Raw genomic sequence first — 53730 nt, 5'->3', positions numbered from 1 at the left:
CCGTAGGCGCCGACGGTGCAGCACGGTTTCGTGCAGCCGCCGTCGCGGGCGATCAGCATGATCCGCTGCGCCGGAGAGGCCACCCGCTTGGTGCGGAACAGATCCAACGCCGACCCGGTCGCGCGGTCGAACACCGCCAGATAGTGGTTGGCATGCCCGGCCATCCGGATGACGTCGGCGATCGGCAGGACGGTGCCGCCACCGGTGACACCGACTCCGGCCGGCGATTCCAGATCTTGCAACGTGGTGCGGATGATCACCGACACCGGCAACCCATTGAGCTTCCCGAGTTCCCCGCTCATCAGCGCAATACGACCGACCGCGACGAAGGCGTCGTGCTGGCGCTGGGCCAGGCTGCGGTGATCGTTGTCAATCTGGGCTTGCGACGGTGTGCCGGAGGTGCAGGGTTCGGGATCGTCGGGGTTACACATTCCGGGGGCGGCGTACTTGGCGAAGATCGCCTCCAACACCGCGCGGGCCTCCGGGGTCAACTGCGCAGTCATGGGGGTCATCGCGTCGGCGCCCTGCTTACCTAACGAGACGCCGCGCTTGCGGGCACGTTCGGTGTCATCAGGCTCCGGACCGTCCTGATCCATCAGGAACAACGTGCGATCCGCGGAGTCCTTCAACTCCTTCGGGCCATTGCCCACCGCAGTACGCACCAGGTCGACCTCGAACTGCTCCCGGGTGGCGGTGTCCACCCAGCCCGGTACCTTCTTGATCGATTTTCGGATCACTTCGACGTGTTCGGCGTTGATCCAGCCGCGCGCCTGGGCCATCGCAGTCGCCGGCAAAAGCGGCGGCAACGGCGGCCCGGTCAACGACCTCCGCGGTGCCAACACCTCGGCCTCGGCCAGCCGCCGGTGGGCCTCCGACCCCGAGATCCGCCACCGAGTCGTGAGGACTTCCTTCCAGGACTTCGCGCCCATCTGCTGCGGAGCGGCCTCGGCCTGCAACCGCGCCAGCAGCCGGTGGCTCATCGCCGGTAGTTGGCACGACAGAGTCTCGAGGTCGTCCAGAACGGCAACAAGATCCGGCCGCGTCAGCAGATCCACCTCGTACGCGGCCACCTCCTCGAATGCAGCCCGCACCGCGCTGACCGCGCTTTGCAAGTCCCCACCCGCCATACTTCGAACATACATTCGACCACCGACAAATCCAGTCCTTCAAGATGCTTCGACCCCGACGGTCGGGCTGCGATCGTCCGACATCGTCCGTTGGGATTCCGGTTCAGCAGTTGGTTGGAATTCCCTGCAGCGCTGCCGAATACGGCGACCGAAATCGAACAGGCGAACCTGATGATCTGGGTGCGACAGCGCTCCGAGAGCGCCGTCGAACGCGGTGCCCGCCGCTATACCCGGCTCGGACCTACATGCCTGACGCGTGAGTTTCATGAACAAATTTCACAGTCTCCTCAGCCTTCACTCCGAGAACACAGATAACAATTGCGCTGCGCATCGTTCAGCTTTGAAGGGACATCCGTTGCACATGCGCAAGGTGTTGGGCGCGGCGCTGACCGCACTGCGCTGTCCACAACGTCGTTGGCCGTGGCTGCACCGACCGCGCATGCCGGCACGGTGGATTGGGATGCGTTCGCGCACTGCGAATCCAGCGGCAACTGGGCCGCCAACACCGGCAACGGGGTCTACGGCGGCCTGCAGTTCTTGCCGTCCACCTGGCGCGAACACGGCGGTGTTGGCTCGCCGGCACAAACGCCACGTGAGTACCAGATCATGGTCGCCGAACGGGTCCTTCGCACGCAGGGGATCGGCGCTGGCCCGTCTGCGGCGCTTTCGCCCTTTCCCCGAGGTCGTCGGCTCCTGCCGGTACCGGCAGCGCATGCCGCCTCGTGTCCGGGGTCGTGTTGGGCGGCGCCGTCAACCTCAGCCGGATGGGGTCGACGAACTGTCGAGCCGGGGGAGCGGCAATCGCCGGTGGGGTCACGACCTTGGGGCCTCGGTATTCCAACGGATCTCGAAACCGTGGCTACCCGCATCCCCGCCGTCCAACGTCGTCGGCCGCGGGAGAACCGACCCAAGAATCACCGCGAATAGATGTCTTTCCCTACCAATCCGCTAGAGAAAGAATCCCTCTCGACCGCAGTTACGAATAGGACTGTCCAAGAGGAGGTTTGAATGGCTCTGATCGTCCTCCTCGCCGGTACCACCGGGAAGACCTCCCGCGCATACGCATTGAGCACCTATGTCGCCGAATGCTTGGACGGCTACGGGCACACCACCGTCATCGTCGACCCCGGCCTCACCCCGGCCGAGGTACTGATCGGCGGGGACAGCTCCGCGGCGGCCGCCCGCGACATCGCGGCCACCGTCGAGGCCGCCGACGCGGTCATCCCGGTCACCCCGGTCCGTAACGGTTCCTTCTCCGCGACCCTCAAAGCAGTGCTCGACCTGCTGCCGCCGGGCGCCTTCACCGACAAGGTCGTCATGCCGGTCGCCACCGGGGGCACTTCCTCGCACCTCACCGGCCTGGAGTACTCCCTGCACCCCGTCATCCTCGACCTGGGCGGCCGCCAACTGGTGCGTGGCGCCTACGTACTCGACCGTGACCTGGAGGTGCACGGGTGCGGGGCCGTGGTCGCCCCGGAATCCGACGACGCCCTGCGTCTGGCGGTCGCGGGCCTGTCCGCCGCGCTGGGCAGCACGACCCAGGTCGCCGGCAACGACGAACTGCTGATCCACCCGGACGAGGCGCTGGCCCGGCACCGCGCCGGCGCCTTGCTGCTCGACGTACGCAAGAGCGGGGACCGTGACCGTGTGATCCCCGGCGTACTGCACGTCGAGAAGGTCGATGTTCCGGCGCTGTTCGACCCGCAGGAGCAGGGCGCGCTGGGTGTCGCCCGGACCCGCTCCATCGTGGTGTTCTGCAACCGGGAGCAGGGGTCGGGCCGTGTCGTGCAGACGCTGCGCGACCTCGGCTACACCGAGGTCCGCCACGTGCGCGGTGCCGCAGCGGGTTTGGAGCACGAACTGGTGAAGACGGCCCATGCGCATATCGGCTAAGACGGACTATGCCCTGCGGGCGCTGGCGCACCTGGCCGCGGACTGGCAGGTGCCGCACAGCTCCGAGAGCATCGCCGCCGACCAGCACATCCCGGCCAAGTATTTGGAAGCCATCCTCTCCGAACTCAACCGCACCCGGTTCGTCGTCAGCCAACGCGGGCACGGCGGCGGCCATCGGCTCCGGGTCGCACCCGACCGCATCGCGGTCGCCGACATCGTGCGGGCGCTCAACGGCCCACTACTCACGGTGCGCGGGGAGTGTCCCGAAGACCTCGACTACGGAGACCGGTTGGAGGCCTTGCAATCGGTCTGGGTGGCGGCCAGGGTCTCGCTGCGGCGGGTGCTCGAACGCACCACCCTGGCCGATCTGGTCGCCGGCCGGCTCCCCGACGACATCGCCGAACTGACCCGCGAACCCGGGGCCTGGGAGTCCCGCAGCGCCATCTGACCCACAACCCGACCACGTTCAGGAGAACCGTTGTGACCTCGCTTGCCGCCACCACCACGGTGGCCGACCTGCGCGACACGGCCCGCACCGTCCTACCCGAGATCGCCGCCGAAGCCTCCGACCGGGAACTGGTGCGTCGCATGCCATTTCCGGAGGTGGCGCGTCTCTTCGCCGAAGGCCTCGGAACGTGGCGGGTACCGAATAAGTTCGGCGGCCCGGATGCCACCGTCAGCGAGCTGATCCGGTTCATCATCGACCTGGCGACCGCCGACGCCAACATCGCCCAGGCCGTGCGCTCGCATTTCGCCTTCGTCGAACAACTGCGCCGCTCGCAGAATCCCGAGCAGCAGGAACGCTGGTTCGCCCGCATCCTGGCCGGTGACGTGTTCGGGCTGGCCAGCGGCGAGACCGGCGGTGCGCAGGGCAAGATCGCCACCCGGGTCACCCAGACTCCGGACGGGTGGCGGGTCAACGGCGTGAAGTACTACAGCACCGGCACCCTGTTCGCCGACTGGATCAACGTGCGCGCCGTCGACGAGGACGATCAGCCCATCGCCTTCGTGCTGCCCGCCGACCGGGACGGGATCGAGCGTATCGACGACTGGGACGGCATCGGGCAGCGGCTCACCGCCAGCGGCACCACCACCTTCACCGACGTCGTCATCCACGAGGACGAGTTCACCGCGGTCGACAACCGGGGTGATGTCCGCCCCGCGCTCTCCCCGTTCTTCCAGATCTTCCTCGCCTCGGTCGAGGTCGGCATCGCCCGCAACGCGCTGTCGGACGCGATCGCCTACGCCCGCAACAAGGCTCGCCCCATCAAGCACAGTGGCGTGGAGCGGTCGGTGGACGACCCGTACGTCCGGTTGACGGTGGGGGAGACCGCGGCCCGCGTCTACGCCGCGGAATCGGCGGTGCTGCGTGCCGCCGAGACCATCGACCGGGTCGACGAGGTGCCCAACGGTTCCGATGCGGAGCAGGTCGCCCTGCTGGAAGCCAGCGTCACCGTGGCGCGGGCCCAGTTCTTCGCCGTCGAGGCCGCGCTCAAGGCCGGCGAACAACTCTTCGACGTGGGCGGCGCCTCCGCCGCGGCGCGCAGCCACAACCTGGACCGGCACTGGCGCAACGCCCGCACGGTTGCCAGCCACAACCCACGCGCCTACAAGGCGTCCGTCGTCGGCGCCTACCTGCTTGACGACATCCAACCTCCGACCACGGGATTCTTCTGATGACTTTGCAATTCGACCCTGCCAAGATCCGCTCCTACTTCTACGTGCCCGCCGGCGATGAGAACCTGGTCGCCGCCGCCTTCGACAACGAAGCCGACGCGGTGGTCTTCGACCTGGAGGACCTGACCCCGCCGGACCGCAAGGACATCGGCCGCAAACTGGTCTCCGAGGTCATCACCGGCGCACCGCCCAAGCCCGTGCTGGTGCGTGTCAATGCCGTGGGCACCGGGTACCTCGACGCCGACCTGGACGCCATCGTCGGTCCCGGGCTCTCCGCGATCCGGGTGGCCAAATCCGTCCGGGCCGACGAAGTCCGGCTGGTGGCAAAGGAACTCGACCGCCGCCGCGCCACCGCCGGGATCACCCGGGTGATCGGGCTGCAGGTGATGGTGGAGACCGCGGCCGGGGTGCTGGCCGTGCCCGAGTTGGCCGCGGCCGACCACCTCGTCGAGTCGATCGGCCTGGGCGAGGGCGACCTCAAGAAGGATCTGGGCACCACCACCGACGAGGGACTGTTCGCCTCCCGCGCCCAGGTGGTGCTGGCCGCCCGCGCCGCAGGGCTGCCAGGGCCGGTGCAGGTCACCTTCCCGCCCGGCGGGGACGCCGACGCCCTGCGCGCCTCCACCGAACTGGGCCGGCGCCTCGGCTACACCTCGCGCACCCTGCTCAACCCGGCCCACATCCCCGTCGTCAACGAGATCTACGGATGATGCGCACCCGCACCCTGTCGGCACTGGTGGCCACCGCCGTCCTCGCCGCGGGCTGCGCCGGGTCCAGCACCGAAACCGCCGCGCCCCAAGGTGATCCGGTGCGCGGCGGGACGCTGCGCTACGCGGTCGCGTCGTATCCGGAATGCATCGACGCCGCCGTGCGGGCCCGGCTGTTCAGCGGCCCGCAGCAGTTCGTCGAAACACTCACCGACCAAGACGCCGACGGCGACATCGTGCCCCGGCTGGCCCGGTCCTGGGAGATCACCGACGGCGGCCGCACCTACACCTTCGAGCTGCGCGACGACGTCACCTTCTCCGACGGCAGCCCACTGACCGCCGAAGTGGTGCGCGCCAACCTCGACGCCCTGGTGACTCTGGCCGCCGACGGCAACGCCGACACCCCGGTCAACAGCGCGCTGAACAGCTACGCCGGCTCCGACGTGCTGGACGACCACACCGTCCGGGTCCGGTTCGACCTGCCCGAACTGGGATTCCTGCGCAACGCCAGCGACCCCTACCTCGGCATCTACGCGGCCAGCACGGCGGCTGCCTCCTACGAGGACCGGTGCGCCGGAAAGCTGGTCGGCTCCGGGCCGTTCGTCATCACCGAGGCCGTCCGTAACCAGCGCATCGTGCTGGAGCGCCGGGACGGCTACAACTGGGCGCCCGAGGCGGTGTCCGAGCACCAGGGCGAGGCCTACCTGGACCGTATCGAGTTCCAGGTGGTGCCGGAGTCCGGAGTCCGCGTCGGCGGGCTGCAGTCCGGCCAGTTCGACGTCATCGACGAGGTACCCGCAACCGACCAGGAGGCCCTCAAAGCCAGTGGCGCGCAGGTGGTGTTCGGCACCATCCCGAACCTGAACCCGGGCGTCTACCACAACCCGTACAGCCAGTTCGGCGCCGACGTGGTGCTGCGCCGCGCGATTCTCAAGGGGATCGACCGCGAGGAGATCCGCGACACCCTGTACAGCCCGGACTACCCGGTGCCCACCGGCCTGGTGGCGGCCTCGACACCGCTGGCCGCCGATCAGTCCGAGGAACTGGCCTACGACCCGGAGGCGGCCAAGGAGCTGCTGGAGGCCGACGGCTGGGTGCCGGGCCCGGACGGGGTGCGGGTCCGCGACGGGGCGCGGCTGGCCCCGAAGCTGAACTACGTGGCCGGCAGTACCCGCGGGGCCAGCCAACAGGATCTGGAACTGATCCAGCAGCAGCTCAAGCAGGTGGGCATCGACGTGCGCCTGGTGCCCACCACCGCCGCCGAGGAATCGGCCAACCTGAAGAACGTGGCCGAGGCCGATTACGACTTCGCCTCCGGTGCCGGGCTGAGCAAGGACATCGACTTCCTGATCGGGTTGTTCCGCGCCACCAATCGGCGTCTCGGTGGTTTTCCCGACCCGGAACTCGAAAATCAGATCGACGCACTGGATTTCGCCGAGAACGACGAGCAGCGGCTGGCCGCCGCCGACGCGCTGCAGCGCTACCTGATCGCCGAGGCCGACTGGATCCCGGTGCGCGAGGCCACCCGCGTGTTCGCCACCGCCGCCGACGTGCACGGCTACCGCATCGACCCCTACGGCGAGAGCGTCTTCTACGACACGTGGATCGCCCGATGAACCGATGTCAGAACTGATCCTCTGATCGTCCGTCGTCCCGGCCCGCACTCGCAGAAATGACTTGCCCATGAACACTTCTCGTTACCCCGCCACCGTCGCCCTGCTCGGCGCGCTGACTCTCACCCTGTCGGCGTGCTCCGGTTCGGGCACGGACGCCTCCTCCGAGCCGGCCGGTGACCCCGTGCCCGGCGGCACGCTGACCTACGCGCTGGCGGAATGGCCCAAATGCGTGGACCCGGTGCTGCGGGCCCGCGGCCTGTCCGCGCCCGAGCACTTCGCCGACCGACTCACCGATCAGGACCGCGAAACCGGGGAGGTGATCCCACGGCTGGCCGAGAGCTGGGAGATCGCGCCCGGCGCCAAGTCGTTCACCCTGCACCTGCGCGACGACGTCACCTTCTCCGACGGCACCCCGCTGACCGCGGAACTGGTGAAGGCCAATCTGGACAACCTCAAGGCGATCACCAAGAGCGGCCAATCCGAAACCCAGATCATCAGTGCCCTCAACACCTATCAGGGCACCACCGTCGTCGATCCGCACACCGTCCGCGTCGACTTCACCGAGCCCGAGCTCGGCTTCCTGCGCAACCTGTCGGACCCGTACTTCTCCGTCTACGCCCCCGCCACACTGGAGGCCCCGCTCGAAGAGCGTTGCGCGGGCAAGAATCTGATCGGCAGCGGGCCGTACGTGATCTCCGAGGTGATCAACCAGCAGCGCATCACCCTGGACAAGCGCGACGACTACAACTGGCCCACCCCGGGCGTCACCGACCACGAGGGCGCGGCCTACCTGGACCGCATCGTCTTCGAGGTGGTGCCCGAATCCGGTGTCCGGGTGGGCGGTCTGACCTCGGGCCAGTTCGACATCGTCGACGACGTCCCCGTCATCGACCAGGACGCGGTGAAACGCCAGGGTGCCGAGATCCTCACCGCCACTACTCCGAATCTGGTTCCGGGCCTCCGGCAGAACCCGCTCAGCCCGCTGGGCAGGGACCTCGTGGTGCGTCAGGCCATCCAGAAGGCGATCGACCGCGAGGAGATCCGCGACACCCTGTACTCCGATGAGTACAACATCCCGACCAGCGCCATCGCCGCCAACACCCCGCTGTGGCAGGACAAGTCGGAGTTCCTGCAGTACCAGCCCGAGGAAGCGCAGAACCTGCTGGCCGACAACGGCTGGGCCAAGGGCGCTGACAGAGTGTGGGCCAAGGACGGGCTGCGGCTGGCACCGAAGATCATGATCATCACCGGATCCAGCCAGGGCGCCACCCAGCAGGAACTCGAACTGATCCAGCAGCAGCTGACCAAGGTCGGCATCGCCGTGCAGATCCTGCCGGTCACCCAGGCCGAGTACTCGTCGCTGATGAAGAACAAGGCCGACGCCGGCTACGACTTCCTCACCGGTTCCGGACCCGCCAAGGACGTCGACTTCCTGGTCGGGCTGTTCCAGAACACCAACCAGGCGCTGCAGGGCTCCAATCAGCTCGACCTGGAGGAGGCGGCCGCCACCCTGAACCGGGCGGCCACCGACGAGGACCGCGCCGCGGCGGCCGGGGCGCTGCAGGAGAAGCTGCTGCGCGACGGTTACTGGATCCCGGTGCGCGAACAGACCAAGGCCGTCGGGGTGGCGCCCGACGTGCACGGGGTCAGCATCGACCCGTACGGCGCGACCGTCCTCTTCGACGCCTGGCGTACCGGCGGTGGCGGCTCATGAGCCGCTACCTGCTGCGGCGGGTCACCCAGGGGCTGTTCGTGCTGTGGGCGGCGTTCACCCTGACCTTCGTCATCCTGTACCTGCTGCCCAGCGATCCGGTGGAGATCATGCTCAGCTCCGGCGGGGACCAGATCGCGCTGGACCCCGCCGTGGTCGACGCCCTGCGCGCCGAACACCACCTCGACCAGCCGGTACACCTGCAGTACCTGTACACGCTGTGGGACGCGGTGCGCGGTGACTTCGGCAACTCGGTGCCCACCGGGGAGAAGGTCACCGCCCTGATCTCCGAGGCGCTGCCGCAGACCCTGCTGCTGGCCGCGCTGGCCTTCGTGCTGTCGCTGCTCGCCGGCGGCACGCTGGCCCTGCTGGCCACCTACACCCGGCTGCGGCCGCTGCGCCAGTTCCTGCTGTCGCTGCCCCCGCTGGGCGTGTCGGTGCCGACCTTCTGGATCGGATTGCTTCTACTGCAGGCCTTCTCGTTCGGCACTGGATGGTTTCCCGCCACCGGCAACAAGGGCTTCGGTTCGCTGGTGCTGCCGGCCCTGACGTTGGCGGTGCCCACCTCGGCGGTGTTCGCACAACTGCTGGCCAAGACGCTGACCGCCACCTGGGCTCAGCCCTATATCGACACCGCCGTCGCCAAGGGCGTACCGCGCTGGCAGATCCAGCTGCGGCACGCGCTGCGCAACGCGTCCATCCCGGTGCTCACCATCATCGGCATCACCATCGGCAACCTGCTGGCGGGCGCGGTGGTGGTCGAGACGGTGTTCAGCCGGCACGGGATCGGCCGGCTGACCGAACAAGCCGTTGCCGCCCAGGACATCCCGATGCTGCTCGGGCTGGTGGTGCTGGCCGCGGCGATCTTCGCGGTGGTCAACCTCGTGGTGGACCTGATCTACCCGCTGGTCGATCCGCGGATCGCGCGGGTGCGGCCCGTCACGATCGGAGGGGGAACCGCATGACCGTGCTCGACGTGCTGGCGGTCGAGGCCGAGGAACCGGCCGAGCCCGATCTGCGGATCCGGGTCCGCACTCGCGGCCAGCGCTGGCGCGGGCCCCTGCTGACCGCGCTGCACCGGCCCGGACTGCTGCTGTCGGTGCTGTTCCTGGTGCTGGTGTTCGGGTGGGCGCTGTTCCCCGAACTGTTCACCGGCCGGGACCCGCTGATCGGCGTGCCGCGGGACAAGCTGCAGCCGCCCGGCGCCGAATACCTGTTCGGCACCGACCATCTGGGCCGCGACGTGTTCTCCCGGGTGGTGCACGGCACCGCGCTGTCGCTGCAGGCCACGGCGATCGCCGTGGCGGTGGGCCTGGTGGTCGGCTCGGCCATCGGCGTGCTGTCCGGCTTCGCCGGGGGCCGGGTCGACGACGTCATCATGCGCCTGGTCGACGTACTGCTGTCCATCCCCGGGTTGCTGCTGTCGCTGGCCGTGGTCACCGCACTGGGCTTCGGTACCGTCAACGTCGCCGTCGCGGTGGGGGTGGCCTCGGTGGCCAGCTTCGCCCGGCTGATGCGCTCGGACGTGCTGCGCACCCGCACCCAGACCTTCATCGAGGCCGCCGAGGTGTGCGGCGTCCGCAAACCGACCATCCTGTGGCGCCACATCCTGCCGCACTCGCTCGGATCGGTACTGGTGCTGGCGGCACTGGAATTCGGGGCGGCGATCCTCGCGGTGTCCTCGCTGAGCTTCCTCGGGTTCGGTGCCCCGCCGCCGGCACCGGAGTGGGGTTCGCTGGTGGCCGAGGGCCGCAACTACCTGGCCACCGCATGGTGGCTGACCACCCTGCCCGGACTGATCATCGCGCTGGCGGTGCTGTCGGCCAACCGGATCAGCCGGGCCCTGGACAACGACGGGCTGATCCGATGAGCCTGCTGCAGCTTCAGGATCTGCACGTCGGCTACCGCGGCCGCGGCGTCGAGGTCGACGCGGTCCGCGGAGTCGACCTGACCATCGCACCCGGCGAGGTGGTGGCGCTGGTGGGGGAGTCCGGCTCCGGGAAGTCCACCACCGCGCACTCCATCATCGGGCTGCTACCGGCCTCCGGGGCGGTGACCGCCGGATCCATCACCTACGACGGCCGCGAGATCACCCGGCTGCGCGGGCGGGCGCTGCGCAAGATCCGCGGCGCCGAGATCGGTTTCATCCCACAGGATCCCAACCTCGCGCTGAACCCGGTCAAGCGGGTCGGTGAGCAGGTCGCCGAAACGTTGCGGGTGCACGGGCTGGCCGGCCGCGCCGAGGCCGCCGAACTGGCCATCGAGATCCTGGACCGGGCCGGGCTGACTCACCCGGAGGCCCGCGCCCGCCAGTACCCGCACGAGCTGTCCGGTGGCATGAAACAGCGCGTGCTGATCGGGATCGCGCTGGCCTGCCGGCCCAAGCTCGTCATCGCCGACGAACCCACCAGCGCCCTCGACGTCACGGTGCAGCGGCGGGTGCTGGACCATCTGGCCCAGTTGACCGCCGAGGACAACACCTCGGTGCTGCTGATCACCCATGACCTCGGCGTCGCCGCGGACCGCGCCGACCGCATCGTGGTCATGCGGCACGGCCGGGTGGTCGAGGAGGCACCCACCGCCGGGCTGCTGGCCGCACCTGCGCAGGCCTACACCCGGAAGCTGCTGGCGGCCGCGCCCAGCCTGTCCGGCGACACCCTGCTGCCGGAGCGGCCGGCGCAGACCGGCCCGCTGCTGTGCCTGGAGCGCATCACCAAACGCTTTGCCCTGCCGGGGCGTAAGGAACCAGTCACCGCTGTCGACGACGTGTCTCTCACGGTGCACCGTGGCCGCACCTACAGTCTGATCGGCGAATCGGGTTCCGGGAAGTCCACTCTGGCGCGGATCGCGATGCGGTTGGAGCAGCCCACCGCGGGTCGGGTGTGGTTCGACGGCACCGACATCACCATGGTCGGCGGGAACCAATTGCGCGAGCTGCGACGGCGCGTGCAGCTGGTGTACCAGAACCCGTACTCCTCGCTGGACCCACGGCTGCAGATCGGGGAGGTGATCGTCGAACCCCTGCGCGCCTTCGGGATCGGTGACCGCGCCGCCCGCGCCCGGCGCGCCGCCGAACTGCTCGACCAGGTGGCGCTGCCCCCCGGGACCGCGCAACGCCGGGCCGCCGAACTGTCCGGCGGCCAGCGGCAGCGCGTCGCGATCGCGCGCGCGCTGGCGCTGCAACCGGAACTGCTGGTACTCGACGAACCAGTCTCCGCGCTGGACGTCTCGGTTCAGGACCAGATCCTGCGATTGCTGGTGGCACTGCAGCAGGAACTCGATCTCGGCTATCTGTTCATCTCCCACGATTTCGCGGTGGTGCAGCAGATCTCCGATGAGATCGGGGTGCTGCGCCGCGGCGAACTCGTGGAGCAGGGCCCGACCTCGCAGATCTTCGGGGCGCCGCGGCACGCGTACACCCGCGAACTGATCGATGCGGTACCGGGCAACCGCGCCGCCAGCGGAGGTGCCCGATGACGTTGTCGGCGCGCCAGGTGCGCGAGGCGGTGGCCGCCCGGGCCGCCGCGGACTGGGATGCCGGGTTCCAACCGCAGAACTTCACCGATCTGCGGGCCAGCGGCCTGCCGGCCCTCACCGTGCCGCGCCAACTCGGCGGTCCCGGGGCCGGGATCGCCGAGGCCTCGGCCGCGGTCCGCGAGATCGCGGCCGGCGACGCCGCCACCGGGCTGGTGCTGGCCATGCACTACATCCACACCACCCGGCTGTTCACCAGCAGCACCTCCGATGCGCTGCCCAAGCTGGCGGCCCGCATCCTGGCCGACGGCGAACTCGTCGCGCTGGTGGCCAGCGAGCAACTCAGCGGCGCCCCGAGCCGCGGCGCGCCGATCAAGACGGTCGCCACCCGCCGGGACGACGGAGGTTGGCGGATAACGGGATCCAAGACTTACGCCACCGGGGCCCGGGCCGCGGGCAGCATCGTGATCGTGGCGTCCTTCGCCGACGGTCCCGGCAAGGGGCACTTCCTGGTGCCGCAACCGGCCGACGGGCTCACCGTGCTGGAGACCTGGGACGCGGCCGGCCTACGCGGCTCCGACAGCCAGGATCTGCGCCTCGACGATGTCTGCGTCGACCCCGGGGCACTCGTCGAGACCGTCGGCGCCGACGGGCCGGTCGATGCCACCCAACCGATCTGGTGGCCGCTGATGCTGGCGTCAGTGCACCTGGGGGTGGCCGAGGCCGCCCGCGCCGAGGCGATCGCGTTCGCCGCCGGCCCGCGCACCGACGGCCGGCCGGGCGCCCTGAAGGACACCACCCGGATCCGGGACCGTGCCGCGGCCGCCGAACTCGAATACCTCAGCGCCCGAGCACTGCTCGACGATGCGTTGCGCCGCGTCCCGGACCGGGACATCACCGCGGCGCAGGCCGGCGCAGTGAAGGTGCTGGTGCACCGGCACGCCACCGCCGTCGTCGACCACTGCGGACAGTTGATCGGCGCGGCGTCGATGCGGCTGAGTTCCCCGCTGCAACGGCACTACCGCGATCTGCGGGTCGCCCTGCACAACCCGCCCGCCGAGGACACCGTGCTGGCCTGGCTGGCCACCGAGGTGCTCGGCCCCACCGAGAACCAGGAGTGAGCGTGACCCACCTTCTGCTGCACCCCGAACCCGACACCGGCGACAGTGACCTGTCCTGGCTCTACCGGGCCATTCATGCCGCCGAAACCGCGGTGTTCGACGCCGTGCTGGCCCCGTTGCCCGGCCCGGCGGTGCCGGCCGAACCGTCCACCCTGCTGGCCAATCTGGTGCCGCGCACCACCGGCATCGGGTTGATCGCCCAGGTCTCGGCGCAGTACGTGGCGCCCTACAACCAGGCCCGCATGCTCAACACCCTGGACAACCTGTCGCGGGGGCGGGCCGGCTGGCGGCTGGTCGACGCCGCCGAGGACAGCGCCGCCGCCCTGCACCCAGCCACCACTCCGGAGACGCAACGCTGGTTGCGCGCAGCCGAATTCGTCACCGTCCTGCAGAAGCTTTGGGAGAGCTGGGAAGACGGTGCGGTGGTTGCCGACATCGAATCCGGGGTGTACGTCGACGCGGACCTGCTGCACCCGATCGACCACTCCGGTGAGTTCTTCCGGGTGGCCGGGCCGCTGAACCTGCCGCGCAGCCCTCAGCTGCACCCGCCGCTGCTGGTCGGAGTCGACTCGGCGGCCACCGCCGAACTGGCCCGCACCCACGCCGACGTCGCGGTGCTCACCGGCGAGCACCCGGTCGACGCGCCGCTGGTACTGCGCGAGATCACCCCCGACCTGTCGGAGCCCGCCGCGTTGGCGGTCCGCCTGGCCACCGGCGACGGATTCGTCCTGCACCTGACCGCCGCCGGCACCGAGCTTTTCACCCGCGAGGTGCTGCCGCGGCTGCGTGACCTCGGAGTGGTCCGCGACCGCTACGAAACATCCACCCTGCGCGGCCATCTCGGTCTGGCCGCCGCCGTCCCCGTAGGAGTGCCGCAATGACGTCCCAGATGCACCTGAACCTCAACCTGCGCGGGATCGGCTTCCATCGGGCCGCGTGGCGGCACCCGGAGTCACAGCCCACCGAGGTGTGCTCGCTGGAGTACTACACCCGCATCGTGCAGGCCGCGGAAAAGGCCAAGCTGGATGCGGTGTTCCTGGCCGACAGCCCCAAGGTCTACAGCGAGCGGGAACCGCTGGCCATGAGCAACGAGCCGCTGACCCTGCTGGCCGCCCTGGCCGCGCAGACCAGCCACATCGGGTTGATCGGCACCATCTCCACCACCTACAACGATCCCTACGAGGTCGCACTGCGCTTCGCCTCGCTGGATCACCTGTCCGGCGGCCGGATCGGGATGAACTTCGTCACCTCCTCCGGAGACGCGATCGCCCGTAACTTCGGTTTCGACAGCCACCCGGACTTCGAACTGCGCTACGAGCGCGCCGCGGAGTTCGTCGACGTGGTGCTGGCGCTGTGGTCCGGGCAGCAGGTCACCCACCACGGCCGGTTCTTCGACGTCGAGGGCGCCCTGCCGATTGTGCCTTCCCCGCAGGGTTTTCCTGTGCTGGTGCAGGCCGGCGCTTCGGACCGTGGACGGGATATGGCCGCGCGGCGCGCCGAGGCGGTGTACACCGGGTCCTCGACCATCCCCAACGGGCTGGAGTTCTACGACGATGTGAAGGCCCGGCTGGCGAAGTTCGGCCGTGCCCCGCAGTCGGCGAAGATCCTGCCCGGGGTGGTGCCCTACATCGGCTCCACCGAAGCCGAGGGCAAGGCGCTGGAGGCCGAGCTGGAGGAACTGGCCACCAAGAACGTCGACGTGATCGGCCAGCTGGGTGACGAACTCGGGGTGGACTTCAGCATCTATGACCTCGACGGCCCGTTCCCGTTGGAGGCGTTACCGCACTACACCCAGTTCAAGGGCGGACAGAGCCGGCTGAACCGGTTGCGGACCTGGGTGCAGCAGGAGAATCTGACGATCCGCGAACTGGCGGTCAAGGTGGAGAAGGGCCTGCGCAACGTGCACTGGACCACCTCGGGCTCGGCAGAACAGATCGCCGACGAACTGGAGAGCTGGTTCCGGGCCGGAGCTGCCGACGGATTCAACATCCTGGTCCCGCTACATCCGAGGGGGACACTCGACTTCACCGAACAGGTGGTGCCCATCCTGCAGCGGCGCGGCCTGTTCCGCACCGAGTACAGCGGGTCGACGCTGAGCGATCATTTCGGACTGGAGCCCGAACTGCGCCCGGTACCCCAGCCCGCACCGGCCCGCTGACGACTCACCCGTCACCGTTCAGCGTCAGCACCGAGATGCCGCCAGTTTCGTCCTGGCGGCATCCGTGCTTCACGCCGGTCAGCCCAAGGTCCAGGTGAAGCGGTAGTCGGCTTCCCGGAAGATGGCTTCCTCGTCGTCGACGGGCGGGTAGATCCATTCGGTGTTGATCCGGTGCTTGAACGCCTTCGCCTCGCTGCCGGTCATCTGCACCTCGCGGTCCCAGCCGGTGGTGAGTACCGCTCCTGCGGGGCCGAGATCCAGACACGTCACGTACGGGTTGGGAGCGAAGGGGACCAGATCGAGGCCCAGGAGGTCGGCCGCGACGTTGTAGCCGGCGAACTTGCCCAGCGGTGTCGCGTACTGGCAGCTCTGCATCGTGACGTGGCCGTCCTCAACCGACGCGGCCGCGGTGTCACCGGCCGCGTACACACTCGGAGTCGAAGGCACCCTCAGGTACTCATCGACGACGAGCCGGCCGATCGCGTCTTTCTCACCCGGGATCATCTGGGTGAGCGGACTGGCCGACATCCCCACGGTCCATACCGCCGTCTCGGTCGGGATGATCTCCCCGTCGATGAGCCGCACCTGTGACTCGGTGACTTCGCTGACCTCGGAACCTAGACGCAGCTCGATCCCCAACTGCTGCAACGACTCCGTGATGTAGGGGCGTGGCCCTTCACCGAGCTGGGCTCCCACTTCATGGGACCGATCGACAAGGACGACCCTGGGGCGGCAGGAATTGGCGGCCGCGATCTCGCTCAGCCGCCCCATCAGTCCGGTGGCGATCTCCAGGCCGGTGAAGCCGGCGCCGATGACGACGGCGGTGAACCGGCCCTCTGATGCGGCGTCGCCGGCGCGCGTTTCGAGTCGCTGAACGTGCCGCTCAAGAGCGTCCGCGGCGGCGATCGTATCGATGTCGAACAGAAACTCCCGGCCGGGCAGTTGTGGTTGGAAGACCTGACTTCCTGCGGCAAGCACGAGTCGGTCATAGTCCAGACTCCGGACCTGACCCGTGGCGCCGGCGATCTTGACGGCTCTTGCTGCAGTGTCGATCCGAGTCACTCGGGCGTGGATGCGCTCGACGCCGATCGGCTTGAGCACTCGGTCGAGCAGGACCGACATCTGGCCGGGGTCGCGTTCGTACAGTCTCGGCCGGATCACCATCTCATCGCTATCGCTGACCAGGGTGATGTGCAGATCGCCACCCGCAGTGCCGTTTGCGCGGCCGACACGCGCGGCAGCCGCGGCGCTCCACACGCCGGCGAAACCTCCGCCGATCACCAGAATCTTCGTCATCTTTGATACTCCTTGTTGGTTGTCGTTTCGATTGCCATGACTCGGTTGCCCCGTGGTGTCGGCCCGCCACAGAAGGCGTGGCCAAGACCGTTACCTGCGAACCTCTGTCGCTTCGACGACGGCGGTGGCGTCGGCAGCCGTACCGGTGCGATGCGAAAGGTGTTCATATCGTTGTGACGCCGTAGCGGTCTATTTTGTGATCCCGCGGTGAGCACTGTCACACCCAGACGCTGTGTCGTAGGCGAAGTTTCGTGGCACCGAAGCACAAGGGCCTGCCACGGGCAGCGGACTCTGCGACGAAAGAAGCGATGCCGTGACAGGAGCGCTGTCAGTGTCCTTGGTGGTGATCGGGACCGGCGAGCCATTCGTCGAATGCGATGCCGGCGCGGTCTGCGTCGCTGTTTCCCCGCAGCGATCCGGAAGCTGAACCACGCCATACCTTTCCAGGCAGGGCTAAGGACACGCAGTGCCGTTTGACTCCGTCGAACGCGAACATCCGGCGGACCATGTCGATCAACACTTCGTCGCCGGGGCCGGTCAGGTCGGTGGCACGCCCGACCGGCCGCCCTTCTGCCAGTTCGACCAGCCGTGTCCCGACGTCACGGGCGGCCACCGGACGGATCAGCATCTTCGGCACGGCGACGAGGGACCCAAGCGATGCACGCTGCACGATCTGTTCGGCGAACTCGTGGAACTGGGTGGCCCGCAACAGCGACCATGCGACGGGGCCGTCGCTGATCGCACGCTCGTGGGCCAACTTCCCGCGGTAGTAACCGGCGTCGATCGCATCGATTCCGACGATCGACAGTCCGATGTGGTGGTCGACGCCGGCCTGAACCTCAGCGCGTTGCAGGTTGCGCGTCACCGCAGTGAAGAATGCGGTGGCTTTTGCCGCACTCGTTGTTCTCGTGCTGGTGACATCGATGACCGCATGCGCACCGGCCATCGCCGACGCCAGTCCGGTGCCGGTCACGAGGTCCTGGCCCGACGCGCGCGACAGCGCGACTGTGTCATGACCGCGAGCTCGGGCCGCCTCCACGACGTACCGCCCGACAGTTCCGGTCGCTCCAGCGATGACGAGACGCATCTTGAACTCCTCGGTGATGTGACGGCCGGCTGGGTGGCGCGCGAATGGCTGCCCATCCAGACGGGTGGGTGTGCCAATGTGAGCCCGTGACCGGGGCTCGTGCTAGCCGTTCTCCGGCTGCCAGAAGCGGAGCTTGTCGGGATTGAGCACCATCCACAACCGGGTGATGCGACCGTCCTCGACACCGAGTGACACCACACCCCATGTCGTACCGTGCAGTTGGAACACCAGGCCCGGTTGTCCGCTCACGTCTGCCGGGGCGATCTGGATGTCGGGTAGGCGTCGCCGCACCCCGATCAGGTACCGCACCACCTTCTCGGCCCCGATCACCTCGCGTAGCGCGGCACGCACCCGCCCGCCGCCGTCGTTCACCACGTGCACGTCCGGGTCGAGCAATCCGATCAGTGCGCCGATGTCTCCGCGCTCAAGCGCGTTCTTGAAGCCGTGAACCGCTGCGGCGTGCCTCGTGGCATCGACAGCGTGGCTGCGTCCGTTCTTGAGTCGCCGTCGTGCCGAGCTTGCCAACTGTCGGCACGCATCGGCAGAGCGACCGACGATCTCGCCGATCTCCCCGAAGGGGTACTGGAACACGTCATGGAGGACGAACGAGACGCGTTCTGGCGGTGTCATCGCTTCCAGAACCGTCAGCACCGCGGTCGTCACCGATTCGTCGAGAGTGATGCGATCGGCTGGATCGGCGGTGCGCGAGGCGACCGCGGTCGCATGGTGAGGAAGCGGTTCGGGGAGCCACGGACCGACATAGGCTTCACGTCGGTGCCGGGAGGACTTCAGTAGGTCGAGGCAGATCCGCGTCGCGACGCGGACACACCACGCCGTCGGGTTCGTGATTTCGGCCCTGGCGGGCACCGGCATCGTGTACCACCGCGTGAACGTCTCCTGCACCACGTCCTCGGCGTCGGACGTAGAGCCGAGCATCCGGTACGCGACGTTGATCAGTAATCCCCGAGCAGCGGACACATCGTGCTCGCCAATGGCCGGCACCACTGGGGCGGGGCCGGGTGGTGCCGGCGTTGCGTCAGCGGTTTGGAGTTCCTCCACCGTGCACTCTTCTGCGTATCTCAGTCCGGTCATATTTTCTTGACGAGCCAGGACGCCATTATGTGACGCCGCCGATTCCTCTGCGGTCCGATCGGTGAGATATGTCGTGGAACGCTGGCCGACCTCGCCATTGACGTTCGGTGTCTACTCGGACCAGGTGTGCCGGGCGAATATCACCTCTGCGCCGGCGGCGAGGCTGCGCTGAAAGATCCTGTGCCGGAACGTCGACCGTTGCATCCGTGCGCACTGTCGTGGCAGTCCTGACTCGGCGTCGAGCCCGCCGCCCGCATGTTCGCGTCGTGTCAGCGCGCAATGCGGGGGGCCGAGCCGGCGTGTTCGCGTGCTTTGACCGGTATCGCAAGAGCCAGCGAGCACACGGTGACCACCGTCAGGGCGATCATGTTGAGGACGGCGTCCAGTGGGCCGTACATGTGCAGCATGGTGACGTGGTAGATCAGGTGCAGGATGTTGAAGATCGACAGCGCCAACGCCGCGGTCCGCATCAGCGCCTGATTTGTCACGTAGCAGAATGCCATCACGCTCACTGCAGCCATGGCGAGGTACATGGCGCCGACATCTTTGACGAAGTGCTCGTTGTACGGTCCCAGCACGGGAAGCCACCGAAGGCCCAAGCCGGGGAACGTGTTGTACCAATAGACTGGTGCGAGGTATGCCCAGACCCCCACCAGGAGGCCGGTGAAGGTCAGGATGGCCAGGCAGACGCGGTGTACGAATGGGTTCACACTGATACGACGAGGCAGCGTGTTCGTTTGTGACGGGAGACCGGAACTTCGCCAGGATCGGTCTCCAGTTGTAGGGCGCACGGTGGCCTCATGAGGCACGGCGCAGATGCGGAGCTTGCTCGACCAACGCCTGCCGCAGGGCACGACGCCCGCGGTGCAGCCGTGACATCACCGTTCCGAGAGGAATGTCGAGGAGGTCAGCGACTTCGGCGTAGCGGAATCCCTCGACATCGACGAAGAACACTGCCATGCGTTGCCCTTCGGTCAGACCTGCGAGTGCGGCTTTGACGTCCTCGTCGACCAGCGACTCCAGGGCAAGCAGTTCGGCCGATGCGGAACTGATCGATGACCGGCGTACCGCCGAGCTGAATTCCAGTTCGGCGATGCGCTCGGTGAGCACTTCGTCAGGGCGCCGCTGAGTCCGGCGGTAGCGGTTGATCCAGGTAGTGACCAGGATCCGGAACAGCCACGCTCGAATATTGGTGCCGCTCGTGAACTGTGCGTAGTTGCGGTATGCCTTCAGCATGGTTTCCTGGGCGAGATCCTCTGCATCAGCGTGATTGTGGGTGTAGCGCAACGCTGCCCGGTACAGCTGATCCACCACCGGCCAGGCCTCCCGCACGAATCTCTCCCGCTGATCTTCAACGTCATCGACCTCGACACTGAGCGTCATCTTGTTGCACCTCCGACTGAATGAAAATGGCACTAGCACTGCCTCTCTGACGATTCAGCCGGCAACGTCGTGAGGTCGCTGAGCCGGGCTGGTGGCGCAAGTCACGGCCCAGTCTGGGTCTGCGAGTCAGGTGGCCGCCGGCTCTGCGTCACAGGAGTGTCCGCACCGAGTGGGAAGATGGCCGTTGACCCTCCCGGTCAGCGATGCCGGCCACCGCCTGCGGGCAGGACGCAGCTACCAAGGACAAACAATCGCTATCGCGTTCGAAGACAACGTATTTCGCGTTCTCGGCGACGGCACGGAGATCTGCACCCACGCGAGAAGACCCGACAGGGACGTCGCGATCTTCAACGCCCACCCCACCGCCAGAGCACCTAGCCGCCGCAGAGATATGTGCATGTCTTGAACCGCTTGCGGACAAGCCCAACTCGCTGGTTTCAGAGGTCATCCGACGATGACCTCATCCGGTGGGACCGGCAGATCGCAGGAAAAGTTCCGCGAGCTTTGTCGGGCTGCGTGCCTGAACTGGCACACCGTGACAGCGAACACGTGTTCATCGAAGAAGGTGGGGGGCTTCTGACGAACAGGGCAGGGTCTTCGTGTGCCTGTCTTCCGCTGCGCTCTCGGCGTGCGGAGCAAAGTTGTGAACAATCTTCACAGTTTCCTCAAGGTTCACTGCGAGAACATCGATAACAATGATGGTCGTCAATCGACCACCACGTCGGTGCGTGTTGTCCACGCGCGTGCGGCGGACTGAAAGGACATCCGGTGCGCATGCGCAAGGTGTGGGGGGTTGCGCTGACCGCAGCCGCGCTGTCTACGGCGTCAATGGCGATGGCCGCACCGAATGCCCATGCGGGAACGGTGAATTGGGATGCGATCGCGCACTGCGAATCAAGCGGCAACTGGGCGACCAACACCGGCAACGGGTTCTACGGTGGCCTGCAATTCCTCCCGTCCACCTGGCGCGAACACGGCGGCGTCGGCTCCCCGGAGCGAACACCGCGCGAGTACCAGATCGTGGTCGCCGAGCGTGTCCTGCGCACTCAGGGGATCGGCGCCTGGCCTGTCTGTGGTGCGTTCGCCTTCTCCCCGAGATCGTCGGCTCCTGCAGGTACCGGCAGCGCATGCCGACTCCTGTCCGGGGTCGCGCTGGGCGGTGTCGTCAACCTCAATCGGATGTGTACCGCGCTGACCAGCCAGGCCCGAGCGGTCGCCTCCGCGCTGGCTCGCTGAGTAAGCGGAGTACGTTCCGTTGGGCTCGGTGGAGCTCAGCCGCCGCTGGTGATCCGGTGTGGAACCGGCCGGCCAGCATGGCCAGCTGGCACTCAGTGATTTCGGCCCACTCAGGCTGATCCACCAGGGACTTCGGTGATGTGCGGAAGCCAGGATGGTGGCCGCGGTCCGGTTGCGTGCGACTGGAACGTCGGAGACACCGGGTGGCGGGTCACCGCGACCTTCGTCTGCTGCGAACTATGCACGCTCAGGCGGGAGCCGACGCCGGCATGATCGCCGATCGCCACGCGAGCGGGTTGAGCTCCCGGTAGGGGTCGGTGCTCCGGATCTGTTGAAGGTCGGCCAGCTCCGCTTCCAACTTGGCCTGCACATCGGTCTTGATCTTCGCGATCCACGCCTCCCGCTCGACGCCCTCAGGCAGTGCGGTGCTGATCGGCGGGCCGAATCGCAGGTACATCCGTTGCGGCCGGGGGATGAGGGTGGGACCGACGCCGCGCAATAGAGGCATCGCCATATCCGGGGGTCCGCCGGTGCGCCGACCGAGCCAGGTGCTGAACCGGCCGAGCACGCTGTCGCGGGTCACCAGGCTGGTGTAGACGTCATCGGCGCCGACCAGCGCCGCGGTGACGATCGGATAGTCGTGGTCGGCGGCCAGCCGGGCGAAGCCGGAACGGTTTTCCCACCGCAACCGGTATTCCTCGCCCTTGAACTTGGCGATCTCGCGCCCACCTCCGGGAAACACCAGAATGGTTTGGTCCTGACGCATGAGTGCGCCCGCCGTCTCGGGGGAGCCGACCACCGCGCCGTAGGCGGCGATCAGATCACCCTGCAAACCGCCGGCCTTTCCGAACTGCCGGTCGGCCAGCGGCCTGACCTGCTTACCGATGGCGTGGCGGACGTAGTACGGGATCATGACGATCTCCGCCATCGACATCTGGGTGTGATTGCCGACGATCAGGAAGCGGCCGTCGGCCGGCAGATTGTCCAAGCCGTCGACGTAGGGGCGGTACACATTCATCAGCGGCTCGAGATTGTCCGCGGCGGCAGTGAGAAGCCTGCGCCACATCCGTTCGCCCGGGGGTACGACGATGACGTCGCTGCCCTGCGGAGGTGGCTCGGTGTTCGCGCTCATTCCACCATCCTCCTCCGCGGGGCTCGGGTGAGCCGCCACGCGGAATCACCTTCGCCCTTCCGGTGTTGCAGAACGTCGTGGCCATCAACGACCTGTTCCAGCCCCTGACCGTCGGCTCGCTGACGGTGCCCAACCGGTTCGCCATGGCGCCGATGACCCGGCAGGCCTCGCCCGGCGGGGTGCCCGGCGCCGATGTCGCCGAGTACTACCGGCGTCGCGCCGCCGGTGGCGTCGGCCTCATCATCACCGAAGGGGTTCGACTGCCCGACCCGGCCGCGGGTTACCCGTTCTCCATCCCGACGATCGCCGGGGACGAGGTCGTCGCCCGCTGGTCACGGGTCGTGGCCGCGGTGCACGCCGAGGGCGGCACCATCGCCGCGCAGCTGTGGCATCAGGGCGCCGAGCGCGATGACGCCGACGGCGTCACGCCGGTCAGTCCGTCCGGCGTCGACGGCCTCGGGCGAGCCAAGGGGCGGGCGCTGGAAACCGACGAACTGCCCGGCATCGCTGAGCTTTTCGCGCAAGCCGCACGTACCGCCCGTGAGGTCGGCTTCGACGCCGTCGAACTGCACGGCGCCCACGGCTACCTGCTCGACGAGTTCTTCTGGGAACGGACGAATGCCCGCACGGACGGCTACGGCGGCGATCTGGCCGCACGCACCCGATTCCCCGCCGAGGTGGTGGCCGCGGTACGCGCCGCGGTCGGCCCCGATTACCCCGTCATCTTCCGCTTCTCCCAGTGGAAGGGTCTCGACTACACGGCCTCCATCGCCGACGACCCGACCCAACTGCAGGAATTGCTTGCCCCGCTGGTCGAGGCCGGCGTCGACATCTTCCATCCCTCGACGCGCCGACACTACGTGCCTGCCTTCCCCGACCACGACAGCCAGCTCAGCCTGGCGGGCTGGACCAAGAAGGTCGCCGGGCTGCCGGTGATCGCGGTGGGTTCCGTCGGCTTGGAGACGCAGTTCCGCAGCGAGAAGCAGGGCCAGGTGATCCAGCCGGCTCCGGTGGAGCGGCTGGTCGAGCAGTTCGGGGCGGGCGAGTTCGACATCGTGGCGATCGGGCGCGCGCTGCTCGCCGACCCGGCGTGGGTGAATCGACTGCGCGACGGAGAACTCGACGGATTCGCCGGCTACGACCCCGCGACCGCGCTGGCCTCACTCGCCTGACGCGCGGCACGGGTGGCGATCGGCTGTCATCCGCGCCGGCACAGAGTTCGGAGTGCGCCGGACTCCCGGCTCGAATTGCCCGGCGCCGTGGAGCAGCCGACGTTAGCCTGGACCAGGACTGCACGGGAATGCTTGCGCGCTCGCCGTATTGGGCGATCGAATGCCGGTAGGACCGCGCACCGGGCAAGCGAATGGACGTCCCATGACAGCCGACGACGCCGAAGCACTGCTGGCGGAGGTGCGCAGGTACTGCATGGAACTGCCCGAGGTGACCGAAGGCCCGACCCACGGTGCGCCGACCTGGTTCGTGCGGCGCCGGTCGTTCGCGAAGTTCGTCGACCCCGAACAGCACAACCTCGAAGAGCCTCATGTCGCCCTGTGGGCCGCAGCGCCGCCCGGCGCCCGACTCGAACTGACCGCCGCCGAGCCCTCCTGGTACTTTCCGCCGCGCTTCGGTGGGCGTGACTGGATCGGCATCCGGCTGGACCTCGGTCCCGGCGGCCCGGACGGGGACGAAGTCCGCGAGATCATCGCCGACGCCTACCGGCAGGTCGCTCCGAAGTTTCTCGTCGCCCGCCTGGATGCCTCCGGCGGGTAGTGAACCGACAGACAGGAGACCGGCATGAGCGACAGCGAGGACTGGAACACGAAGGTCATCAACGAGTTTCGTGCCAACGGAGGAAAGGTCGGCGGCAACTTCGAAGGCGCTCGGGTGGTACTCGTGCACCATACGGGACGCAAGAGCGGCAAGCAGAACGTGACACCGATGATGTACCTGCAGGACGAGCAGGACCCCTCCATCATCTACGTCTTCGCGTCCAAGGCCGGCGCCCCGAAGAATCCCGCCTGGTACTACAACCTGACCGCCGCCGGGCGGGCGAGCGTCGAGGTCGGTACCGAGACTTACGACGTCTCGGTCACCGAGGTCACGGGAGAGGACCGGGACCGCATCTTCGCCGAGCAGGCCCGCCGTTACCCGGGTTTCGGCGAGTACGAGGAGAAGACCGCCGGGATCCGGGTCATCCCGGTGCTGGCGCTGCGCCGCGTTTGAGAGAAATCTGATCTACTATCTGCGTATGGATGCAGATAGTAGATCCTGCGGCCGTCGGTTACCCGACGACGAGGTGAACCTGGTCGTCGAGGTGTTCCGGATGCTGGCCGAGGCGACGCGCGTACAGATCCTGTGGGCGCTCGCCAGCCGCGAGATGTCGGTCAACGACCTCGCCGCCCACATCGACAAGCCCGCACCGTCGGTGTCCCAGCACCTGGCGAAGCTGCGGATGGCGCGGCTGGTCCGGCCGCGCCGCGAAGGCACCACGATCTTCTACAGCCTGGACAACGACCACGTCCGGCAGCTGGTCACCGACGCGGTGTTCAATGCCGAGCACGCCGGCCCCGGGATCCCAGGCCACCACCGCGACGCCGCCGATCTCGCGACGTTGCATGCCGACCCGCAGCCACCGTCCGGGAACGGACGTCGCGCATGAGTCACGACAGCGGTGCGCACCACCACGGCACCCACACTCACCCCCACGAGCGCGCGGGGCGGTTCGGCGCCGTCGGCCATGCGGTCCGCGAAGTGTTCGCACCCCACAGCCACGACGCCGCCGACAGCATCGACGACGCGCTGGAATCCAGCGCCGCCGGTATCCGCGCCGTCAAGATCAGCCTCGTCGTGCTGGGGCTGACCACCCTCGCGCAGATCGTCATCGTCGTCATCTCCGGATCCGTGGCCCTGGCTGCCGACACCATCCACAATTTCGCCGACGCGCTGACCGCGATCCCGTTGTGGATCGCGTTCTCGCTCGGCACCAGGGCCGCGACGCGCCGATTCACCTACGGGTTCGGCCGCGCCGAGGACCTGGCCGGGCTGTTCGTCGTCGCGATGATCACCATGTCGGCCGTCGTCGCCGGATATGAGGCGGTCATGCGCCTGATCCACCCGCAACCGGTCCACCATCTGGGCTGGGTGGCGCTCGCCGGGCTGATCGGGTTCCTGGGCAACGAGTGGGTCGCGCTCTATCGCATCCGCGTCGGCCGGCGCATCGGGTCGGCCGCCCTCGTCGCCGACGGCTTGCACGCGCGCACCGACGGATTCACCTCGCTGGCAGTGCTTTTCAGTGCCGGCGGGGTCGCTCTCGGCTTCCCTCTCGCCGACCCGATCATCGGGCTGGTAATCACCTTCGCGATCCTCGCCGTGCTGCGCACCGCGGCGCGCGATGTCTTCGGCCGGCTGCTGGACGGTGTGGACCCGGCATTCGTCGACGCCGCCGAAGCGGCGCTGGCCGACCGGCCCGGCGTGCTCGCGGTCCGCAGTGTCCGCATGCGCTGGGTCGGTCACCGATTGCACGCCGACGCCGAACTGGACGTCGACCCCGCGCTGAGCCTGATGGATGCCCATCGCCTCGCCCATGACGCCGAACACGAACTCACCCACGCCGTGCCGAAGCTGTCCTCCGCGGTGATCCACGCCTACCCGCACGCGAGTGGCGCTGCCGCCCAGACGGTCGATGTAGCGGTGGCGGTTACCGACCGCGGTTCGGCGTCGACGATAATTCCCGGGTGAATCGTGAGACGTCCGAGCCCGTCGGCACCACCCGGTTCGGCCGCTTCGAGTGGCGCGACCTGACCCAGGCGGCAGTGTTCGCCGGCCTGCTGGCCGCCCTCGGCCTCCCCGGCACCCTGACCCTCGGACCCACCGGCGTCCCGATCACCCTGCAGACCCTGGGCGTGATGTTGGCCGGTTCCATCCTCGGGCCCCGCAAGGGCGCATTGGCGATCGTGCTGTTCGCGGTTCTCGCCATCGCCGGGTTGCCGATCCTGGCCGGCGGCCGCACGGGCCTGGTGTCGCTGTCGTCGCCGACGGCCGGATTCTTCGTCGGCTGGCTACCGGCCGTCGTCGTGATCGGGGCGCTGACCGCACTGATGATGCCGCGCTACCGGGTGCTCTGGGGCATCCTCATCAACATCGTCGGCGGCATGGGGGTCATCTACCTCTTCGGCACCGCGGGCCTGATGCTGCGCACCGACCTGTCGTGGTGGGCTGCGTTGTCCACCAACGGGATCTACGTTCCCGGCGACATCGCCAAGGCCGTGGTCTGCGCCTACGTCGCCGCCCAGGTGCACCGCGCCCGACCCGGTCTCATCACCTCGTGGCGGACAGCCCGCACCGATGAGTGACGACCCACCGGGCGCGATCGTCGTCGAGAACGTGTCGCACGCGTTCGGTGACCGCCCCGTGCTGCGTGACGTCTCGCTGACGCTGACCGAGCGTCGGATCGCCGTGGTCGGCGCCAACGGCAGCGGCAAGTCGACGCTGGCGCGGCTGTTCAACGGGTTGGTCGTTCCCGACCGGGGCGCGGTGCGCGTGCACGGCCTGGACACCAAGCGGTCCGCCAAGCAGGTGCGCCGCCTGGTCGGGTTCGTGTTCACCGACCCGGACCGGCAGATCCTGATGCCCACCGTCGGCGAGGACGTCGAACTGTCGCTGTCACGCCTGTCGCTCGACCGGCAGGCCCGCGCCGAACGCGTGGCCCAGGTGCTCGAGCGGTTCGGCCTGGCCGGCCACGCCGATCAGCCCGCGCATCTGCTCTCCGGCGGCCAGAAGCAGCTGCTGGCGCTGGCCACGGTGCTGGTCACCGAACCGTCTGTCGTGGTCGCCGACGAACCGACGACGCTGCTCGACCTGCGCAACGCGCGCATGCTCCGGGCCGCGTTCGCCACCCTGGACACCCAACTCGTGCTGGTCACCCACGACCTGGAACTGGCCGGTGACGCCGATCGGGTCGTGGTGCTCGACGACGGCCGGGTGGTGGCCGACGACGTGCCGTCGGTCGCGCTGGCGGCCTATCGACGGCTCATGTCATGACCGGGCTGGGGGAGTACCGCCCGGGCCGGTCGTGGCTACACCGGCTGCCGGCCGGGGTGAAGCTGCTCGGGCTCGGCGCGTTGATCGTCACGATGACCGTCGTGGTGAACTCCCCGGCGCGGCTGGGCGTGGCCACGGCCGCGGTGCTGGTCGCGGTGGCCACGGCGCGGCTGTCCCCCCGAGTCTTGATCGGGCAACTGCGCCAGGTGTTCTGGGTGGTCGGCTTCATCTTCGTGCTGCAGGTCCTGCTCACCGACTGGCGTCGCGCGCTGGTGGTGTGCGGGGTGCTGCTGCTCGCGGTGTGCCTGGCCGCGCTCGTCACGCTGACCACCAGGACCGCCGACATGCTGGATGCCGCCACCCGGGCGATGGCCCCGCTGGCGCGGTTCGGGTTCCCGGTCCGGCAGGTGGCCATCGCCCTGGCGCTGACGATCCGGTCGATCCCGCTGCTGGTGGAGATCATCCGGCAGGTCGAGGAGGCCCGCCGGGCGCGCGGGCTGCGGATCTCACCGCGGATCGTGTTCGTGCCCGTCATCGTCGCGGCACTGCGTGCGGCCGACGATTTCAGCGAGGCGCTGATCGCCCGCGGGATCGACTGAGACCCGAAGCGGGTAGCCCTACCGGTGTGATGACCCCGCAGGAGTTGGCCCGCGAGCTCGACCAGCCCGGCGCACGGGAACTGCTGTCCGGATCCATGGCGCGGCTCGCCTACCACGGGTCCGACGGCTTCCCGAGGGTGATTCCCGTCGGCTTTCACTGGACGGGCGAACGTGTCGTCGTATCGACCGCCCCGACCTCGCCGAAAGCCCGGTCACTGGCCGCCCGTCCGCAGGTGGCCCTGACGATCGACACCGGTGCCACGCCGGACGCGGCCAAGGCGCTGCTGATGCGGGGACTCGCGACCCTGGAGACCGTCGACGGCGTCACCGAGGAGTACCTCGCGTCCGCACGCCGGTCCATGGACGGAGCAGAACTCGCGGAGTTCGAGCGCGCCGTGAAGGCGACCTACCCCCAAATGGTGCGCATCTCGATCGAGCCGCTCTGGGCGCGTTTCTTCGACTTCGGCGCGGGACGACTACCCGGCTTCCTGGCCGATCTCGTCGGAGACGGCTAGCAGCAGTCCGGGTCCAGCGCGGTGCACAGCGCCTGCAGCGCGTCGGGCCGCACCCGATGGTAGACGCTCATCCCGCGGCGCTCGGAGACCACCAGGCCTGCCTTGCGGAGCTGGCCCAGATGATGGCTCACCGTCGACTCACTGAGCTGCAGGATCGCCGCGAGGTCACCCGAACTCTCTTCGCCCGCAGCCGAACTGAACAGATACGACACGATCTTGACCCGCGCCGGTTCGGCGAGTGCCTTGAGGCGCACCGCGATCTCCAGCGCGTCGGCATCGCTCATCGGGCCCGCGGCCACCGGTGCGCAGCACACCGGCGTGGTCGTGTCGATGACCGGCAGCGCTTTGGGCATGCGGCCATCGTGCCACAGGATTGACATATATCGAAGAGGTGACGATGATGGCGTCACACCTGTTCGATATATGTCACAATCCCTGGAGGTGACGGACATGTCCCGCATGCAACTGGCACTCAACGTCGACGACCTCGATACCGCGATCACGTTCTACAGCAAGCTTTTCCGCGTCGAGCCGGCCAAAGTCAAACCCGGCTACGCGAACTTCGCCGTCGCCGACCCCCCGCTGAAGCTGGTGTTGCTGGAGAATCCCGGCAAGGGCGGCAGCCTGAACCATCTCGGCGTCGAGGTCGAATCGAGCGACGTCGTGCACGCCGAGATCGCCCGGTTGACCGAGGAAGGCATGTTCACCGAGGAGGAGATCGGCACGACCTGCTGCTTCGCCACCCAGGACAAGGTGTGGGTCACCGGACCGGGAGGCGAGAAATGGGAGGTCTACACGGTGCTGGCCGACTCGGAGACCTTCGGGGTCAGTCCCACGCTGACGACGCCGTGCTGCTGACCTCGTGAGCCGAGCACTGAGTACCGGCGAGAATACCGCTGCGGCAAGACTTTCCACCCTGGATCGGCTCCTTCCGCTGTGGATCGGGCTGGCCATGGCGGCCGGTCTGCTGCTCGGACGCTGGGTCCCGGGCCTGGATTCGGCGCTCAACGGGATCCAGGTCGACGGGATCTCGCTGCCGATCGCCGTCGGTCTGCTGATCATGATGTACCCGGTGCTGGCCAAGGTGCGTTACGACAGGCTCGGCACCGTCACCGATGATCGCCGACTGCTGCTGAGTTCGCTGCTGTTGAACTGGGTGTTCGGCCCGGCCTTGATGTTCGCGCTCGCGTGGCTGCTGCTGCCCGATCTGCCCGAATACCGCACCGGCGTCATCATCGTCGGCCTGGCCCGCTGCATCGCCATGGTCATCATCTGGAACGACCTCGCCTGCGGAGACCGGGAAGCCGCAGCGGTGCTCGTCGCGTTGAACTCGATCTTCCAGGTCGCCATGTTCGCGGTGCTTGGCTGGTTCTACCTGTCCGTGCTGCCCGGCTGGCTCGGCCTCGAGCAGACCGTCATCGCCGCCTCGCCCTGGCAGATCGCCAAGTCCGTCCTCATCTTCCTGGGCATCCCGCTGCTGGCCGGCTACCTCACGCGCAGATACGGCGAACGCGTCCGGGGGCGATCGTGGTACGAGACCGCGTTCCTGCCCAGGATCGGCCCGTGGGCCCTCTACGGCCTCCTGTTCACCATCGTGATTCTCTTTGCGCTGCAAGGAGAACAGATCACCAGCAGGCCGTGGGACGTGGCCCGCATCGCCGCCCCGCTGCTGATCTACTTCGCCGTCATGTGGGGTGGGGGATACCTGCTGGGCGCGGCGCTGGGCCTGGGATACGAGCGCACCACCACGCTGGCGTTCACCGCCGCCGGAAACAACTTCGAACTCGCGATCGCGGTGGCCATCGCCACCTACGGCGCCACCTCCGGGCAGGCGCTCGCCGGCGTCGTCGGCCCGCTGATCGAGGTGCCGGTCCTCGTCGCGCTGGTCTACGTGTCGCTGGCACTGCGCCGGCGATTCACCCCGTCGAGGAGCCCCAGATGACCGACCGCCCCACCGTGCTGTTCCTGTGCACACACAACGCCGGACGGTCCCAGATGGCGCTGGGGTTCTTCACCCACCTCGCCGGGGACCGCGCCGTCGCATGGTCGGGCGGGTCGGAACCCGCCGACGCGATCAACCCGTCGGCGATCGCGGCGATGGCCGAGGTCGGCATCGACATCACCGGCGAGTACCCGAAACCCTGGACCGAGGAGACCGTCCGCGCCGCTGACGTCGTCATCACCATGGGCTGCGGTGACACCTGCCCGGTGTATCCGGGCAGGCGCTACGAGAACTGGCAACTGCCCGACCCCGCCGGGCAGTCCGTCGACGCGGTCCGGCCGATTCGGGACGACATCGAACGGCGCGTCCGTCGACTGCTCGTGGATCTGCGCATAGCTGTGCACGCCGGCAACGACTGATCCCCGCGAAGTCGGTCAAACCCGGCCGGCAAAGCCTCGCCGCGGCGTAATTTACGGGCAGCACAATCTCCTCGTCGCCGTCGACAAGTGCTCCGTCGAAAGGGAAGCGCATGGGCTACGCCAACCACATCGGACGCGTCGGAGCGCTGGCAGTGACCCTGGGAGTGGGTTGGGCGATCGCCTCGGCGACAGGGGTGGCCAATGCCGAGACGACAGACTCCGCGGGCTCCAGCCAGGCGACGTCGGAGAGCACCTCGTCGCCCTCGTCGGAAACCGCGAACGACGCCTCGCCCGCCAAGGAGACCGGAGCAAAAGACGACGTCGATGCCAAGGCCGACGAACCCGACGACGAAGCCGTCGAGTCGGAGGACGAGGAAGCCGAGTCCGAAGAGGACGACTCCGCGCTGAGCGCGCCGGACAGCGAAACCGACCAGACACAGGACCGCGCCGCAGACGCCGACGAAGACGATCTGGAAGCCGACGATCCCGAGGATGAGACCGTCCCGGCGCCCACGTCCACGTCCACGACGGCGTCCACCACGTCGGCGTCCATCACGACGGCGTCCACCACCGAGGCCGCCGTGGTCACGGTGGTCGCCGACGAGGCGAAGTCCCCCCTCGCGCCCCAACCTGCGCCGGAACCGGCCGCGCCGCTCCAGGGCTCGGCGATGCTGGCGTCACTGGTCACCACGCGAGATGAGCTGCAGCGCAACACAGTCCGTCGGACAGCGGCGACCACGCCGGCCGCGGCGTACATCGACGACGGCACCCCCAACGTGCTGGTGATCGGCGTGGACGGACTGAACCTGAGCCAAGTGCTGGCCAACCCGGAGATCACCGCCAACTTCTGGAGTCTGATCCAGGCCAGCACCACCGCCGCGTCCACCATCGTCGGGCACACCACGATCTCGAATCCGTCGTGGACGTCGATCCTGACCGGCGCCTGGGGCGAGAAGACCGGGGTCATCAACAACGTCTTCACCCCGTGGACCTACCAGAAGTGGCCCACGGTGTTCAGTCAGCTCGAAGCGCTCAGCAACGGCGCCATCGAGACGACCTCGATCGCCAACTGGGACGTGATCTCGGCCATCGCGGCGACGGGGGCGCGCGCCGACAACATCTTCAACGTGGCGCCGATCGACGGCGACACGAACTGGTTCCTCGCCGACGACGAGGTCGGCGACCTCACCGAGGCCGCGATCGCCGCCGCCAGTGCTGCGACCGCCAACTTCGTGTTCAGCTATTTCGTCGGCATCGACGAGAACGGGCACGAGTACGGAGGGGACTCGCCGGAGTACCTCGCCGCGCTGGCCAACTTCGACCGGAACCTCGGCGAGATCATGCAGGCCATCACGCTGTGGGAAGGCCTGACCGGCGAGAAATGGACCGTCATGATGATTACCGACCACGGCCACCAGCCGCAGCTCGGCCTCGGTCACGGTTTCCAATCGCCGGACGAGACAACGACATTCGTGATCACGCGCAGCCCGGGACTGTTCGGTGAGGGCTTGGTCAACCTCAAGTACTCGATCGTCGATGTGACACCGACGGCGCTGGCGCTCTTCGGCTATCAGCCGACCGCCGACAACCTGGACGGCGTCTCGATGACCGATCTCCGCGACGCCGACGTCACACCCATCGACAACGACGAGGCGTTGCGTGGCACGCTGCAGGACATCATCGCCAAGTACGGCTACCCCGATATCGGGACCAGCCTGGCGCTGGGCGCGCGCACCATCTTCGCGTCGGTGCCCTACTACGTCGACATGCTGACCACCGGCATCTCCGCGAGCCTGCAGTCGATCGCCGACGCGGGCATCTTCCTGATCAGTCCGCTGGCGGCCTTGGCGATCATCCCGGTCCGGTTCTTCGGTGGCCTCGCCTACGTCGGGACGAACGTCGTCGCACAGATCGTGGCCCGGCTCACCGGTGTCACCGGCGCGAGCATCTTCCCGCTGTGGCCGCCGGCCCCGCCGAGCTTCCCGCAGTCGCCGCAGGAGGCGTCCACCCCGGAGTTGGTCGCGCTGGTGTGCAGCGACGGACGAGTGTCGAGCGCGGTGTTCGCGTGCGGGGAGACGACCGTCGCGGCGTGACCTAGCGGTCCGGGTGGTCCCGACCCTGCCACCCTCGGGATGAATCGCTGACGGCAGCGCAGCGTCTCTTCCAGTGTGACGGGTTTTACCGATACGACCGAGCTGACTGGTCCGACCGCGATGGCCATGCGGCCCTCACCATCCGCCGGCCCTCCGAGTCTTCCACGACCGCTCCGGCTGATCACCGGCCGCACCGCGGCCCACGCCGAGACGGACTCCGCGGACGCCAGCCAAACGTCGGAGGGCGCGACATCAGCGTCGTCGGAGGCGACGGGAAACGAGTCGGCCGCGCTTCAGAGCTCGGTGGTGCTGGCGTCGCTGGCTGCGGCGCGAAATAAGTTGGCGCGCAGCAGATCTCGGTGTACCGAGGCCGGCACACCCGAGGCGGCGTACGTCGACGACGGCACCCCCAATGTGCTGGTGATCGGTGTGGATGGCACCAACCTCAGTCGGGTGCTGGACAACCCGGACATCACCACCAACTTCTTCGCGCTGATGCAAGGTGCTACCACCGCCGCCTCCACCATCGTCGGGCACACCACGATCTCCCACCCGTCCTGGTCGGCGGTGCTGACCGGTGCCTGGGGGGAGAAGACGGGGGTGCTCAACAACGTCTTCACCCCGTCGACGTACAGGAAGTGGCCGACGGTTTTCACCCGACTTGAGACGCTCAGCGACGGCGCCATCGAGACCACCTCGATCGCGAATTGGAACGTCATCTCGGGCATCGCGGCATCGGGCGTCGGCGCGGACAACGTTCACCACGTGTCGCAGAGTGGCGATGACCCGAACTGGTTGGTTTCCGACGACAGGGTCGGTGACTTGACCGAGAGCGCGATCGCCGGCGCCAGCCCCGACACCGCGAACTTCATGTTCAGCTACTTCGTCGGTGTCGACGAGAGCGGGCACGAGCACGGCGGCGACTCGCCGGAGTATCGTGCGGCGCTGGCGAATTTCGATCGGAACCTCGGCGAGATCATGAACGCTGTGACGTCATGGGAGGCGGCCACGGGGGAGAAGTGGACCGTCGTCATGGTGACCGACCACGGCCATCAGCCACAGCGGGGCCTGGGTCACGGTTTCCAATCTCCGGACGAGACAACAACGTTCGTGGTTGCTCGAAGCCCCGGCCTGTTCGGTGAGGGCGTCGTCAACCTGAAGTACTCGATCGTGGACGTGACGCCGACGGCGTTGTCGCTCTTCGGCTACGAGGCTGTCGATGAGCTGGACGGAGCGTCGCTGACCGAGCTCGGCGACGCCGACATCACGCCCGTGGACAACGACGAGGCGCTGCGCGGCACGCTGCAAGACATCATCGCCACGTACGGACCCCCCGATATCGGCACCAGCCTGGCCCTGGGTGCGCGCACCATCTTCGCTTCGGTGCCCTACCTCGTCGATACGCTCACCACCGACGTCTCCGCGAGCCTGCAGTCCGTCGCCGACGCCGACCTCTTCCTGATCAGTCCGCTGGCTCAGCTGGCGATCACCCCCGTCAAGGTCGTCGGAGGTGTCACCTATGCCGGGACGAACGTCGTCGCGCAGATCGTGGCGCGGCTGACCGGTGTCACGGGCGCAAGCATCGTCCCGCTGTGGCCGCCGGCCGCTTCCGGCGCGACCCGAGCTACTTCTGCATCGACGCGATGAAGTAGGACTCGTCCCCGGTCGGGTAGCCACCACCGTCGGTGGCGATGTGCACGTGGTCGAAGTGGTTCAGGGTCTCCGACCCGTAGTCGGCCGTCCAACTCGGCGCACCGATACCCGGGTAGAGGCCCTGCCGCCAGATCACGTGCAGCACACCCCATCGCTCGGCGTTGGCCAGCGCGTAGCCGGCGATCTGGTTGCCGAGCTCGATGCCTTCCTTGCTGTTGTGCCTCGGGATCATCACGTCGATCGCCAGGCCGTTCGGATGCCACTTCAGCGGATCCTGCCGGTATCCGCCGATCGTGGTGATCTCGGGAAACATGGCGCTGATCGCGCGGGCCGCCCAGATCGTCTTGACCTGCAGGCCGCCCTCGGGTGCCACGCCCTTGGGCAGCGCGAAGTCGAACACCCGGGCGTCCGCCGGGGCGCTGGCCGCCAGCAACTCCGCTTCGGTCGGCGGCGGCGCCGACAGGGACGGCGTGGGGTCCTGCTGCGCCGCGCTCGGCGGGCTGGGCGCCTGCCGCGGCGGTACCGCGGTCTGGGCGTAGACCATGCCGCCGGACACCGCCAGTGAGACGGCGACGGCCAGCCACCGTCCCCGTCCGTTGGCCAGCACCGCGTTACCCACGATCCAGCACCTTAATTGCCGCGTCCCGGGGGCAGGTGGCAATTGCCGCCGACACCATCTGGTTGACCGAATCGTGATCGCCGGTGAACGGCGGTCGGGCTCAGGGGAGTTTGGCGACGGTCAGCAGCAGTGCCGCATCCGTCTGCGCCAGGACCGAGTGCCGGGCGTCGGGGATGAACACCAGGTCTCCGGCCCGGGCATCCCAATGCTGGTCGCCGCTCACCAGTCGGATGGAGCCCTTGAGCACATAGAGCGTGGCCTCGCCGGGGTTTTCGTGTTCGCCGAGTTCGGAGCCGGCCAGCATCCCGATCACCGTCTGGCGCAACACGCGCTCGTGGCCACCCACGACGGTGTCGGCGGCATTACGGCCGCTGGCGGCCGCGCTCTCCAACTGCTGACGGGCCAGGGCTTCGATCGACACCTTCTGCATGACAGTCATTCCATGCCGCGGGTGAAGCGACGTCAACCCGTCAGAACGGTCGCACGCTCTGGACGCCGACGACCGCGCCGTGACCGGTCTTGTCGTTGGTGAAGCGCATACCGGCCGGCGTGGACACGATGGTCCAGCCCAGCGCCCGGTAGGTCTTGTCCGCCAGTGTCGTCGGCGCCGCGGCCCCGAGGTTGCCGTCGACCCAGGACCCGGTGCCGTCGGTGTTGATGCGCACACCGTGATACGGCCCGCTGCCGTCGACATGCTGCTGCCAGTTGGTGCCGTCGGTCTCGCACCCGATGAACGTCGCCTCGACGATGCACTGGGTGTCGCCGGCGGCGGTCTGCACCACGACGTAGCCGTACTGGTTCGGCGGAAGCACCTCGACGTCACCGACCGGCAGCACCGCGGGCGCGTCGGAGGTGGTCCGGGCGAAGCCGGCCGCCTGATAGGACGCGACGGTGAAGCCGAAGTTCTTCAGCGGCTCCAGATCGGAAGCCTCCCCGGACGGTGTCCAGATCGCCAGCGGCTTGCCGTCCACAACCGTCTCGGCGACATGCGTGGAGGGCTGCCAGGACAGCACCGAGTCCATCGACGGCTCGGACTCGAAGTGGTCGAAGTTGACCACGCCGTCGCCGTCCTTCGGGACGCACGTGTTGCCGGTGACGGTGTGGCGGGTGCCCGAGTCCACGTCGACGTCGTCGCGGCAGACCGCGCTACGCCACTCGGCCGGCGAGCCCGTCACCGCAGGTGCAGGCGCAGGCGCGACAGCGGCGGCGTTTGCCGCGCCCTCCGGTGCGGGCGCCGACGAGCATCCGGCCGCCAGCAGCGCCACACCCAGCGCCGCAGCACCACACCCCGACCGTGTCGTCAATGACATGTCCCGCCTCTTCCGTTCATCCGTTTGCTCGAACGCCGTGAATCTAGCGGCGCAATCACGCCGCCGGACTCCAGGCACCGGATCGGTGGCCAACTGTGACGACACCGTGTCCAAAGGGCGCGCAGCCCCCAACGATCGTGGCGTCCTCCGGTTCCGAAGGCAGGGTCGTTCGATAGGCTTCGCCAGAAGGGTGCCTTCGAAACTGACAGAAACTGACGCGGGAGACGACAATGAGCGCCGAGCAGCCGACCATCATCTACACGCTGACCGACGAGGCGCCGCTGCTTGCGACCTACGCCTTCCTGCCGGTGGTTCGCACCTTCGCCTCCGCGGCCGGCATCGACGTCAAGTCGACCGACATCTCGGTCGCTGCGCGCATCCTCGCCGAGTTCAGCGACCGCCTGACCGACGAGCAGAAGGTGCCGGACAACCTGGCCGAGCTCGGCGAACTGACCCAGCTGCCGGAGACCAACATCATCAAGCTGCCCAACGTGAGCGCGTCGGTGCCGCAGCTGCTGGCCGCGATCAAGGAACTCAAGGCCAAGGGCTACGACCTGCCCGACTATCCGGGCGAGCCGAAGACCGACGAAGAGAAGACCATCAAGGAGCGCTACGCCAAGATTCTCGGTAGCGCCGTGAACCCTGTTCTGCGCCAGGGCAACTCGGACCGTCGCGCACCGAAGGCGGTCAAGGAGTACGCCCGCAAGCATCCGCACAGCATGGGGGAGTGGTCGCAGGCCTCGCGCACCCACGTCGCGACGATGAAGACCGGCGACTTCTACCACGGCGAGAAGTCGATGACGCTCGACAAGGACCGCAAGGTCAAGATGGTGCTGACCACGAAGAGCGGCGAGACCGTCGTCCTCAAACCCGAGGTCAAGCTCGAGGCCGGCGACGTCATCGACAGCATGTACATGAGCAAGAAGGCGCTGATCGCCTTCTACGAGGAGCAGATCGAGGACGCCTACAAGACCGGCGTGATGTTCTCGCTGCACGTCAAGGCGACCATGATGAAGGTCAGCCACCCGATCGTCTTCGGCCACGCGGTCAAGGTGTTCTACAAGGACGCGTTCGCCAAGCACCAGAAGCTCTTCGACGAGCTCGGCGTCAACGTCAACAACGGCATGTCCGATCTCTACGACAAGATCGAGAAGCTGCCCGCCTCGCAGCGCGAAGAGATCATCGAGGACATCCACCGCTGCCACGAGACCCGCCCCGAGTTGGCGATGGTCGACTCTGCCCGCGGCATCACCAACTTCCACTCGCCGTCCGACGTGATCGTCGACGCGTCCATGCCCGCGATGATCCGTCTCGGCGGCAAGATGTACGGCGCCGACGGCCGCACCAAGGACACCAAGGCCGTCAACCCGGAGTCCACGTTCTCCCGGATCTACCAGGAGATGATCAACTTCTGTAAGACCCACGGCCAGTTCGATCCGACCACGATGGGCACCGTCCCCAACGTCGGCCTGATGGCGATGAAGGCCGAGGAGTACGGGTCTCACGACAAGACGTTCGAGATCCCCGAGGACGGGGTCGCCGACATCGTCGACATCGACACCGGCGAGGTGCTGCTGAGCCAGAACGTCGAGGAGGGCGACATCTGGCGCATGCCGATCGTCAAGGACGCCGCGATCCGCGACTGGGTGAAGCTGGCCGTCACCCGCGCCCGCGCCTCCGGGATGCCTGCGGTGTTCTGGCTCGACACCGAGCGCCCGCACGAGGTGGAACTCCGCAAGAAGGTCAAGGAGTACCTCAAGGACGAGGACACCGAGGGCCTGCAGATCCAGATCATGCCGCAGGTCTGGGCGATGCGGTACACGATCGAGCGGGTGATCCGCGGGGAGGACACCATCGCGGTCACCGGCAACATCCTGCGCGACTACCTCACCGACCTGTTCCCGATCCTCGAGCTCGGCACCAGCGCCAAGATGCTCTCGATCGTGCCGCTGATGGCCGGCGGCGGGATGTACGAGACCGGGGCCGGCGGGTCCGCGCCCAAGCACGTGAGCCAGCTGCTAGAGGAGAACCACCTGCGCTGGGACTCGCTCGGCGAGTTCCTGGCCCTCGGCGCCAGCTTCGAGGACATGGGCCGCAAGTCGGGCAACAAGAAGGCCGAGCTGCTCGGTAAGACCCTCGACTCCGCGATCGGCAAGCTGCTGGAGAACGACAAGGGCCCGTCGCGCAAGGCCGGGGAGCTCGACAACCGCGGCAGCCAGTTCTACCTGAGCATGTACTGGGCCCAGGAGCTGGCCGAGCAGACCGAGGACAAGGAGCTCGCCGAGCATTTCGCGCCGCTGGCCAAGACCCTGGCCGAGAACGAGTCGACAATCGTCGAGGAGCTCAACGCGGTGCAGGGCAAGCCGGTCGACATCGGCGGCTACTACTACCCGGACCGGGAGAAGACCACCGAGGTCATGCGTCCCAGCCCCACCTTCAACGAGGCGCTGGAAGCCGCGCGGAGCTGACGCAAGCGTCAGATTTGCTCGCTCGTCCGTTCCGGCGATCGCCGTTTTCGCCACAAGCCGGGCGGGTGGGACTGCGTCGTGCGTAACATGTTCAGCTGACCTGCCGATGTAGAGCTCACACCGGCAACAGTCTGGGGGTAGTCATGCACGTGGTCCTGGGTCTGTCACTCACCTCGACGAGTGCCGCGTGGGCGCTGGTCGACCTCCGCGACGGCAGCATTCTCGCCGACGACGTGGTCGCGGTCGACGGCGTCGACGATGTTGCCAGGGCGGCGGCACGCAGCGTCCAGTCGTTCGCCCTCCGTGCCGACCGCGACATCGACGCCGTCCGGCTGGTCTGGGACGGCAGCGACCCGTCCGCCGGCACAGCGGCGATCCGGGTGCGGACGAAGCTGCGGCTGTTCGGAATCGACGACATCGTGACGGTCACCGAGGACGCGGCCCTCGAAGGCCGCAACCGGACCGCCCGCCACATCGACGAGGACCTGGTGCTTGCCTACGGCGCGGCGCGCGCCGCCGGCGCCACCGACAACGGCGCGGGGCTGCTCGACCGGATCGCCGACAGCCAGCGCTACCAGAGGATCCGCACCGCCGTCTCGGCGATCCCGGGTGGGCTCGCCGCCAGGGCCGCGGCCGTCGCCCTGGTCGCGGCGGTCGTTGGCCTGGTCGCCTACACGCTGATCGACACCCCGGGGCCGGGTCACGACGTGCCCGACAACACCGTCGCCGAGGCGGTGCTGCCGGCCCCGCCTGCCGCCGTTCCGGTCGCGCCCATCGTCATTCCGCCCGAACCCGAGGTGGCCCCGCTGCCGATAGTCCCAGACGTTCCCGCCGCACCGCAGCCCGAGTCCGTCTGGGTCCCCGAGATCCCCGAGGTGCCGGCGGTGGCCGAGGTGTCCGAGCTGGCCGTTGCGGTCGACGAGCCGGTCGTCGCCGAGGCGCCCTCTACCGCTGTGCTCGGCACGAATCCGGCCGCGCCGCAGCCGGTCTCGGTCATCGGTGTGCCACACCTGTCGGGCGCGGGACCGGTGGCCGGTCCCGTCCCGGCCGCGCCTCCCGTCACCGCGCCCGCCCTGCCCGCGCCGCCTGCCCCGGCCGGTCCGTTGGGCGCGTTGTTCCGCGCGCTGCCCTGACGCCGGTAGAACTACTCATGCCCGGCGGCCGGTCGGCGGGCATGCTGGGCACATGACACCGACCTCGCGCGATCGCGCCGTGGACGTGGCCCGGCTGGGCTCGTTGCTGATGGTCATGTTCGGGCACAGCGTGCTGCTGCTGGCCACCATCGACGCCTCCGGTGTGCGCATCGGCAACCTGATCGGCGCGGTGCCCGCGGTGGCGCCCCTGACCTGGATCGCCCAGGTGATGCCGTTGTTCTTCCTCGCGGGCGGCGCCGCCGCGGTGTACGGCCACCAGGCCGGGACACGTTGGGGGACCTGGGTGTTCACCCGTGCGCAGCGGCTGTACCGGCCGGTCTTCTGGTATCTGGCGGCGTGGTCGGCGGGTCTGCTCGTGGCGCGCCTGGTGTTCGGCGCCCGCTCCGCGGCCGGCCTGGGCGCCGAGAGCGTGGCGCTGCTCTGGTTCCTGGGTGTGTACCTGGTCGCACTGGCCTTCGTGCCGGCGTTGATCCGGCTGCGCACCGGGGGCGCCGTGGCGATGCTGGTGGCCGCGCTGACAGGTGCCGCCGCGGCGGTGGACGCGGTGCGGTGGGCGACCGGGGCTCCCGAGGCCGGGCTGCTGAACTTCCTGTTCGTCTGGCTGATCCCGGTCGCGATCGGCGTCGGTTACGCGCGCGGGCGCGTCTCTGTCCGCACCGCGTTCGTCGCGGGGGTCGCGGCCTTCGCGGGCCAGTTGGCGCTCGTCACGTTCGGGCCCTACGAGGTCTCCCTCGTGGTCACCGGCGCCGAGAAGGTCTCCAACGTCTCACCGCCGACCGTCGTCCTGGCCCTGCAGTGCATCTGGATGTCGTGCGCGTTCGTCTGCGTGGCCGGCGCACTCGGCCGCTGGGCCTGTCGTCCGCGGGTGTGGCGCGTGGTGAAGGCCGGCAACGCCGGTGCGATGACGCTGTACCTGTGGCACATCGTGGCGATCGCGATCGCCGCGTTCGCGTTGAACGCCGTGGAGCTGGACGCCTACGACCCGGCCGCCCCGGGATTCTGGGGCCGGCTCGCGCTGCGGGCAGCGGTGTCCGCTGTGGTGATGCTCGTGTTGTTCCGGCTGCTGACCCCGCTGGAGCGGCGCCCGCTGCCGTGGTGGGACCGCCCGGTGCGCGGCACCGGGGCGCGCACCACCGCGGCGGGCGCACTGATCTGCGCGTCGGCGGTGACTCTGGTGGTGACCGCCAAGTTCGGGCTCGGCCAGGTGCCGGGATGGACCGCGCTGGCGGTGTTTCTGACGCTGGCCGCCGCCGCGCGGCTCTGCACCGCGGTGCCGGTCGGCCTGACCGTCCCGCCGGCGCCGACAACAGTCGGCTCGCCGCGGCCTTGACGCCGGCGGGGGCGTACCCGAGGACTCCCGGCGAAACCGTTTCGCTTTGTGGATGCGCAGGCCCGAGAACGAAAAAATCCGACACGGCGCTCACAAGTTCTGTGGGAAACTTGATCCTATCCAGAAAACGGAGAAGGATCGTCAACGATGACCGAAGAACCCGACTACTCGGCGGTGCTGCGGTCTGCCGCCTTGCGGGTCACGCGGCCACGGATGGCCGTGCTGCACGCGGTCGGACAACACCCGCACGCCGACACCGAACTCATCATCGGTGCGGCCCGCGAACTCGTTCCCGACATCTCCCGGCAGACGGTGTATGACGCCCTGAACGCCCTCGCCGCAACAGGTTTGGTGCGGCGCATCCAGCCCGCCGGTTCGGTGGCCCGATACGAGACCCGCGTGGGGGACAACCACCACCACGTCGTGTGCCGGTCCTGCGGCGTGATCGCCGACGTGGACTGCGCGGTGGGCGAGGCGCCCTGCCTCACCGCCTCCGACCCTCTCGGCTTCGAGGTGGACGAAGCCGAAGTCATCTACTGGGGCATCTGCCCCGACTGTTCGACAGCCCCGTCATCTCCATGATGTACGTATTACGAAAGGGAACATTGTGACCGACACCTCCGACGCACGCCCACCCCATTCCGACGCCAAGACCGACAGCCACAGCGAGTCCGAGAACCCGGTGATCAGCTCACCCGAGCCGAAAGCGCATGGGCCGCTGACCAATAAGGACTGGTGGCCTGAGCAGGTCGACGTCTCGGTGCTGCACAGGCAGAACGAGAAGGGCAACCCGCTGGGTGCCGACTTCGACTACGCGACCGAGTTCGCCAAGCTTGACGTCGAGGCATTCAAGCGCGACGTCATCGAGCTCATCCAGACCTCCCAGGACTGGTGGCCCGCCGACTACGGCAACTACGCCGGCCTGTTCATCCGGATGAGCTGGCACGCCGCCGGTACCTACCGCATCTTCGACGGCCGCGGTGGCGCCGGGCAGGGCGCGCAGCGCTTCGCCCCGCTGAACAGCTGGCCGGACAACGCCAACCTCGACAAGGCGCGCCGGCTGCTGTGGCCGATCAAGCAGAAGTACGGCAACAAGATCTCCTGGGCCGACCTGATCGCCTACGCCGGCAACGCCGCGTTGGAGCAGTCCGGGTTCAAGACGGCCGGATTCGCCTTCGGCCGCGAGGACATCTGGGAGCCCGAGGAGATGCTGTGGGGCCAGGAGGACACCTGGCTGGGCACCGACAAGCGTTACGGCGGGAGCAACGACAAGGACCGCAAGCTGGCGGAGCCGTTCGGCGCGACCACCATGGGTCTGATCTACGTCAATCCCGAAGGCCCCGAAGGTAAGCCGGATCCGCTGGCCGCCGCCCACGACATCCGCGAGACGTTCGGCCGGATGGCGATGAACGACGAGGAGACCGCCGCGCTGATCGTCGGTGGCCACACGCTGGGCAAGACCCACGGTGCCGCCGACGTGAACGTCGGACCCGAGCCCGAAGGCGCGCCGATCGAGGACCAGGGCCTGGGCTGGAAGTGCCCGTTCAACACCGGCAAGGGACCGGACACGGTCACCAGCGGTCTGGAGGTCATCTGGACCGGAACCAACTCCACGTGGAGCAACGCGTTCCTGGAGAACCTGTACGGCAACGAGTGGGAGCTGACCAAGAGCCCCGCCGGCGCCTGGCAGTTCGAGGCCAAGAACGCCGAGGCCACCATTCCGGATCCGTTCGGCGGCCCGCCGCGCAAGCCCACGATGCTGGTCACCGACATCTCGATGCGGGAAGACCCGATCTACGGCCAGATCACCCGGCGCTGGCTCGATCATCCCGAAGAGCTCGACGCGGCCTTCGCCAAGGCGTGGTTCAAGCTGATGCACCGCGACATGGGGCCGATCAGCCGCTACCTCGGCCCGTGGATCCCCGAGCCGCAGATCTGGCAGGACCCGGTGCCGGCGGTCGACCACGAGCTGATCGACGAGTCCGACGTCGCCGCGCTGAAGAACGCTGTGCTGCAGTCGGATCTGTCGGTGCCCCAGCTGGTCAAGACCGCATGGGCGTCGGCGTCGAGCTTCCGCGGGACCGACAAGCGCGGCGGCGCCAACGGTGCGCGTATTCGCCTGGAGCCGCAGCGCAGCTGGGAGGCCAACGAGCCGTCCGAGCTGGCCAAGGTGTTGCCGGTGCTGGAGAAGATCCAGCAGGACTTCAACGCCTCGGCGACCGGCGGCAAGAAGGTCTCGCTGGCCGACGTCATCGTGCTGGCGGGCAACGTCGCGATCGAAAAGGCCGCCAAACAAGCCGGATACGAGATCTCCGTGCACTTCGCGCCGGGCCGCACCGACGCGACCCAGGAAAGCACCGACGTCGAGTCCTTCGCGGTGCTCGAGCCGCGCGCCGACGGTTTCCGCAACTACGCACGGCCGGGGGAGAAGACCCCGCTCGAGCAGCTGCTGGTCGACAAGGCGTACTTCCTCGACCTGACCGCTCCCGAGATGACCGCGCTGATCGGCGGCCTGCGCGTGCTGAACGCCAACCACGGCGGCAGCAAGCACGGCGTGTTCACCGACCAGCCCGGTGTCCTGAGCAATGACTTCTTCGTCAACCTGCTCGACATGGGCACCGAGTGGAAGCCGTCGGAGCTGACCGAGAACGTCTACGACGGCAAGGACCGCGCGACCGGCCAGCCCAAGTGGACCGCGACCGCCAACGACCTGGTGTTCGGCTCGAACTCGGTGCTGCGTGGGATCGTCGAGGTCTACGCCCAGGACGACAACAAGGGCAAGTTCGTCGAGGACTTCGTCGCCGCCTGGGTCAAGGTGATGAACAACGACCGGTTCGACCTGCAGTAGCCGGCAGTCTCACAACCGGTTCTCGGGTCCGAGTACCGCCCACACCGTCTTCCCATCCGCCGCCGGAGTCGATCCCCAGGATCGGCTCAGCGCCGCGACGATGGCCAGCCCGGAGACGGTGTGGGCGCCGGACACGGAATCTTCTTGCCGCACAGCCGGATCGGGTGACCCGTCGCTGACCGCGACGGTCACCCGATCGTCGGTTGCCTCCAGCACCAGGCGGGGGCGATCGGCCGTGTGCTCCAGCACGTTCTCCACGAACACCGAGGCCACCGTGGACGCCGTGTGAACCAGTTGGGGCCGGTCCCACCGGGTCAGCCACCGCGCCACCAGCTTCCGGACCCGCGGAAGGCTGTCTCGATCGCCCTCCAGATCGGCGGCCACCCGTCTGCGCGGATGTCCGGCCGCACCCGTGGCGGCGACCGCCGACGCCGGGTCCGGGTGCACCGGAACGAAACGCGCGGCGCCGCACCGGGCGATCGCCGCCCGGCCTGCCGGATCGTCGCACACCAGCAGGACCGGCACGCCGGGCCACGTGCTCACATGCCAGCGCGCGCTGGTGAAAGCGGTCCACCCGCTGTCGGCGGGTACCCGCAGTGCACTGACGTCGACCAGGACCGCCGTCGGGACGGCCAGCGCAGCAGAGATGACGCTGTCGCGCACCTGGCGGTACGTCGAGTCGTCCAACGTGCCCGCCATGGTCAGGGTGGTGTTACCGCCCGAACCCGGTGTGGCGGTGACTCCGACGGCGCTCGGCTCACGCATCGGCGGCATTCGACTGGACCACGTCGCGACTGGTACCCGAACCGGGCGCGGCTAACCGGCACCGTCCTGGACTATCCGCACAGCGAACTCGTCGGTACACCAGGCGAACAGGCCCGGGCGCTGCCGTTTGGGTGGACGGCCCTGCGTGCACCCAACCCACAAGAATCACGTCGAGAGGATCCGATGAAGCTTGCCCTGGTAGGTGACCGTGCCGACAGTGGGGGCGACGAGTTCGAAAGGCTGGCCGACGCGTTGGACCGGCGCGGCCACGACGTGCGGATGTTCGTCGCGCGGCACATCGGTGTGGTGGACGGGGCCGCAGGCGCAGACGAGTTGATGCCGTTGATCGGGGACATCGCCCAGCAGCTGATCGATGCATGGGACGCGGACCGGCCCGATGTCGTGCACTGCTTCGGGTGGGCACACGGGATGGCGGCCCAGTTGGCGGCCAAACGTCGTCCGGTACCGACCGTGCAGGCCTACCCGTCCCTGGACGTCACGACCCGGCCGGGCGACAGCGGAGCCGACACCCCCAAGAAGATCCGGTCGCTGCTGGTCCGCAACGCGACCGCGGTGACCGTGGCATGTCACGACGACATGGACGAAGTGCTGCGGCTCGGCTGCCCCCGCGCGCGGGTGGCGGTGCTGCCCCCCGGCGTCGAGGTCGATGACGTGACGGCCGAGGAGATCCTGTCGCGGGGAACGGAGTCCGGTCCCCGGATCGTCGCTGTCGCCCGCGACTTCACGCCCCGGCAGGGGCTGGCGCAGGTACTGCGGACACTGCCGTCGCTGGGCCCGGCGGAACTCGTGCTCGTCGCCACCCACGACGCCGACCCTGAGCAGTCGGAGCGGCACCTGGAGCTGGCCCGCAGACTCAGGGTGGACCGCCGGGTACGACTGGTCGCCCGACCGGCCGCCGGCGACCTCACCGCGCTGTTCGGGTCCGCGGACGTCGTGGTCGCTCCGGCTCAGTACGAATCCTCTTGTGCCACAGTGCTGCACGCGATGGGCTGCGGCGCGCCGATCATCGGCGTCGCCGCGGGCGGGCCCCAAGACGCGGTGATCTCCGACGTGACCGGGCTTCTGGTGCCGCCGGGCAATCCCGAGGCGCTCGGCCGGGCGCTGCGCTCAGTCCTCGGGCAGACAGTGCTGCGGCAGGGCATGGGCCTGGCCGGACGATCGAGGGCGCGTTCCCGGTACAGCTGGGACCGCATCGCCACCGACGCCGAAGGCATCTACGAGGCGGCGCTGAGCCGCGAAACCGCGACCGCCCGCTGATCGGATGTCCCGGGTCAGCCCGGGACCTGCGCCGTCGGCTGCGCACCGTCACCACCGTCGGTGAGTTGGCGGCCGGTGACCTGGAAATGTACGCGGCGGGCGATCTCGACGGCATGATCGGCGAACCGCTCGTAGAACCGCCCGAGCAGCACCAGGTCGGCCGCCACCATCGGCCCGTGCTGCCACTGCGGGCTCATCAGCCGGGCGAACAACTCGCGGTGCAGATCGTTCATCCGTCCGTCCCCGTCGCACACCCTGCGCGCCAGACCAGGATCGCGTGACCGCACCGTGGACTGGGCCAGATCCGCCATTTCCACTGCGGTGGAGGCCATCTCATCGAACAGGTCGTAGACGTCATCCGGTATCAGCAGGTCGGGGTACCGGCGCCGCGCGGTGCGCGCCACGTTCGAGGCCAGCCCACCCATCCGGTCGGCGTCGGCGGCGATGTAGAGCGCGGCGACGACGGCGCGCAGATCGCGGGCCACCGGGGCCTGCAACGCCAGCATGCTGTAGGCCCGTTCGTGGACCGCATTGCCGAGCCGTGTCAGCCGCTTCAGGTCGAAGGCCACCGCTTCGGCGGCGGCGGCGTCGCCCTCGAGCAACGCCGCCGACGCCGCGTTCACCAGGGTCGAGGCCCGGCCGCACATGTCGGCCAGGTCCTCGACCAGGGCCTCAAGGGCCCGGTGAAAGTCGTCGCGCATGGCTTCACCCAGCGTACGCGGGCATCACTTCCGCCGCGTGCGCCTGGTTTTCGGGGCCTCGGCACGCACCGGGGCGACGGCCGAGGACATCACCGCTTCCGCGCGCTCCCAGACCCGGTGCATACCGAGCGCGGCCAGCAACTCGGCGCCGAAGGACGTCGACACGTCGTCGGCCGTCAGCACGCCGGGCAGACCGAGGTCGATGTCGGCGTTCTGCAGGGCCGTGCGCGCATCGCCCCATGCCGCCACCGGCTTGCAGTGCCGAAGCATCTCCTGCAGGAGGATGACCATCTTGATGTCGGCACGCGCGAGTGCGCCACCGGCCACCACCACGGCGTCGAACTCGATCGAGCGGGCGGTGTCGAAGGTCCGGTCGACTGTGAGGGTGCGCCGCCCCGACTTCAACTGGCCGCCTGCGGGCGCCACGACCGCCGGGATGACTCCCGCCTTGTCCAGCGCCTTGACGAGTTTGCTCACTCCGCCCAGATCCGAGTCACTGTCGGCGATGATCGCGACCTTGCGGCCCTTCGCCGGCCCGGGCGTGGTCACGACCTGCGACAGGGCCGGTGACAGCGTGACCTCGGCGGGCGGATTGCCCTTGGGGGCGGGCAGGCCCAGGCCCTGCGCGACCTGCTCGCACAGATCGGCGTCGACGTTGGCCAGCACCTCCAGCTGGCGCTCCTTGATGGCCTGCTCGTAGCACTTGCCGAGTTCGAAGGTGAACGCCTCGACGATGTGGGACTGCTCCACCGGGGTCAGCGACCGGTAGAACATCGCCGCCTGGGTGAAGTGGTCGTCGAACGAGGTCGGCGCGACCCGCCCGACGCGGCCCTCCACCGGACGGGCGGTCTGCACGTACCCGCCCTCGTCGGCGTCGGCGACCAGCGGTTCGCCGCCGTCGATGCTGTTCGGCCGGTACGGGGCCTGACCGGTGTGGATGGCCGTCTGGTGCATACCGTCGCGCAGCATGTCGTTGACCGGGCAGCGGGGACGGTTGATGGGCAACTGGGTGAAGTTGGGTCCGCCCAGCCGGGTCAACTGGGTGTCCAGGTAGGAGAACAACCGGGCCTGCATCAGCGGGTCGTTGGTGACCTCGATGCCGGGCACCAGGTTGCCGGTGTGGAACGCGACCTGCTCGGTCTCGGCGAAGTAGTTGGTGGGGTTGCGGTTCAGCGTCAGCTTGCCGATCCGCTGCACCGGCACCAGCTCTTCGGGCACGATCTTGGTCGGGTCCAGAAGGTCGATGCCCTCGAACGTCTCGGTGCCGTCGTCGGGCATCACCTGCACGCCGAGCTCGTATTCGAGCGGCGCGCCGGCCTCGATGCCGTCGGCCATGTCGCGGCGGTGGAAGTCGGGGTCGAAGCCGGCGGCGAGCTGGGCTTCCTCCCACACCAGGGAGTGCACGCCGGCCATCGGCTTCCAGTGGAACTTCACCAGGCTCGTCTCGCCCTTGCCGTTGACCAGCCGGAAGGTGTGGACGCCAAAGCCCTCCATGGTCCGGAAGGAGCGCGGGATGCCGCGGTCACTCATGTTCCAGAACACGTGGTGGGTGGCCTCGGTGTGCAGCGACACGAAATCCCAGAACGTGTCGTGCGCGGACTGCGCCTGCGGGATCTCGCGGTCCGGGTGCGGCTTGCCCGCGTGGATCACATCGGGGAACTTGATGCCGTCCTGGATGAAGAAGACCGGGATGTTGTTGCCGACGAGGTCGAAAGTGCCTTCCTCGGTGTAGAACTTGACCGCGAAGCCCCGGGTGTCACGGACGGTGTCGGCCGAACCGCGGGAGCCCAGCACGGTCGAGAAGCGGCAGAAGACGTCGGTCTGCCGGCCCTTCTTGGCCAGGAACGCGGCCTTGGTGATCGAGGCCGCGTTGCCGTAGGCCTCGAAGACGCCGTGCGCGGCCGCGCCGCGGGCGTGCACCACCCGCTCCGGGATGCGTTCGTGGTCGAAATGGGTGATCTTCTCCCGCAGGTGGAAGTCCTCCATCAAGGTGGGCCCGCGGCTGCCCGCCTTCAGCGAATGGTCGGTGTCGGGGATTCGGACCCCCTGCGCAGTGGTGAGGTAGCGGCCGGACTGCGCCCTCGGATCGGGTTGCTCGTCAGTGCTTTTCGAAGCACCGGTGGGGCTTACCTTTGCAGGCGCGGCCTGATCTCGTTTGCGCGGGGCGGGCATGAAGAGCCTCCGTGTCTCGGGGTTGATGGAGCCATCCCGCAGTACCCGCTCACGAACGCGTCAAACGTTGGCTCACCACGCTCTTGACGGTCTGATACATCAGGTGCCGCGCACCCGGGTCGCCTTGGGCGACGGCCCGACTCATGTTCAGCATCTGCTCGGTGGTGACGTGCGGCGGGATCGGCGGGACCTCCGGATCGCAGCGCACATCAAGCAGTGTGGGCCCCGGGGACGACAGCGCCCAGTCCCACGCGTCGCCGAGGTCGGCCTCGGACTCGACGGTCATCGCTTCCACCCCCATGGCTCGGGCGACGGCGGCATAGCTGACGGGCGGCAGACTCTGGGACTGCTCGAACTTCGGTGTACCACTGGCGCGCAGCTCCCACGTCACCTGGTTGAGGTCGCCGTTGCCGAACACACACATCACCAGACGCCGGTCGTCCCACTCGTCCTGGTACCGGCTGATCGTCAGCAGTTCGTTGAGGCCGTTCATCTGCATGGCGCCGTCACCGACCAGCGCGATCACCGGACGGTCCGGGTGGGCGAACTTCGCCCCGACCGCGTACGGCACCGCGCAGCCCATGGTGGCCAGCGTGCCCGAGACCGAACCCCGCATCTGTCCGGTGAACTTCAGGCAGCGCGCGTACCACGTCGTCGACGACCCGGAGTCCGCGGTGACAATCGCGTTGGCGGGCAGTCGTTTCGACAGCTCCCATGCGATACGCATCGGGTTGACCGGCTGCGCCGAGACCATGCTCTGCTGTTCCAGCGCCGCCCACCACTGGGCGACGTTGGCCTCGATCGTGTCCCGCCAGTCGGTCCGCGCCTTGGGTTGCAGATGTTGTTGCAGCGCAGTCAGAGTCGCCTTGGCGTCGGCGACGATGTTGAGCTCGGTGGGATACCGCATCCCGATCGAGGTGCCGTCGTCGTCGATCTGCACCGCACGCGCCTGGCCGAACTCGGGCAGGTACTGGGTGTAGGGGAAGTTCGAGCCGACGATGAGCAGCGTGTCGCAGTCGCGCATCATCTCGTAGCTCGGCCGCGACCCGAGCAGCCCGATCGGGCCGGTGACGAACGGAAGATCGTCGGGCAGAACATCCTTGCCCAGCAGTGCTTTCGCCACGCCGGCTCCGGTGAGCTCGGCGACGCGGACGACCTCCTTATGTGCTCCCCGGGCGCCCTGCCCGATCAGGATCGCGACGCGTTCACCCTCGTTGAGGATCTCCGCGGCGCGCCGCACCTGATCCTCGGCGGGGGTGACGATCCCGTACTCGTCGGCCGGATCGCTGGACGGGACGTGCTTGAACTTGTGCTCCGGTGGCTCGTACTCCTGCTCCTGCAGATCCGACGGGAGGATCACGACGGTCGGCGCCCGCCGGGTCCTGGCGGTCCTGATGGCGCGGTCCAAGGCGGCGGGGAGTTGTTCGGAGACGTTGACCTCGACGACATAGTCGCTGGCAACGTCGCCGAACAGCGCCTGCAGGTCGACTTCCTGCTGATAGCTGCCACCCATCGCGCTGCGGGCGGTCTGACCGATGATCGCGACCACCGGCACGTGGTCGAGCTTGGCGTCGTAGAGACCGTTGAGCAGATGGACCGCGCCCGGACCCGACGTCGCCATGCACACCCCGACCTCACCGGAGAACTTCGCATACCCGACGGCGGCGAGCGCGGCCATCTCCTCGTGCCGGGTCTGGATGAACCGCGGATCGTCGTCGGCGCGGCCGAGCGCCGAGATCAGGCCGTTGATGCCGTCCCCGGGGTAGCCGAAGATGTGGGTGACGTTCCACTGGCGAAGACGGTCGAGGATGAAGTCGGCCACATCGGTGCTCATACCGGCGACTACCCGGCAGGCCGTCATCGAAACTCGAGTAGGGTTCCGCGCGTGATCACGTCTGGCGCAGTCAAGTCTGTAAACGCCCGTCTCGCTGCAGAACTGGCCGTGGCGGAGTCGCAGGTCGCCGCCGCTGTGCGACTGCTCGACGAGGGTGCGACAGTGCCGTTCATCGCCCGTTACCGCAAAGAGGTCACAGGCAGCCTCGACGACGGCCAGCTTCGCCTCTTGGAGGAGCGGCTGGCCTACCTGCGCGAGCTCGACGACCGGCGCAACGCGGTGCTGGCCTCGATCAAGGAGCAGGGCAAGCTCACCGACGACCTGGCTGCGGCGCTGATGGCCGCCGACACGAAGGCGCGCGTCGAGGACATCTACCTGCCGTTCAAGCCGAAGCGGCGCACCAAGGCGCAGATCGCCAGGGAGGCCGGGCTCGAACCGCTGGCCGATCGGCTGCTGACCGACCCCTCCCTGACCCCCGAGGAGGTGGGCGCGGAGTACCTCGGCGAGCAGGTCGCCGATGCCGCGGCCGCGCTGGAGGGCGCCCGCCACATCATCGTGGAACGCGCCGCCGAGGACGCCGAGCTGGTGGGCGCGCTGCGCGAGCGGTTCTGGGAGCAGGGGACACTGCGGGCCAGGGCGGCCTCCGAGGGCGCGGCGGCCGGCGAGAAGGCGCAGAAGTTCCGCGACTATTTCGACCATTCCGAACCGCTCGAGGCGATGCCGTCGCACCGGGTGCTCGCGGTGCTGCGCGGGGAGAAGGAGCAGGTGCTCGCGCTCAGCCTGGACGGCGGCGAGGACGCCCAGTACCAGGCGATGATCGCCTCGGCGCTGGACATCGACCTGACCGCCGGAGCAGCGGCCACGCCGTGGCTGGCGGCCACCGTCGGCTTCGCGTGGCGGACCCGGCTGTCGGTGTCGGCGTCGGTGGACGCCCGGGTGCGCCTGCGGCTGCGCGCCGAACAGGACGCGGTCGCGGTGTTCGCCAAGAACCTCAAGGATCTGCTGCTGGCCGCCCCCGCCGGTAACCGCACCACGATGGGGCTGGACCCGGGGTTCCGCACCGGGGTGAAGGTGGCGGTCGTCGACGGCACCGGCAAGGTGCTCGACACCTGCGCCATCTTCCCGCACCAACCGCAGAAGCAGTGGGACCAGGCCAAGGCGACCCTCGCGGCGCTGGTGGCCCGGCACGGCGTGGAGCTGATCGCCGTCGGCAACGGCACCGCATCCCGTGAAACCGATGCGCTGGCAGGCGAACTCATCGCCGACATCCGCACCGCGGGAGCGAAGGCGCCGGCCAAGGCGATGGTCAGTGAGGCCGGCGCGTCGGTGTACTCGGCCTCCGCCTACGCCGCGCACGAGCTCCCCGATCTCGACGTCACGCTGCGCGGCGCGGTGTCCATCGCGCGGCGTCTGCAGGATCCGCTCGCCGAACTGGTCAAGATCGAGCCGAAGTCGATCGGGGTGGGGCAGTACCAGCACGACGTCACCCCGGGCATCCTGGCCAAGAGCCTGGGCGCCGTCGTCGAGGACGCGGTCAACGCCGTCGGCGTCGACCTGAACACCGCGTCGGTCCCACTGCTGTCCCGCGTCTCGGGGATCACCGAGTCGCTGGCCGAGGCGATCGTCGCCCACCGGGACAAGACCGGCCGGTTCCAGAACCGCCGCGCCCTGCTCGACGTGCCGCGCCTGGGCCCCAAGGCTTTCGAACAGTGCGCCGGGTTCCTGCGGATCCGCGACGGGGAGGATCCGCTGGACGCGTCCGGGGTGCACCCCGAGGCCTACCCGGTGGTGCGGCGCATCCTGGACCGCTCGGGCGTCGTGCTGGCCGAGATCATCGGCAACGAACGCACGCTGCGCACCCTGCGGCCCGCCGACTTCGCCGACGACCGCTTCGGCATCCCGACGGTCACCGACATCCTCGCCGAACTCGAGAAGCCCGGCCGTGACCCCCGGCCGGCGTTCACCACCGCGACGTTCGCCGCGGGCGTCGAGAAGGTCGGCGACCTCAAGGTGGGCATGATCCTCGAGGGTGTGGTGACGAACGTCGCCGCGTTCGGCGCATTCGTCGACGTGGGCGTGCACCAGGACGGGTTGGTGCACGTCTCGGCGATGGCCAACCGGTTCGTCTCCGACCCGCACGAGGTCGTGCGGTCCGGCCAGGTGGTGCGGGTCAAGGTCGTCGACGTCGACGTCGAGCGGCAACGCATCGGGTTGAGCCTGCGTCTCGACGACGACGCCAAACCCGAGCGCACGCCGCGGAGCGGCGGCGAACGGCCCGCC

The 53730-nt window shown here is 68.4% G+C and carries 49 protein-coding genes and 2 pseudogenes; 36 read left to right on the top strand and 15 right to left on the bottom strand.

Features of this window, described 5'->3' with window-relative positions; all coding sequences use genetic code 11:
- The coding region (locus MVA01S_RS06020; protein WP_060941555.1) for a DUF222 domain-containing protein at window positions 1–1142 on the bottom strand (1142 nt) is incomplete at its 3' end.
- Between the two features lie 405 nt (window positions 1143–1547).
- Between MVA01S_RS06020 and MVA01S_RS32410 the strand changes: the two genes are divergently transcribed.
- From MVA01S_RS32410 to MVA01S_RS05960, 13 genes are all read left to right on the top strand, one after another.
- Window positions 1548–2054, top strand: a complete 507-nt coding sequence (locus MVA01S_RS32410; protein WP_435405974.1) for a transglycosylase family protein — start codon at window positions 1548–1550, stop codon at window positions 2052–2054.
- Between the two features lie 81 nt (window positions 2055–2135).
- Window positions 2136–3020, top strand: a complete 885-nt coding sequence (locus tag MVA01S_RS06015) for an NAD(P)H-dependent oxidoreductase (protein ID WP_003932158.1) — start codon at window positions 2136–2138, stop codon at window positions 3018–3020.
- On the top strand, window positions 3004–3468 hold the full coding sequence (locus tag MVA01S_RS06010; RefSeq protein ID WP_003932159.1) for an RrF2 family transcriptional regulator: 465 nt from the start codon (window positions 3004–3006) through the stop codon (window positions 3466–3468). The genes MVA01S_RS06015 and MVA01S_RS06010 overlap by 17 nt, the downstream gene beginning before the upstream one ends.
- A 32-nt stretch (window positions 3469–3500) precedes the next feature.
- Window positions 3501–4697, top strand: coding sequence for an acyl-CoA dehydrogenase family protein (locus tag MVA01S_RS06005; RefSeq protein WP_003932160.1), 1197 nt, complete (start codon window positions 3501–3503; stop codon window positions 4695–4697).
- Window positions 4697–5407: an HpcH/HpaI aldolase/citrate lyase family protein gene (locus tag MVA01S_RS06000; RefSeq protein WP_003932161.1), complete on the top strand. Its 711-nt coding sequence runs from the start codon at window positions 4697–4699 to the stop codon at window positions 5405–5407. The genes MVA01S_RS06005 and MVA01S_RS06000 overlap by 1 nt, the downstream gene beginning before the upstream one ends.
- Window positions 5404–7020, top strand: coding sequence for an ABC transporter substrate-binding protein (locus MVA01S_RS05995; RefSeq protein ID WP_003932162.1), 1617 nt, complete (start codon window positions 5404–5406; stop codon window positions 7018–7020). The genes MVA01S_RS06000 and MVA01S_RS05995 overlap by 4 nt, the downstream gene beginning before the upstream one ends.
- Before the next feature lie 67 nt (window positions 7021–7087).
- Complete coding sequence (locus MVA01S_RS05990; protein WP_003932163.1) at window positions 7088–8734, top strand: ABC transporter substrate-binding protein; 1647 nt, start codon at window positions 7088–7090, stop codon at window positions 8732–8734.
- Window positions 8731–9696 (top strand): ABC transporter permease, encoded by a 966-nt coding sequence (locus tag MVA01S_RS05985; protein WP_003932164.1) that lies wholly within the window; start codon window positions 8731–8733, stop codon window positions 9694–9696. The genes MVA01S_RS05990 and MVA01S_RS05985 overlap by 4 nt, the downstream gene beginning before the upstream one ends.
- Window positions 9693–10601 carry an ABC transporter permease gene (locus MVA01S_RS05980; RefSeq protein WP_003932165.1) on the top strand — a complete coding sequence of 303 codons (909 nt, stop codon included), beginning with the start codon at window positions 9693–9695 and terminating at the stop codon, window positions 10599–10601. Before MVA01S_RS05985 ends, MVA01S_RS05980 begins: the two co-directional genes overlap by 4 nt.
- Window positions 10598–12208: a dipeptide ABC transporter ATP-binding protein gene (locus tag MVA01S_RS05975; RefSeq protein WP_003932166.1), complete on the top strand. Its 1611-nt coding sequence runs from the start codon at window positions 10598–10600 to the stop codon at window positions 12206–12208. The genes MVA01S_RS05980 and MVA01S_RS05975 overlap by 4 nt, the downstream gene beginning before the upstream one ends.
- Window positions 12205–13326, top strand: a complete 1122-nt coding sequence (locus MVA01S_RS05970; protein WP_003932167.1) for an acyl-CoA dehydrogenase family protein — start codon at window positions 12205–12207, stop codon at window positions 13324–13326. Before MVA01S_RS05975 ends, MVA01S_RS05970 begins: the two co-directional genes overlap by 4 nt.
- A gap of 2 nt (window positions 13327–13328) precedes the next feature.
- Entirely contained in the window at window positions 13329–14207 is an 879-nt protein-coding gene (locus tag MVA01S_RS05965; RefSeq protein WP_237024380.1) for an LLM class flavin-dependent oxidoreductase, read from the top strand.
- Window positions 14204–15484 carry an LLM class flavin-dependent oxidoreductase gene (locus MVA01S_RS05960; protein WP_003932169.1) on the top strand — a complete coding sequence of 427 codons (1281 nt, stop codon included), beginning with the start codon at window positions 14204–14206 and terminating at the stop codon, window positions 15482–15484. Before MVA01S_RS05965 ends, MVA01S_RS05960 begins: the two co-directional genes overlap by 4 nt.
- A gap of 78 nt (window positions 15485–15562) precedes the next feature.
- Here MVA01S_RS05960 and MVA01S_RS05955 read toward each other — a convergent pair whose 3' ends face one another.
- From MVA01S_RS05955 to MVA01S_RS05935, 5 genes are all read right to left on the bottom strand, one after another.
- The gene (locus tag MVA01S_RS05955) at window positions 15563–16780 is read right to left on the bottom strand and encodes an NAD(P)/FAD-dependent oxidoreductase (protein ID WP_003932170.1); all 1218 of its coding nucleotides are present in this window, start codon (window positions 16778–16780) and stop codon (window positions 15563–15565) included.
- Between the two features lie 328 nt (window positions 16781–17108).
- Window positions 17109–17867, bottom strand: a complete 759-nt coding sequence (locus MVA01S_RS05950; protein WP_003932171.1) for an SDR family oxidoreductase — start codon at window positions 17865–17867, stop codon at window positions 17109–17111.
- A 102-nt stretch (window positions 17868–17969) separates the two neighbouring features.
- Window positions 17970–18845 carry an RNA polymerase sigma factor SigJ gene (gene sigJ, locus MVA01S_RS05945; RefSeq protein WP_237024381.1) on the bottom strand — a complete coding sequence of 292 codons (876 nt, stop codon included), beginning with the start codon at window positions 18843–18845 and terminating at the stop codon, window positions 17970–17972.
- Between the two features lie 383 nt (window positions 18846–19228).
- Complete coding sequence (locus MVA01S_RS05940; RefSeq protein WP_237024382.1) at window positions 19229–19537, bottom strand: hypothetical protein; 309 nt, start codon at window positions 19535–19537, stop codon at window positions 19229–19231.
- A gap of 220 nt (window positions 19538–19757) precedes the next feature.
- Window positions 19758–20342, bottom strand: coding sequence for a sigma-70 family RNA polymerase sigma factor (locus MVA01S_RS05935; protein ID WP_003932174.1), 585 nt, complete (start codon window positions 20340–20342; stop codon window positions 19758–19760).
- Window positions 20343–20538: 196 nt separating this feature from the next.
- On the opposite strand from MVA01S_RS05935, the pseudogene MVA01S_RS31885 reads away from it, so the two are divergent.
- Together MVA01S_RS31885 and MVA01S_RS05930 are read left to right on the top strand one after the other, a co-directional pair.
- Window positions 20539–20748, top strand: a pseudogene (locus tag MVA01S_RS31885) (hypothetical protein); the annotation flags it as partial.
- Between the two features lie 368 nt (window positions 20749–21116).
- Window positions 21117–21578 (top strand): transglycosylase family protein, encoded by a 462-nt coding sequence (locus tag MVA01S_RS05930; RefSeq protein WP_003932175.1) that lies wholly within the window; start codon window positions 21117–21119, stop codon window positions 21576–21578.
- Between the two features lie 247 nt (window positions 21579–21825).
- On the opposite strand, the gene MVA01S_RS05925 is transcribed toward MVA01S_RS05930, so the two are convergent.
- Window positions 21826–22710 carry a lysophospholipid acyltransferase family protein gene (locus MVA01S_RS05925; RefSeq protein ID WP_003932176.1) on the bottom strand — a complete coding sequence of 295 codons (885 nt, stop codon included), beginning with the start codon at window positions 22708–22710 and terminating at the stop codon, window positions 21826–21828.
- A 77-nt stretch (window positions 22711–22787) separates the two neighbouring features.
- On the opposite strand from MVA01S_RS05925, the gene MVA01S_RS05920 reads away from it, so the two are divergent.
- From MVA01S_RS05920 to MVA01S_RS05880, 9 genes are all read left to right on the top strand, one after another.
- Entirely contained in the window at window positions 22788–23882 is a 1095-nt protein-coding gene (locus tag MVA01S_RS05920; RefSeq protein WP_040542480.1) for an NADH:flavin oxidoreductase, read from the top strand.
- A gap of 202 nt (window positions 23883–24084) precedes the next feature.
- Window positions 24085–24480: an MmcQ/YjbR family DNA-binding protein gene (locus tag MVA01S_RS05915; protein ID WP_003932178.1), complete on the top strand. Its 396-nt coding sequence runs from the start codon at window positions 24085–24087 to the stop codon at window positions 24478–24480.
- Window positions 24481–24504: 24 nt separating this feature from the next.
- Window positions 24505–24933: a nitroreductase family deazaflavin-dependent oxidoreductase gene (locus MVA01S_RS05910; RefSeq protein ID WP_003932179.1), complete on the top strand. Its 429-nt coding sequence runs from the start codon at window positions 24505–24507 to the stop codon at window positions 24931–24933.
- A gap of 25 nt (window positions 24934–24958) precedes the next feature.
- Complete coding sequence (locus MVA01S_RS05905) at window positions 24959–25369, top strand: ArsR/SmtB family transcription factor (protein WP_040542303.1); 411 nt, start codon at window positions 24959–24961, stop codon at window positions 25367–25369.
- Window positions 25366–26448 carry a cation diffusion facilitator family transporter gene (locus MVA01S_RS05900; RefSeq protein ID WP_003932181.1) on the top strand — a complete coding sequence of 361 codons (1083 nt, stop codon included), beginning with the start codon at window positions 25366–25368 and terminating at the stop codon, window positions 26446–26448. Before MVA01S_RS05905 ends, MVA01S_RS05900 begins: the two co-directional genes overlap by 4 nt.
- Window positions 26445–27062: a biotin transporter BioY gene (locus MVA01S_RS05895; RefSeq protein WP_003932182.1), complete on the top strand. Its 618-nt coding sequence runs from the start codon at window positions 26445–26447 to the stop codon at window positions 27060–27062. Before MVA01S_RS05900 ends, MVA01S_RS05895 begins: the two co-directional genes overlap by 4 nt.
- On the top strand, window positions 27055–27750 hold the full coding sequence (locus tag MVA01S_RS05890; RefSeq protein WP_003932183.1) for an energy-coupling factor ABC transporter ATP-binding protein: 696 nt from the start codon (window positions 27055–27057) through the stop codon (window positions 27748–27750). Before MVA01S_RS05895 ends, MVA01S_RS05890 begins: the two co-directional genes overlap by 8 nt.
- Window positions 27747–28349: an energy-coupling factor transporter transmembrane component T family protein gene (locus MVA01S_RS05885; protein WP_003932184.1), complete on the top strand. Its 603-nt coding sequence runs from the start codon at window positions 27747–27749 to the stop codon at window positions 28347–28349. Before MVA01S_RS05890 ends, MVA01S_RS05885 begins: the two co-directional genes overlap by 4 nt.
- A gap of 29 nt (window positions 28350–28378) precedes the next feature.
- Window positions 28379–28864, top strand: a complete 486-nt coding sequence (locus MVA01S_RS05880; protein WP_003932185.1) for a pyridoxamine 5'-phosphate oxidase family protein — start codon at window positions 28379–28381, stop codon at window positions 28862–28864.
- Here the strand turns inward: MVA01S_RS05880 and MVA01S_RS05875 are convergent.
- On the bottom strand, window positions 28861–29217 hold the full coding sequence (locus MVA01S_RS05875) for an Rv2640c family ArsR-like transcriptional regulator (protein WP_003932186.1): 357 nt from the start codon (window positions 29215–29217) through the stop codon (window positions 28861–28863). The genes MVA01S_RS05880 and MVA01S_RS05875 overlap by 4 nt on opposite strands.
- A gap of 97 nt (window positions 29218–29314) precedes the next feature.
- Here MVA01S_RS05875 and MVA01S_RS05870 point away from each other — a divergent pair, with 97 nt between their 5' ends.
- From MVA01S_RS05870 to MVA01S_RS05850, 5 genes and pseudogenes are all read left to right on the top strand, one after another.
- Window positions 29315–29722 carry an ArsI/CadI family heavy metal resistance metalloenzyme gene (locus tag MVA01S_RS05870; protein ID WP_040542484.1) on the top strand — a complete coding sequence of 136 codons (408 nt, stop codon included), beginning with the start codon at window positions 29315–29317 and terminating at the stop codon, window positions 29720–29722.
- Window positions 29723–29726: 4 nt separating this feature from the next.
- Window positions 29727–30806 (top strand): ACR3 family arsenite efflux transporter, encoded by a 1080-nt coding sequence (arsB, locus tag MVA01S_RS05865; protein ID WP_051015339.1) that lies wholly within the window; start codon window positions 29727–29729, stop codon window positions 30804–30806.
- Between the two features lie 5 nt (window positions 30807–30811).
- Window positions 30812–31225: pseudogene (locus MVA01S_RS05860) on the top strand (arsenate reductase ArsC); the annotation flags it as partial.
- Window positions 31226–31335: 110 nt separating this feature from the next.
- A complete protein-coding gene (locus MVA01S_RS05855; protein ID WP_003932190.1) occupies window positions 31336–33318 on the top strand; it encodes an alkaline phosphatase family protein in 1983 nt (660 codons plus the stop codon).
- A gap of 126 nt (window positions 33319–33444) precedes the next feature.
- Window positions 33445–34965 (top strand): alkaline phosphatase family protein, encoded by a 1521-nt coding sequence (locus MVA01S_RS05850; RefSeq protein WP_237024383.1) that lies wholly within the window; start codon window positions 33445–33447, stop codon window positions 34963–34965.
- On the opposite strand, the gene MVA01S_RS05845 is transcribed toward MVA01S_RS05850, so the two are convergent.
- The 3 genes from MVA01S_RS05845 to MVA01S_RS05835 all read right to left on the bottom strand — a co-directional run bounded on the left by MVA01S_RS05845 (window position 34943) and on the right by MVA01S_RS05835 (window position 36900).
- Window positions 34943–35590: a VldE C-terminal domain-containing protein gene (locus tag MVA01S_RS05845; RefSeq protein WP_003932192.1), complete on the bottom strand. Its 648-nt coding sequence runs from the start codon at window positions 35588–35590 to the stop codon at window positions 34943–34945. The two genes, MVA01S_RS05850 and MVA01S_RS05845, sit on opposite strands and share 23 nt — an antisense overlap.
- A gap of 100 nt (window positions 35591–35690) precedes the next feature.
- Entirely contained in the window at window positions 35691–36020 is a 330-nt protein-coding gene (locus MVA01S_RS05840) for a cupin domain-containing protein (RefSeq protein ID WP_003932193.1), read from the bottom strand.
- Window positions 36021–36060: 40 nt separating this feature from the next.
- Window positions 36061–36900 carry a hypothetical protein gene (locus MVA01S_RS05835; protein ID WP_040542306.1) on the bottom strand — a complete coding sequence of 280 codons (840 nt, stop codon included), beginning with the start codon at window positions 36898–36900 and terminating at the stop codon, window positions 36061–36063.
- Window positions 36901–37130: 230 nt separating this feature from the next.
- On the opposite strand from MVA01S_RS05835, the gene MVA01S_RS05830 reads away from it, so the two are divergent.
- The 5 genes from MVA01S_RS05830 (at window position 37131) to katG (ending at window position 44700) form a co-directional block, all read left to right on the top strand.
- Complete coding sequence (locus MVA01S_RS05830; RefSeq protein ID WP_003932195.1) at window positions 37131–39368, top strand: NADP-dependent isocitrate dehydrogenase; 2238 nt, start codon at window positions 37131–37133, stop codon at window positions 39366–39368.
- A gap of 143 nt (window positions 39369–39511) precedes the next feature.
- Window positions 39512–40501, top strand: coding sequence for a hypothetical protein (locus MVA01S_RS05825; protein WP_003932196.1), 990 nt, complete (start codon window positions 39512–39514; stop codon window positions 40499–40501).
- 52 nt (window positions 40502–40553) lie between these two features.
- On the top strand, window positions 40554–41852 hold the full coding sequence (locus MVA01S_RS05820; protein WP_003932197.1) for an acyltransferase family protein: 1299 nt from the start codon (window positions 40554–40556) through the stop codon (window positions 41850–41852).
- A gap of 147 nt (window positions 41853–41999) precedes the next feature.
- Window positions 42000–42434, top strand: coding sequence for a Fur family transcriptional regulator (locus MVA01S_RS05815; RefSeq protein ID WP_003932198.1), 435 nt, complete (start codon window positions 42000–42002; stop codon window positions 42432–42434).
- A 22-nt stretch (window positions 42435–42456) separates the two neighbouring features.
- Window positions 42457–44700: a catalase/peroxidase HPI gene (gene katG, locus MVA01S_RS05810; RefSeq protein WP_040542308.1), complete on the top strand. Its 2244-nt coding sequence runs from the start codon at window positions 42457–42459 to the stop codon at window positions 44698–44700.
- Between the two features lie 9 nt (window positions 44701–44709).
- On the opposite strand, the gene MVA01S_RS05805 is transcribed toward katG, so the two are convergent.
- Entirely contained in the window at window positions 44710–45474 is a 765-nt protein-coding gene (locus MVA01S_RS05805) for an STAS domain-containing protein (RefSeq protein WP_003932200.1), read from the bottom strand.
- A gap of 174 nt (window positions 45475–45648) precedes the next feature.
- Here MVA01S_RS05805 and MVA01S_RS05800 point away from each other — a divergent pair, with 174 nt between their 5' ends.
- The gene (locus MVA01S_RS05800; protein ID WP_003932201.1) at window positions 45649–46743 is read left to right on the top strand and encodes a glycosyltransferase; all 1095 of its coding nucleotides are present in this window, start codon (window positions 45649–45651) and stop codon (window positions 46741–46743) included.
- 14 nt (window positions 46744–46757) lie between these two features.
- Here the strand turns inward: MVA01S_RS05800 and phoU are convergent, their stop codons facing one another.
- The 3 genes from phoU to MVA01S_RS05785 are packed head-to-tail and all read right to left on the bottom strand — an operon-like array spanning window position 46758 to window position 51450.
- Window positions 46758–47444: a phosphate signaling complex protein PhoU gene (gene phoU, locus MVA01S_RS05795; RefSeq protein ID WP_003932202.1), complete on the bottom strand. Its 687-nt coding sequence runs from the start codon at window positions 47442–47444 to the stop codon at window positions 46758–46760.
- A gap of 24 nt (window positions 47445–47468) precedes the next feature.
- Window positions 47469–49616, bottom strand: coding sequence for a catalase (locus tag MVA01S_RS05790; protein WP_040542310.1), 2148 nt, complete (start codon window positions 49614–49616; stop codon window positions 47469–47471).
- 49 nt (window positions 49617–49665) lie between these two features.
- Window positions 49666–51450, bottom strand: a complete 1785-nt coding sequence (locus MVA01S_RS05785) for a thiamine pyrophosphate-requiring protein (RefSeq protein WP_003932204.1) — start codon at window positions 51448–51450, stop codon at window positions 49666–49668.
- 51 nt (window positions 51451–51501) lie between these two features.
- Here MVA01S_RS05785 and MVA01S_RS05780 point away from each other — a divergent pair.
- Window positions 51502–53730: Tex family protein (locus MVA01S_RS05780; RefSeq protein WP_060941554.1), on the top strand; the 2229-nt coding region annotated here is incomplete at its 3' end.

Origin of the sequence: Mycolicibacterium vaccae NBRC 14118 = CIP 105934 (assembly GCF_001552715.1) — a bacterium.
Classification (GTDB): domain Bacteria; phylum Actinomycetota; class Actinomycetes; order Mycobacteriales; family Mycobacteriaceae; genus Mycobacterium; species Mycobacterium vaccae.
Note: the sequence above shows the minus strand (reverse complement) of the source record. Positions and strands in the feature narration are given on the sequence as shown.

What these genes read in the sequence shown, in the direction of transcription:
- MVA01S_RS05955 (WP_003932170.1), bottom strand. Translation starts at nt 16,780, where the DNA reads ATGACGAAGATTCTGGTGATCGGCGGAGGTTTCGCCGGCGTGTGGAGC.
- MVA01S_RS05790 (WP_040542310.1), bottom strand. Translation starts at nt 49,616, where the DNA reads ATGCCCGCCCCGCGCAAACGAGATCAGGCCGCGCCTGCAAAGGTAAGC.
- MVA01S_RS05905 (WP_040542303.1), top strand. Translation starts at nt 24,959, where the DNA reads ATGGATGCAGATAGTAGATCCTGCGGCCGTCGGTTACCCGACGACGAG.
- MVA01S_RS05870 (WP_040542484.1), top strand. Translation starts at nt 29,315, where the DNA reads ATGTCCCGCATGCAACTGGCACTCAACGTCGACGACCTCGATACCGCG.
- MVA01S_RS05830 (WP_003932195.1), top strand. Translation starts at nt 37,131, where the DNA reads ATGAGCGCCGAGCAGCCGACCATCATCTACACGCTGACCGACGAGGCG.
- MVA01S_RS05825 (WP_003932196.1), top strand. Translation starts at nt 39,512, where the DNA reads ATGCACGTGGTCCTGGGTCTGTCACTCACCTCGACGAGTGCCGCGTGG.
- MVA01S_RS05930 (WP_003932175.1), top strand. Translation starts at nt 21,117, where the DNA reads ATGCGCAAGGTGTGGGGGGTTGCGCTGACCGCAGCCGCGCTGTCTACG.
- MVA01S_RS05950 (WP_003932171.1), bottom strand. Translation starts at nt 17,867, where the DNA reads ATGCGTCTCGTCATCGCTGGAGCGACCGGAACTGTCGGGCGGTACGTC.
- phoU (WP_003932202.1), bottom strand. Translation starts at nt 47,444, where the DNA reads ATGCGCGACGACTTTCACCGGGCCCTTGAGGCCCTGGTCGAGGACCTG.
- MVA01S_RS06000 (WP_003932161.1), top strand. Translation starts at nt 4,697, where the DNA reads ATGACTTTGCAATTCGACCCTGCCAAGATCCGCTCCTACTTCTACGTG.
- MVA01S_RS05980 (WP_003932165.1), top strand. Translation starts at nt 9,693, where the DNA reads ATGACCGTGCTCGACGTGCTGGCGGTCGAGGCCGAGGAACCGGCCGAG.
- MVA01S_RS05885 (WP_003932184.1), top strand. Translation starts at nt 27,747, where the DNA reads ATGACCGGGCTGGGGGAGTACCGCCCGGGCCGGTCGTGGCTACACCGG.
- MVA01S_RS05970 (WP_003932167.1), top strand. Translation starts at nt 12,205, where the DNA reads ATGACGTTGTCGGCGCGCCAGGTGCGCGAGGCGGTGGCCGCCCGGGCC.
- MVA01S_RS05820 (WP_003932197.1), top strand. Translation starts at nt 40,554, where the DNA reads ATGACACCGACCTCGCGCGATCGCGCCGTGGACGTGGCCCGGCTGGGC.
- MVA01S_RS05995 (WP_003932162.1), top strand. Translation starts at nt 5,404, where the DNA reads ATGATGCGCACCCGCACCCTGTCGGCACTGGTGGCCACCGCCGTCCTC.
- MVA01S_RS05850 (WP_237024383.1), top strand. Translation starts at nt 33,445, where the DNA reads ATGCGGCCCTCACCATCCGCCGGCCCTCCGAGTCTTCCACGACCGCTC.
- MVA01S_RS05915 (WP_003932178.1), top strand. Translation starts at nt 24,085, where the DNA reads ATGACAGCCGACGACGCCGAAGCACTGCTGGCGGAGGTGCGCAGGTAC.
- MVA01S_RS05985 (WP_003932164.1), top strand. Translation starts at nt 8,731, where the DNA reads ATGAGCCGCTACCTGCTGCGGCGGGTCACCCAGGGGCTGTTCGTGCTG.
- MVA01S_RS05785 (WP_003932204.1), bottom strand. Translation starts at nt 51,450, where the DNA reads ATGAGCACCGATGTGGCCGACTTCATCCTCGACCGTCTTCGCCAGTGG.
- MVA01S_RS05910 (WP_003932179.1), top strand. Translation starts at nt 24,505, where the DNA reads ATGAGCGACAGCGAGGACTGGAACACGAAGGTCATCAACGAGTTTCGT.
- MVA01S_RS05990 (WP_003932163.1), top strand. Translation starts at nt 7,088, where the DNA reads ATGAACACTTCTCGTTACCCCGCCACCGTCGCCCTGCTCGGCGCGCTG.
- MVA01S_RS05800 (WP_003932201.1), top strand. Translation starts at nt 45,649, where the DNA reads ATGAAGCTTGCCCTGGTAGGTGACCGTGCCGACAGTGGGGGCGACGAG.
- MVA01S_RS05875 (WP_003932186.1), bottom strand. Translation starts at nt 29,217, where the DNA reads ATGCCCAAAGCGCTGCCGGTCATCGACACGACCACGCCGGTGTGCTGC.
- MVA01S_RS05880 (WP_003932185.1), top strand. Translation starts at nt 28,379, where the DNA reads ATGACCCCGCAGGAGTTGGCCCGCGAGCTCGACCAGCCCGGCGCACGG.
- MVA01S_RS05890 (WP_003932183.1), top strand. Translation starts at nt 27,055, where the DNA reads ATGAGTGACGACCCACCGGGCGCGATCGTCGTCGAGAACGTGTCGCAC.
- MVA01S_RS05855 (WP_003932190.1), top strand. Translation starts at nt 31,336, where the DNA reads ATGGGCTACGCCAACCACATCGGACGCGTCGGAGCGCTGGCAGTGACC.
- MVA01S_RS06015 (WP_003932158.1), top strand. Translation starts at nt 2,136, where the DNA reads ATGGCTCTGATCGTCCTCCTCGCCGGTACCACCGGGAAGACCTCCCGC.
- MVA01S_RS05935 (WP_003932174.1), bottom strand. Translation starts at nt 20,342, where the DNA reads ATGACGCTCAGTGTCGAGGTCGATGACGTTGAAGATCAGCGGGAGAGA.
- MVA01S_RS05805 (WP_003932200.1), bottom strand. Translation starts at nt 45,474, where the DNA reads ATGCCGCCGATGCGTGAGCCGAGCGCCGTCGGAGTCACCGCCACACCG.
- MVA01S_RS05840 (WP_003932193.1), bottom strand. Translation starts at nt 36,020, where the DNA reads ATGCAGAAGGTGTCGATCGAAGCCCTGGCCCGTCAGCAGTTGGAGAGC.
- MVA01S_RS05900 (WP_003932181.1), top strand. Translation starts at nt 25,366, where the DNA reads ATGAGTCACGACAGCGGTGCGCACCACCACGGCACCCACACTCACCCC.
- MVA01S_RS05835 (WP_040542306.1), bottom strand. Translation starts at nt 36,900, where the DNA reads ATGTCATTGACGACACGGTCGGGGTGTGGTGCTGCGGCGCTGGGTGTG.
- MVA01S_RS05960 (WP_003932169.1), top strand. Translation starts at nt 14,204, where the DNA reads ATGACGTCCCAGATGCACCTGAACCTCAACCTGCGCGGGATCGGCTTC.
- MVA01S_RS06010 (WP_003932159.1), top strand. Translation starts at nt 3,004, where the DNA reads ATGCGCATATCGGCTAAGACGGACTATGCCCTGCGGGCGCTGGCGCAC.
- MVA01S_RS05815 (WP_003932198.1), top strand. Translation starts at nt 42,000, where the DNA reads ATGACCGAAGAACCCGACTACTCGGCGGTGCTGCGGTCTGCCGCCTTG.
- MVA01S_RS05975 (WP_003932166.1), top strand. Translation starts at nt 10,598, where the DNA reads ATGAGCCTGCTGCAGCTTCAGGATCTGCACGTCGGCTACCGCGGCCGC.
- MVA01S_RS05925 (WP_003932176.1), bottom strand. Translation starts at nt 22,710, where the DNA reads ATGAGCGCGAACACCGAGCCACCTCCGCAGGGCAGCGACGTCATCGTC.